Raw genomic sequence first — 55296 nt, 5'->3', positions numbered from 1 at the left:
CGGGAGCCGGATTTGAACCGACGACCTTCGGGTTATGAGCCCGACGAGCTACCAGACTGCTCCATCCCGCGTCTGTGGGCGGCATTCTACAGCCCAACGGCAGGGTGTCAACCGTTAATGGGGTAATGGGTCAAATAAGTGTGAAATAGCCGTTGAATGCTAACCAGGCGCGGTAAGTGCGCGAGAGGCAAAGATTTTTTGTCCGACAATTTTTGCGACACAAAATAGACAGGCACAAAAAAGGCCACTCTTTCGAGTAGCCTTTTTTGATGTTTGGTTGCGGGAGCCGGATTTGAACCGACGACCTTCGGGTTATGAGCCCGACGAGCTACCAGACTGCTCCATCCCGCGTCTGTGTGTCGGCATTCTACAGAGGAACGCGAGTGTGTCAACCTGTGAATTAAAGAAAAGCGCTTGTGGTTCAATCGCTTAGCTCTCCATAACCGGCTCATTAAGGCTTCGGGGCCAGTGTGGCTAAGGGTTTCAGCTCTATTGGGATGCCAAATTCGATTGAGAAAATAAATTCATCTGGGACATTTCCTACCGTTCAAGCGGAAGATTCAAACTACTGGTGCTATATACAGGGGTGAGTGCGATACTGGCCACCCGTTGAATCAACCCCCTTTTTATATGACGCAACGCAAAATCATCCACGTCGACTGTGACTGTTTCTACGCCGCCATCGAGATGCGCGATGACCCGAGCCTGGCGCAAAAACCGCTGGCAGTCGGCGGCTCGGCGGATCGGCGCGGGGTGATTGCCACCTGCAACTACGAAGCGCGCGCCTACGGTGTGCGCTCGGCCATGTCGTCGCGCCATGCCTTGAAGCTGTGCCCGGACCTCACCATCGTCAAGCCGCGCATGGATGCCTATAAGGAAGCGTCGAAGGAAATCCAGACGATCTTTCGCGACTACACCGACCTGATCGAGCCTTTGTCGTTGGATGAGGCTTACCTGGATGTGTCCGACTGCGCGCATTTTGGCGGCAGCGCCACGCGCATCGCCCAGGACATTCGCCGGCGGGTCTCCAACCAGTTGCACATCACGGTGTCTGCCGGCGTGGCGCCGAACAAGTTCCTGGCCAAGATCGCCAGCGACTGGAAGAAACCCAACGGCCTGTTTGTGATTACCCCGGACCAGGTTGAAGACTTCGTCTCGCAATTGCGCGTCAGCAAGCTGCACGGCGTGGGCAAGGTCACGGCCGACAAGCTGGCGCGCCTGGGCATTGAAGACTGCCTGCAACTGCGCGAATGGAACAAGCTGGCGCTGGTGCGTGAATTCGGCAGTTTTGGCGAGCGACTGTGGAGCCTGGCCCGTGGGATTGATGACCGCGCGGTGCACAACGACAGTCGGCGGCAGTCCATCAGTGTGGAAAATACCTACGACGTGGACCTGCCGGATCTTTCAAGCTGCCTGGCCAAGCTGCCCGAGCTGATGGAAACCCTGGCCGGGCGCATGGCGCGCATCGACAGCAGTTACCGCGCGGGCAAGCCGTTCGTTAAGGTGAAGTTTCATGATTTTACCCAGACCACCTTGGAGCAGGCCGGGGCAGGGCGGGATCTGGAGAGTTATCAACAGCTGATGACGCAGGCGTTTAACCGTGGCGGGAAGCCAGTGCGGTTGTTGGGGATTGGGGTGCGGTTGCTGGACTTGAGTACCGGCAATGAACAGCTCGAATTCTCCTGGTAGAAACCGGGAGCAAAATGTGGGAGGGGGCTTGCGCCCGATTGCGGTGGGCCAGCTATATATAAGCTAGCTGAACCACTGCTATCGGGGGCAAGCCCCCTCCCACATTTTTAACTCCAGCAACATTTAGACTTCAGCGCGCGCCTGGATCCGCCACCAACCGCCCCGCATCCTTGGTCAGCGCTTGCAGGAATTCCTGCTGCAACTCCGGATCATTGCGGGTCAGTTCGATCAGGCTTTGTTCCAGTTCGCTGGCTTCTTCTTCCAGACCCAGCTCCGACAGGCGCTTGACGCGGTGCACCCACTGGCTGACTTCATCGTCTTCCAGGTCGTCGTAGATCAAACCATGGGCTTCCAGCAACTTGCCGCGCAGCGTGCTGCTGATCGCCAGGGTCGAGTCCGAATGCACGTCGTCCTGGCCATCTTCCACGCTGATCTTCAGGGTGCTGATGCGGTTCAAGTCCTGTTCGGCAAACGGGCTGTCCAACAGGTTCAGGCGCAGCACGCCGTTGCGGTCGGTGGTCAGCTCGTGGACCTGTTTGCCGGCGGTGACTTGTACCGGGCGTTCGCTCCAGGGCAGGCTCGAATACTCCGTGCGCTTGTCGCGCTGGACTTCATCGATACCCGCCAGATTTTGTTGCGCACGGCCATGGGACTGCACGTTCATGAACGGGTTGAGGCCATCCACGCCGTAGGTCAGCCAGTCGCGCGTGACGCTGGTCGGCAGGTTGCCAAGGGCAAAGATATTCACCACGTTGGCGCCCGCGCCGGCCACCAGGGCTACGGCGCCCAAGGGCATCTCATAGAGTTTGCGCCAGGGCTGGTAGGGGGTGTAGCGATCGTAACGACGGGTGACTTCGAACTCGGTGACCTCAAAGGTCTTTTGTTCGTGAATACGCACCCGGCGTTGCGGCAGTTCCAGCACTTTGGGGTCGCCTACATCGATCTGCAGGCTGTGGTCGAGCAACTTACGCTCGACCCGCTCCTCGTGCTCACTGCGTTGCGACATCTGGTTGGCGCAGCCGCTGACCAGCAGGGCGCCGCACAAGGCGGCGCCCCCCAGGGCTCTGGTGTTTCGCTTGAACATGACTTCTCTTGATCTGGTTTTCAGCGACGAATACGCGCCTGAAGGAAAGACAGCACGTCAGCCACCGGCAACGGTTGGGCTTCGGCTTCGGTCCGGCTCTTGTATTCCAGATTGCCATCGGCCAGGCCGCGGTCACTGACCACGATCCGGTGCGGGATGCCAATCAGTTCCATGTCGGCGAACTTGATGCCCGGGCTGGTTTTCTTGTCCCGGTCATCCAGCAGCACTTCAAAACCGGCGGCCGTCAGTTCGGCATACAGTTTGTCGGTGGCTTCGCGTACTTGCTCGTTGTCGTAGCGCAGCGGTACCAGGGCGATCTGGAACGGCGCCAGGGCGTCACTCCAGATGATGCCCTTCTCGTCGTTGTTCTGCTCGATGGCCGCTGCCACCACACGGGATACGCCGATGCCGTAGCACCCCATGTCCAGGGTGATCGGCTTGCCGTTATCGCCCAGCACTTCGCACTTCATCGCCTTGCTGTACTTGTTGCCCAGCTGGAAGATGTGCCCGACTTCGATACCGCGCTTGATCTCCAGGGTGCCCTTGCCATCCGGGCTTGGGTCACCGGCCACCACGTTACGCAGGTCGGCCACGGTCGGAACCGGCAGGTCACGCTCCCAGTTCACGCCGAAGTAGTGCTTGTCGTCGATATTCGCGCCGATACCGAAGTCGCTCATCAGCTCGACCGAGCGGTCGATGATGATCGGCAGCGGCAGGTTCAGCGGGCCGAGCGAGCCGGCACCGGCGCCAATCGCGTCGCGCAGTTCTGCGTCGGTGGCCATGACCAGCGGGCTGGCCACGCCAGGTTGCTGGGCAGCCTTGATTTCGTTGAGTTCGTGGTCGCCACGGATCACCAGGGCGATCAGCTTGCCTTCTTCCTCGGCGCGCACGATCAGGGTCTTGATGGTCTTTTCAATCGGCAGATTGAATTTTTCCACCAGGGCCGCGATGGTCTTGGTGTCTGGCGTATCGACCAGGCGCAGCTCTTCAGCCGGCGCAGGGCGCGAGGTTTCGCGCGGCACGGCTTCGGCTTTCTCGATGTTCGCCGCGTAGTCGGAACCGTTGCTGAAGACGATATCGTCTTCGCCGGACTCGGCCAGCACGTGGAATTCGTGGGAGCCGGCGCCGCCGATGGAGCCGTTGTCCGCTTCAACCGGGCGGAATTTCAGGCCCAGGCGCGTGAACACGTTGCAGTAGGCCTGGTGCATGCGGTCATAGGTGACCTGCAGGGACGCCTGGTCAGCGTGGAAGGAGTAGGCGTCCTTCATGATGAATTCGCGGCCGCGCATCAAACCGAAGCGTGGGCGGATTTCATCGCGGAATTTGGTCTGGATCTGATACAGGTTCAGCGGCAGCTGCTTGTAGCTGCTCAGCTCGTTGCGCATCAGGTCGGTGATCACTTCTTCGTGGGTCGGGCCGGCGCAGAAGTCGCGGCCGTGACGGTCCTTGAAGCGCAGCAACTCGGGGCCGTACTCTTCCCAGCGCCCGGATTCCTGCCACAGCTCAGCCGGTTGGGTGCTCGGCATCAACACTTCCAGAGAGCCGGCGGCGTTCATTTCTTCGCGAACGATGGCTTCGACCTTGCGCATCACCTTCAAGCCCATGGGCAGCCAGGTGTACAGGCCGGAGGCCAGTTTGCGGATCATGCCGGCGCGCAGCATCAGCTGATGGCTGATCACGACCGCGTCGGAAGGCGTTTCTTTCTGTGTGGCGAGCAAATATTGACTGGTACGCATGGTAGGCCGTTGTCGGTTGCTTGGACTTGAAATGACTTGGGATTGTACGGGCGCAAGCTGCCGCCGTACAGGCATCAGAATGCAGAGGGGCATGTGGGCTAATGTGGGTGGGGGCTTGCCCCCGATAGCTGTGTGTCAGCCATAGATAAATTGACTGAAATTCTGCAATCGGGGGCAAGTCGAATCGTCGCACCGCCCCTCCCACATTGACCTGGTGGTGTCAGTCCTCTGCCGGTGGATTCAACCGAATCCGCCGATTCTCCTGATACCAGTGCAGCGCAATCAACAGCAGCGTCGGCACGCCCAGCATGCAGGTAATCAGGAAGAAGTTGTGATAACCGAACTTCTCCACCATCACCCCGGAATAGCCGCCGATCAGGCGTGGCAGCAGCAGCATGATCGAGCTGAGCAGCGCGTATTGGGTGGCGGAGAACTTGAGGTTGGTCAGGCTCGACAGGTAGGCCACGAAGGCCGAGGTGGCCAGGCCGGAGCTGAAGTTGTCCAGGGAAATGGTGAAAATCAGCATCTGCAGGTCGGGGCCCATGTCGGCGAGCATCACGAACAGCAGGTTGGTGCCAGCCGACGCGATGCCGCCGATGAACAGGATCGGCAGGATGCCGAAACGCACGATGAGCAGGCCGCCCATGCCGGCGCCGAGCAGGGTCATGATCAGGCCGAAAATCTTGCTGACGCCGGCGATCTGGTCTTTGGTAAAACCCTGGTCGATGTAGAACACGTTGGCCATAACGCCCATCACCGTGTCAGACATGCGATAGGTTGCGATCAGACCCAGCAGCAGCAACGCCTGCCAGCGGTAGCGCAGGATAAAGTCGTTGACCGGCGTGAGCACAGGCGCCAGGCCGCGGCGGCCCATGGCCGAGAGGCACAGCGCGGTGAGGGTGATATAGAGGATGGCGCGCAGGAACGCGCGGTCGTCCATCAGCAGGTCCCACAGGCTCACGCCGTGGAAAATCACGCTGGCGAAATCGGTGTTGTAGAGCTGGGTAAACATCGCCGGCACCGACACCAGCAGCACGATCAGCACAAACACCGAGACCAGCTGGTGCACGAAGCTGTAGCGCCCGGCCTGCAGCTGGGTGCGCAGCGGCACATTCGGCTCGCGCATGAACAAGGTGGTGAGCAACGCCGGGATCATCAGCACGCCGAACAGCACGTAGGTGCCGGTCCAGGCCGAGTGTTTATAGTTGAAACCGGTGGAGCCGAAGCCCTCGGCAAAAAACAGCGCGCCTGCAGTGGCCAGCAATGCGGCGATGCGGTAACCGGACATATAGCTGGCGGCCAGGGCAGCCTGGCGGCTGTCATCGGCGATTTCCAGGCGATAGGCGTCGACCGCGATGTCCTGGGTGGCGGAGGCAAAGGCGACGACGACGGCAATCGCGATCAGCCAGGACAGGTGTTTCTGCGGGTCGCAGAACCCCATGCCGATCAATCCGAGGATCACCAGCGACTGGGCAAGCACCAGCCATGAGCGACGCCGTCCGAGTTTACCGAGCAGCGGCAGGCGCCATTGGTCGAGCAGCGGCGACCAGACCCACTTGAAGGCGTACGCCAGGCCGATCAGGCTCGCATAGCCGATGGTCTCGCGAGCCACACCGGCCTCACGCAACCACACCGAAAGCGTCGAGAACACCAACATGTAAGGCAAGCCGGCGGCAAAGCCGAGCAACAACAGGACTAACGTCGAGGGGCTGGCATAGGCGGCGAGCGCGGCGCGCCAGGTTTTACGGGGCATGGGCTGGAGTCTGCCTCAGATTCACGGAAACAAAGCGCGCACTCTAACCGCTGTGCTCTACCGGGCGCCAGCCATGGCGCTGAATATCCACGCGATTATTGCGGACAGTCACGCCTTCTTCACGCAAACGCGCCCGCTGCTCATCGCCCGAGGCACTGCCCGCCGGCAGACTTATCCGACCACCGGCACCCAGCACGCGGTGCCAGGGCAATTTGGAACCTTCGGGCAACTGGCTCAGCGTACGCCCCACATAGCGTGCAGCCCGCCCAAGCCCGGCCAGTTGCGCCAGCTCGCCGTAACTCACCACGCAACCTTCCGGAACTTGCGCCAACGTCAGGTACAGCGCGGTGCGGCGCATCTCGGCAGGGCTCTGGGGTGTTTCAGCGGGCAGGTCAGATATAGGCATCTTTTTGTAAGAAAAGTCTGTAAGTGTGGTGTTGAGAATTGAACTCAATATAAATACTTGAGTCAGTCCTAGCTATCTAACACGATAATCGCCCTTTTTCGCCAACCTTGAGCCCACTATCCGCTTATGTTGTCCAGAACCCTGCTGTGCCTCGCTGTTTTCAGCGCCTCCACGCCCTTGCTGGCCGATACCGTCTGGTTGAAGAACGGTGATCGCCTGACCGGTAAGATCAAGGTCTTCGACGGTGGCAAGTTGCTGATCCAGACCGACTACGCAGGTGCCATTCCGGTGGACTGGAAGCAGGTAAAAACCCTGGAGAGCGACCAGGAGTTGCTGGTCAAGCAGGATGCCTACACCGGTGAGAAGGCCAAGTCCCTCAAGGCCGCGGACGATGGCAAAGTGGTGCTGGCCAACGGCGAGGCGCCCAAGACCGTGGAGCTGGCCAGCATCCAGCAGATCATCAAGCCCAAGCCGATTATCGAAGACCTGGTGTGGAAGGGTAATGTCGACATGGCGCTGGACTATAAGCGCGCCGAAAACGACACCAACGACTACGACATCGATTTCAAGACCACTGCACGTCACGGCCAATGGCGCCATACCGGGCAGGGCGAGTACAACCGCGAGTTCCAGGACGATGTCACCACCACTGACAACTGGTCGCTGGAATATGACCTGGACCGCTTCCTGACCGAGCACTGGTTCTGGCAGGGCCGCCTGACCTACAAGCGCGACAAGGTTGAAGATCTGTCCCGCCAACGCACCGTCGGCACCGGCCCGGGCTACCAGTTCTGGGATGATGAGCTGGGCGCGTTCTCCCTCGGCTCGCTGGTCAACCGCACCGACTATGAATATGCCGAGGGCGGCAAGGACAACTTCTACTCCGTGGCCATGAAGTGGAACTACAACCGCTACCTGGTCGGCAAGACGGTCGAGTTCTTCACTAACGGCGAACTGGGCCGCCCGATCGACGGGCCGGTGGATTACTCCCTGGATGCGGAAATGGGCCTGCGCTACAAAGTCACCGAATGGGCTTCGCTCAACCTCAAGGCCGAGCGCGACATCATCAGCGGCGACTCGGAAAGCAGCCTGAGCAAAACCCGTTACACCGCAGGCTTCGGTGTCGCCTGGTAATCAGGTTTCACACAACCCGCTTGGCAACCGCCGCTGATAGTGATTACCTTGTGTTGAGATCGATTCCCATATGCTGTGGGCGGCCGAATACCCGAGGAGTCACACGTTGAGCGCGCACGTTGCCAAGAACGCCCGAGAGCTGTTGCTCAAGGAATACCGTGGGGCTCTCTCCACACTGTCCAAAGCCATGCCCGGTTTTCCTTTCGGCTCGGTCGTGCCGTATTGCCTCGACGAGCAGGGTCGCCCGCTGATCCTGATCAGCCGTATCGCCCAGCACACCCATAACCTGCAAAAAGATCCCAAGTGCTCACTGTTGGTGGGTGAGCGCGAGGCCGATGATGTGCAGGCGGTAGGGCGCCTGACCTACCTGGCTGAAGCCGAAAAGCTCGAAGACGCCGATGCCATTGAAGCCGCCGCCGAGCGTTACTACCGCTATTTCCCTGACTCGGCCAACTACCACAAGGCCCACGATTTCGACTTCTGGGTGCTCAAGCCGGTACGCCACCGTTATATCGGCGGGTTTGGCGCAATTCACTGGATTGATCAACTGACCCTGGCCAACCCGTTCTTCGGCAAGGCCGAGCGCAGCATGGTCGAACACATGAACAGCGACCACACCAAGGCCATCGCCCATTACGTTGGGCTGGCCGGCCTGCCAACCTGCGAGCCTGCGCAACTGGCCGGTATCGACAGCGAGGGCATGCACCTGCGCATTGGCCAATCGCTGCATTGGCTGCCCTTTGCAGAATCTTGCAATACGCCGACACAAGTACGTGAAGCCCTGGTTTCATTGGCCCACGCCGAGGTCTGGCCGAAAAAATCAGCCGTTACCGCTTGAATTCACGAAATGGCGACGTCATCTAAGGTGGACTGGCAAGGCATTCTTGCGTTGAGGAACCATTAGATGCGCCCTTTTTTATTGCTCTTTCTGCTGTTCCCGGTGTTGGAGCTGTTCGTATTCGTTCAAGTCAGCAGCGCCATCGGGTTTTTCCCGGCCCTGTTGCTGATCATTCTCGGCTCGATGCTCGGCGTCCTGGTGCTGCGTGTCGCCGGCCTGGCCACCGCACTGCGTGCCCGTGAAAGCCTGAACCGCGGCGAACTGCCGGCCCAGACCATGCTTGAAGGCCTGATGATGGCGCTGGCGGGCGGCCTGCTGATCCTGCCGGGTTTCATCAGCGATGTGGTCGGCCTGGTGATGTTGCTGCCATTCACCCGCAAAGTGCTGGCCGGCAAGATGCGCCAGCGTGCCGAAGAGGCCGCGCTGCGCCAGCGCGCGTTCGCCGATGACCTGCAACCCCGTGGCGGCCCGGCTCCGCGCCAACCGCTGGGGCGTGAAGGTGATGTGATCGAAGGCGAGTTCGAACACCGCGACAGCAAATAACCGCTTTACCCACACGGCACCTTTGGGTGCCGTGTTGTTTTCAGGGGCCGCCAGTTGCAAAAAAAATCATCCCCGGCCCCTTGTAATAAGCTTATGCGCCCTTATGTAACGGTCACCGCAAGGTTTCTGGTGGCGACACCAGACAGACTTCCGCGGTTTGCTCTGCGAACCGCGACCGGCACCGCCGGAATAAACCTGCCGGTACAGACACCGGCCGATGAAAAACACAATTAGGAGAGATCGACAATGAGCAAGCTTCGTCCTCTGCACGACCGCGTCGTTATCCGTCGCAGCGAAGAAGAAAAGAAAACCGCTGGCGGTATCGTTCTGCCAGGTTCGGCTGCTGAAAAAGCCAACCACGGTGTGATCGTCGCTGCAGGCCCAGGCAAAACCCTGGAAAACGGTGAAGTGCGTGCGCTGGCCGTCAAAGTCGGTGACAAGGTTGTATTCGGTCCTTACTCCGGCAGCAACACTGTGAAAGTCGACGGCGAAGACCTGCTGGTCATGGCTGAGAACGAGATTCTCGCTGTACTGGAAGGCTGATTTCCCGCTCATTTTCCCGTTACTACAAAGTATTTAAGGAATATCGATCATGGCTGCTAAAGAAGTTAAATTCGGCGATTCCGCCCGTAAAAAAATGCTCACCGGTGTCAACGTCCTGGCTGACGCAGTAAAAGCGACCCTGGGCCCGAAAGGCCGTAACGTGATCATCGAGAAGAGCTTCGGCGCTCCGACCATCACCAAGGACGGCGTTTCCGTAGCAAAAGAAATCGAACTGGAAGACCGTTTCGAGAACATGGGCGCGCAGCTGGTCAAAGACGTTGCCTCCCGTGCCAACGATGACGCAGGCGACGGCACCACCACCGCTACCGTTCTGGCTCAGTCGATCGTCAACGAAGGCCTGAAAGCCGTAGCTGCCGGCATGAACCCGATGGACCTGAAACGCGGCATCGACAAGGCGACCATCGCCATTGTCAAAGAGCTGAAAAACCTGTCCAAGCCATGCGCCGACACCAAGGCGATCGCTCAGGTAGGCACCATCTCCGCCAACTCCGACAACTCCATCGGCGACATCATTGCCGAAGCCATGGAAAAAGTCGGTAAAGAAGGCGTGATCACCGTTGAAGAAGGCACCGGCCTGGAAAACGAACTGTCGGTTGTAGAAGGCATGCAGTTCGACCGTGGCTACCTGTCCCCGTACTTCGTCAACAAGCCTGAGACCATGGTTGCCGAGCTGGACAGCCCGCTGATCCTGCTGGTCGACAAAAAGATCTCGAACATCCGCGAAATGCTGCCAGTACTGGAAGCCGTTGCCAAAGCCGGCCGCCCACTGCTGATCGTTTCCGAAGACGTTGAAGGCGAAGCCCTGGCGACTCTGGTTGTGAACAACATGCGTGGCATCGTTAAAGTCGCAGCCGTCAAGGCTCCTGGCTTCGGCGACCGTCGCAAGGCCATGCTGCAGGACATCGCCGTTCTGACCGGCGGTACCGTTATCTCCGAAGAGATCGGCCTGAGCCTGGAAAGCGCCACCCTGGAAAACCTGGGCAGTGCCAAGCGCGTGACCATCTCCAAAGAAAACACCATCATCGTTGACGGTGCTGGCGTAGAGCAGGACATCCAGGCTCGCATCACCCAGATCCGTGCCCAGGTTGCCGAGACTTCGTCCGACTACGACCGTGAAAAACTGCAAGAGCGTCTGGCCAAGCTGTCCGGCGGCGTTGCAGTGATCAAGGTTGGCGCTGGTTCCGAAGTTGAAATGAAAGAGAAGAAAGCCCGCGTTGAAGACGCCCTGCACGCAACCCGCGCAGCCGTTGAAGAAGGCGTGGTACCTGGCGGTGGCGTAGCGCTGATCCGCGCTCTGGAAGCCATCACCGGCCTGAAAGGCGACAACGCCGACCAGGACGTAGGTATCGCTGTGCTGCGTCGCGCTGTTGAAGCGCCGCTGCGTCAGATCGCTGCCAACTCCGGCGACGAGCCAAGCGTTGTGGTCAACGAAGTCAAGAACGGCAAAGGTAACTTCGGTTACAACGCCGCGACTGGCGAATACGGCGACATGATCGAAATGGGCATCCTGGACCCTACCAAGGTGACCCGTTCGGCGCTGCAAGCAGCATCCTCCATCGGCGGCCTGATCCTGACCACCGAAGCGGCGATCGCTGATGCACCGAAGAAAGATGGCGGCGCTGGCGGCGGTATGCCAGACATGGGCGGCATGGGTGGCATGGGCGGCATGATGTAAGCCAGCCTTACCCGGCTAGTCAAAAGCCCCGCCTGCAGTGATGCAGGCGGGGCTTTTTTTTCGATTTATCAGGCAATGCTGGAAACGCACAGTACTGAGCAAACACGCTTGTCGCGTTGTCCACAGATCCAGCCACCGCAAGCCGTCATGGGCAGGAGTTATAAAATAGATGTTTCACCTTATGTTCAGCTTGCCTTGCCTTTACGTTATCGTCCGGTTCATTTGGCCAATGCCGTGGGCGCGAGCAGCCAAAATTGCGGTTGTGCTGCTGTTCATCCTCGCTTCGCAATATCACCTGTACAGCCGCTTCTCTTCCGGCAGCGTGTTCTCCCCGGAGTTTCCGCGCGGCGTGGTGATGCTCTTCAACTGGGCGTTCGGTGCGATTCTGTTAATGGCGGTGCTGCAGATCATCGTCGACCTGGGGGCGTTGCTGACCATGTTGATCAGGCGGCGATGGCTGACCATACCAACGAATCTTCGTTATGGCCTTGGCACCGCCGCATTGCTATTGTCAGCCGTGGGTGTGCAGCAGGCGGTGCGCGTCCCGCCCATCAAGGATGTCGAGTTCGCGATCAAGAATTTGCCTGTGCAGTTCGACGGTTACAGGGTTTTGCAACTCACCGACTTGCACATCAGTCGCCTGTTCAACGAACCGTGGACGCAAGCGATGGTGAGTGAGTCAAACGCTCTGGGCGTGGATCTGATCGTCGTCACCGGAGATCTGATCGACGGCTCAGTCGCCAACCGGACCCCGGATATTGCTGCGCTGCGTGATCTGCACGCTCCGGACGGTGTGTATGTGATTCCCGGTAATCATGAGTATTTTTTCGACAACGAAGCGTGGATGCAGCACTTCAAATCGCTCGGCATGATCCCCCTCGCCAACAGCCATACGCTGATCGAGCGCCAGGGGGCGAAGTTGGTCTTGGCCGGCGTTACTGATGTAACCGCACCCAGAACCGGCTTCCCGCCGCCAGACCTCAAACAGGCGTTGGCGGGGGCGCCGAAAGATGTGCCCATTATCCTGCTGGACCATCAACCGAGAAACGCGCGGGATGCCGCCAGCCAAGGTGTGGCGCTCCAGCTTTCCGGCCATACCCACGGCGGCATGATCCTTGGTATCGACAGGATCATTGCGCTGGCCAACGCAGGGTTTGTGTCCGGGCTTTACGACGTCAGCGGCATGCAACTCTACGTCAACAACGGCACTGCACTGTGGCCGGGATTTGCCCTGCGCCTGGGCAGGCCTTCAGAACTTACCCGCATCACGCTAAGACGCGCGTCGAACGACAGCTGAGGCCAGCGGGCAAAGCCGCTTTCCCGACCCATACGCTTGACTGTCGAGCACCCTGGCGTTGGGTTCGCTCAGCTCTGCACGCAGTTGCCGAGCGACGACCCATGTCTATGTTCCTTATATCAATGGGAGGCGATCTTCGCCCTGACACTGTAGTCAGCTTGTGAAGCTATAGTGAAAATCTCGTTTGACCATACAATCAGTTGAAAACCTGTATCGGCGGGCCTTTCAGCTCTATCCCTGAGCCACACTTGGCCTTAAGCTGCGCGAGCCAACACGGCTGTTACCGCGTACGGAGACACTGCCCATGCGAATTTTACTGGTTGAAGACAACCGCGATATTCTGGCCAACCTGGCCGATTACCTGGGGCTCAAAGGCTACACAGTGGACTGTGCGCAGGACGGTCTGTCGGGCCTGCACCTGGCCGCCACCGAACATTACGACTTGATCGTGCTCGACATCATGCTGCCCGGCATCGACGGCTACACCCTGTGCAAACGCCTGCGCGAAGACGCGCGCCGCGATACGCCGGTGATCATGCTCACCGCCCGCGACCAATTGGATGACCGCCTGCAGGGCTTCAAGTCCGGCGCCGATGATTACCTGCTCAAACCCTTTGCCCTCTCGGAGTTGGCCGCGCGCATCGAAGCAGTGCTGCGCCGCGCCCAGGGCGGCGGTCGGCGTGCGTTGCAAGTGGGTGACCTGAGCTACGACCTCGATACCCTCGAAGTCACCCGCGAAGGACGCCTGCTCAAGCTCAACCCGGTCGGCCTGAAGCTGCTGGCGGTGCTGATGCAGAAGAGCCCCCACGTGCTGCGCCGGGAAATCCTTGAAGAGGCACTGTGGGGCGATGACTGCCCCGACAGCGACAGCCTGCGCAGCCACGTGCACCAGTTGCGCCAGGTAATCGATAAACCCTTCGCCAAGCCGTTGCTGCAAACGGTGCATGGCGTGGGTTATCGCTTGGCCGAGGGCCGAGATGGAGTTTAAGCAAAGCCTTGCCCAACGGATCATCATCGCCTTTGCCTTGATGAGCGCGTTGGTGGCGGGCGCCTTTGCCATGGGCATCGTTGCGACCGTGCACCTGGTGGAAGAGAAGTTGATTTCGGCAGGCCTGGGCGGAGACCTGCAACGCCTGCTGCTGATGGACACGGTCGAAGACTGGCGCCATCGCCCCGAGCCGGACCAGCTGTTTTATTTCAGCGGTGGCCCCGGCGACTTCGAATTGCCCAAGGACTTGCGCCATCTGGAGCCGGGCTTCCACGAAGTATTTCGCGAGGCGCTGTCGTACCACGCCATGGTCGAAGTGGTCGACGGCAGGCGTTATGTGCTGCTGCAGGATCAAAGCGATTTCGAAGAGCGCGAGCGCGTGCTGTTTGCCGTGGTGCTGGTGGGCTTTGTGCTCAGCCTGGCGCTGGCGGTGTTCCTCGGCTGGGTGCTGGCGCGCAAAGTGATGGCGCCGGTGGTGCGCTTGGCCCGCCAGGTGCGCCATCGCGACCAGTTGCTGGGCCTGGCGCCACCCTTGGCGCCCGACTACGCGGCCGATGAGGTGGGCGAGCTGGCCGTGGCCTTCGACGCCACGCTAGGGCGGTTGCGCCAGGCACTGTCTCGCGAGCAGCTGTTTACCAGCGATGTCAGCCATGAGTTGCGCACACCCTTGATGGTCCTGGCCAGCTCCTGCGAGCTGCTGCTGGAAAACCCGGCCATCGACCAGCGTGGGCGTAACCAGGTGCAACGCATTGCCCGGGCCTGTGAAGAGATGCGTGAACTGGTGCAGACCTTCCTGATGCTGGCCCGTGCCGAGCATGACGAAGAGGTCATGTCGCCCCAGGTCACCCTCGAACAGGTGGCCGACGACTTGTTGGGCATCTGGCGTGAGCCGATCGAGCGCAAGGGCCTGGAGCTGCTCTACCAGCCCGGCAACCCACTGGATACGCGCTACAACACGACTTTCCTGCATGCGGTGATGGGGAACCTGTTGCGTAACGCCCTGCATTACACCGAGCAGGGGTTTATCCGCCTGACCCTTGAACCCCATGGGTTTGTGGTGGAAGACAGCGGCGTCGGTATCCCCGAAGACAAGCGTGAAGCGATGTTCGAGCCCTTCGTCCGCGGCAGCGAAAAGCGCGGAGAAGGCCTGGGGTTGGGCCTGTCTCTGGTGCAGCGCATCTGCGAGAACCAGGGCTGGAACGTAAGCCTCAGCACCATGGAACCCAATGGCTGCCGCTTTCACGTTGAGCTGAGCCCGGTCAACGCCTGATCCCTTCCTCTACCGCTATCCTGCCGAAGTACCCCGTACTTCGGCGAAGATGGCCCCATGCTATTGCTTGTGTCTGTAAAGTCTTGAAATGTATGGGATTGGACAGGACAAGTTTTTCACAACGGGTTGACCTGTTGATCACAGTTTGGTGCTTAAGGTTGTAGGCATCAGTAACTGGAGATCAATGATGTCTAACCCCATCAAGCTCGAATTTTCCGAAAAGTACGACGATCAGCACGCTCAAGAGTATTTGCTCAAGCATCAGGACAATCTGGCTCGCCGCCTGTCACATAAACGCGACGAGCAACTGGCCCGTGGTGCATTGGCAATGGCCGGCGAGCCGGGTCTGGTGCTCGACCTGCCCTGCGGCGCCGGGCGTTTCTGGCCGCTGCTGGCGGAGAAGCCCAACCGCGTGATCATCGGTGCCGATAATTCGGCGTCGATGTTGAAGGTGGCAACGGCTGCCCAACCCGCCGATGTGGTGAAACGGGTACGGCCCTTGCAGACATCAGCGTTTGATATCGACTTACCGGATAACTCGGTCGACAGCATTTTCTGCATGCGGCTGCTGCACCACATCGGCGATCCAGCACACCGGATGACAATACTGCGGGAATTTCAGCGTGTTACACGCGACAGCGTGATTCTTTCGCTGTGGGTGGATGGCAACTTCAAGGCGTGGAAACGCAAGCGCCTGGAAGGCCAGCGTCGCAACAAAGGTGAGCAGGAAGGTTACCAAAATAGATTTGTGTTACCAGCTGCTACTGTTGAAGCAGAATTTGAGGAGGCCGGTTTCCGCGTTCAGGAATCCTTGGACTTCATCCCGCTCTACGCCATGTGGCGAGTGTATGTATTGCGCAAGAGGTAACAGGATGGCAGTTGAGTGCGTAGCAGGCAGTCACGTAGCGCCCGAAGAACGATTCGATTACTTCTGGCGCCAGCAAGGCGAATGGGTCGAAGAGCCCAATCGTCGGCGTGGCGGTGAAAGTGGTGTGCAGCGTGTCATGAGCGACAACGGCCGCTTGCTCTACAGCAAGCGCCAGACCGGGCATATCTACCGCAGCTGGCTGCACCCGTTGGGACGCCCCACCGTATTGCGTGAGCGTGATGCCCTCAAGGGGCTACGCCTGCTGGACGTACGTGTGCCGGAAATGGTGTTTTGCGAGGCGCGCCGTGACCCCGAGCACCAATGGAAGGCATTGCTGGTCACTGCTGCCCTCGATGGCTTCGACGAAATTGAAAACTGGTACGCCGCCGGTGGCCGCGAGCAGTACGGCGAACTGGTGCATGAGCGCGTGCTCAAGGAATTGGCCGGCACCCTGGCGCGCATGCACAAGGGCCGTTGGCAGCATGGCTGCCTGTACATCAAGCATATTTTTGTACGGGTGACGGGCGCGGGCGACTCGGCCACTGTAGAAGTGGCGCTGCTGGATTTCGAGAAATGCCGCCAACGCCTGACCGCCTATCGGGCGGCGTCCCATGACATGCTGCAACTGCGCCGCCATTCGTCGTGGAACGATAGCGACTGGTCAAAACTCAGCTACTTTTACGAGACGGCGTTTGGCAGCGCTATCAAGGGTTTAACCAAATGAAGCTAGAAATAGCACGAGGTGTGTTCCTGGTGGGGGCGTTAGGCGTTGCCGCCTTGGCCCTGGCCGCATGGGAACAGCCTCGCACACAGGTACTCAGTGCGGCGCCGGGCGGTGCGCAATGCCTGTTGCCGCGTGTCGCCAAGGCGAGCGTGGCGGCCAAGCCCGATCATGAGTTACTGCTGTTCATGTTTGGGATGTCTCAAGGGATGAGGCCGCAAAGTTGAAATGTTTAAAATCACCGAAAAGGGCCTTGCGATGCGAGGCCCTTTTTTTTGCGCTGTTAAATCAAATGCAGATGGTTATCCCAGAACCCGGAAGGCAGTTCCAACGGCTTGGCCACCAACTGCGGCTGACGACAATCATAGAACCGGCAACGCCCCTGGCCTGAAGTCACGACAAACCCATCCGCCACCGCACCGACGCCGGCGCAGTCGGGCAGCGGGCCATCCAGGCGCAGCTCGCCGCTGTCCATGTCCCAGATAAAAAAGCGGTTGCCGCGCGGTGCCGTCAGCGCCACCAGGCGCAAATCGCTGTGCACCGCGACGCTGGCGGTGTAGTGCCCCATCGCCTGCAACTGCTCGTCGGCGACCGGGAAGGCCTCGAACGGCTGACCCGGCCGCTTGATCGCGAGCAGCTCGGAGCGCTCGTGGGAGGCGCCCATGAACTGCTGCCCGGTGAGGATCGTCCCGTCCCCGGCGATGCCCATATGGCGCACGCTGTTCATCTGCTGGGCCAGGGTTTCCTTGCTGATCAGCGTGCCGTCACGGTGCATCAGCACCAGGCTCGGTTCCATGGCGTTGAGGTTCATCTCCACGCGGCTTTCGGCTTCGGTGCGAATGCCGCCGTTGGCCACCACCAGGGTTTCGCCGTCAGGCATCCATGACACCTGGTGCGGGCCGATGCCATGGGTGGAAATCTCGCCGCTGTGCACCAGCCGCTCGCCTTCGAACTTGTACACACCGAGCAGGCCACGGCCAGGGTCGGACGTGTCGTTCTCAGTGGCGTACAACCAGTCGCCGCTCTTGTGGATAACCGCGTGGCCGTAGAAGTGGCGATTGGGCAGCGAGGTGATGGTTTGCAGCAGCGCGCCATCACGCAGGTCGATCAGGTAACTCTCGGTGCCCGGGCGACGGGCGACAAACAGCGCAATCGGCAGCGTCGGGTGGTTGATGATGTCGTGGCACCGCTGGCCGACCTGGGTGGCAAACACCTGCTTGCCGTCCAGGCGGAAGCCCACGGCATAGTGCTTGCCGTCGGCATCATCGCGCGCCGACAGCAGCAGCGGGCCCTTGTCTTTGCCTTTGAACAGCGTCCAGCCACCCAACGTGAGCGCACTGAGCAGCACGCTACCCACCGCCAAAGCCTGTCGCCTGAGCATCATCAGTCACCGTCGTTGGCGTTGAAGCCGAGTTGGATGCCCAGCGCCTTGGCCAGTTCGCCTTCGTGCAGGCGGTGGACGACGTTGAGGCTGTCGTAGATATCGTTGAGCTGCTGGCGCCCGGCGTCATCGTTCAACAGTTCGTTGAGGGTGCGCTGGTTGCTGGCAAACAGTTTCAAGGAGGCGGCATACGCGGCGTCGATCTTGTCGGCCAGCGGCTTCTGGTCGGACGGCAGCAGGCCGCGCAGGCCTTTGTTGTCGACGCCAACCCACACGGTCTGGGCGGCGGCGAGGCTGGCTTCGAGGCTTTGCAGCGACGACTGGCTGCGCCAGGCATCGGCCTGGAACGGCTGCGGGATGCCCTTGGTCTGGCGACCCATCGGCGTGCCGAGTTTTTTCTTCAAGGTGTCGAGTGCGGTGACCTGCACGCGCAAGAGGTCGGCGATGGCTTCGTGGGAATCAGCGTAGCGCTGGTTCGGAAACTTGGTCATCTGCGCGAGCATGCCGTCGGTGCTGTTCCAGCTGGTCAGGATCTCTTCGGCCAAGGCTTTCTGACGCTCACCGATGGCGACCAGCAGCGGGCAGTAACGGGCTTTCTGGGCCTCGTCGGCGATGTCGGTCTTGGCGTCGTAGAGGATGTATTCGTAGGCCGACAGGCCCTGCACCACTACGCTGGACTTGGCCAGGGCGGCGCCGTCAATCTGCGGCTGGCTGGTGACCAGTTGCTCGACCTGGCGACCCACCAGGTTTTTCTTGTCCGGCCAGAACTGCACCTGCCACGCACGGTTGCCCTCGGCCAGTGGGCCGATCAGCAGCGGTTGCAACTCGGCCCAGGCCTTTTGCGCGTGGAGGAAGTCAGCACGTGCGGTGTCCAGGCTTTCCTTGCCCTGGCAATAGGCCAGGGCGCTGACGGCCAACTGGCGGTCGGCTTCGACCCAGCGGCTGTAGGTCGGCAAAATCACCTGCTTGGCGATGGCGGCCGAGGTCACGGCCTGCGGGTCTTGCGGCGAGCAGGCGCCGAGGGCGAGGGCGGCCAGGCTGGTGAACAACAACTTGGGACGGAACATGTCGAGCTCCCTTCTGTAAGTGGGGCGAAGCTTATAAAGAATTCAGGAACGCCAGCAACGCCGCGCGCTGCTCAGCATTAAAGGACAACACATGCTGCTGCGCCGCTTGCGCTTCACCGCCGTGCCACAGCACGGCCTCGAGCAGGTTGCGGGCGCGGCCGTCATGCAAAAACTGGGTGTGGCCACTCACGGTCTCGGTCAGGCCGATGCCCCACAACGGCGCGGTGCGCCAGTCGCGGCCACCGGCCTTGAATTCGCTGCGGTTGTCGGCCAGGCCTGCGCCCATGTCGTGCAACAGCAAGTCGCTGTAGGGGCGGATCACCTGGTTGGCCAGCTCGGGTTCGGAAGCAGAGGCGGCCGTGGTGAACGCCGGCTTGTGACAACCCTGGCAGCCGGCCTGATAGAACAGGTTTTTGCCGGCCAGCACCTGCGGCGTGTCGACGCCACGGCGTGCCGGCACGGCGAGGTTGCGGGTGTAGAACAGCACCAGGCGCAGGATGTTGTCGCTGACTTCCGGCTCGCCCTCCGGGCCATCGCCGTTGGGCGCCTGTTTGCAGGCGACTTGGGCATCGGTGCAGTCATCGAACGGCCTCAGGGACGTGGTGAGGCCCATATCACCAGAAAACGCGTGAACATTTTGTTGATTGAGGTTGGGTTGCCCGGCTTTCCAGCCAAAACGCCCGAGCACGGTTTTGTGCTGGGCGTCATCCCAGACCCAATTGGCGCGGCCGACGAGGGCTTGCGGGTCGGCGGTTTGCGCGTCGGTGTTGCGCAGGATATCCGCGTCGCTGATGGCTTCGAGCAAGCCGAGGCCGATCATCGGCGGCGCAATCCGTGCCGAAAACAGTGTATCCGGGTGCATCGGGCCGTAGCCGAGCTGGGTGATCTGCAGGTCGGGCTTGCGCAACTCAACCACCGTGCCGTCCTTGAAGGTGACGTTGACCGGTGTGTAGTCGACCCGCACCTTGCCTTCGGGCGCAACGCCGGGCACAGCCATGTCTTGCAATTGCCCGCCGTAGACCGGCTCGGGCACTACGCCCATTTGCTCGATGAGCTTGGCGTAGGCCGGTGTGCCAGGGATTGACAGCCGCACCAGCATCGACACCGCATTGGCCGCGTCGGGCAGTGGCGGGTGGCCACGGCCGTCCTTGATATGGCAGTTCTGGCAGGCATTGGTGTTGAACAGCGGGCCAAGGCCATCACGCGCAGTGGTGGTGGACGGCGCGATCACCCAGGGGCTGCGAAAGAAGCTGTTGCCGACGCTGAAATCCAGACGGCGGGTGGGCGACAGGTTGGCCGAGGGCAGGGAAAACGCGTTCTGGTCGCGCTTGTTCACCGTCGTCGCGCCGCCGGCCCGCGATTCACCCGGCTCGGCCTTGGTGAAGCGCGGGGCGTCATCGCACGCAGCCAGGCCCAGGGCCATGCATGCGACGGACAGACGAAGAAGCGAACGGAACATCGAGTTTCCCGGACGAAGGCTGAAAATAAGGTCGCAAAGTCTAACAGGGCCGGGGGGAATGAATAAGAGCAATTATCGTTTGGTGGCTTCCCGATTCATTCCCGCTAGAATGGCCGCACATTTTTATCTGGAGGTGGCCAATGCAGGCTCTCGACGCTTTGCTCAACCGTGTTTCCGTGCCGCGCCTGTTGGAACCGGCACCGACCCAGGAGCAGCGCGACGTGCTGTTCGCCGCCGCCATGCGCGCACCCGACCACGGCCAGTTGCGCCCTTGGCGTTTCCTCACCGTAGAAGGCGCGGCCCGTGAGCAGATGGGCACGCTGCTGGCCGAAGCCGCGCGCCTGCAGGACGCCGACGCGCCGCAAGCCGCTATCGACAAGGCCCAGAACGGCCCCTTGCGTGCGCCGCTGGTAGTGGTGGTGATCGCGCGCCTGCAGGAGCACTTCAAGGTGCCCAAGTCCGAGCAACTGCTGGCCGCCGCCTGTGCTGCCCACGGCATCTTGCTGGCAGCCTACGCCCAGGGGATTGGTGCGGTGTGGCGCACTGGCGAGCTGTCCTACTCGGCCCACGTGGCCAAAGGGCTGGGGCTGACGGCGGATGAGGAAGTGATTGGCTTCCTGTATCTGGGCACGCCGCAAAACCCGCCGCGTACCGCGCCGAAAGAAGAGGTGGCGGCGTTCGTTAAAGCCTGGCCCGGTCTCTGATACAAAAGTGATCTAAATGTGGGAGGGGGCTTGCCCCCGATAGCGGTGGTTCAGCTGGATTATTTTTAGCTGACACACTGCCATCGGGGGCAAGCCCCCTCCCACATTCAGCCCCAGGTGTCGTTGAGATTGCTTAAACCCTGAACTGATCCATCAACTTCATCTGCTGGCTGGCCAAGGCATTGAGCTGGCTGCTGATGGCCGCCGACTCGGTGGCTTGGCCGGTGAGGGTTTCGGTGACGGTGCGAATCGCCGAGACGTTGCGGTTGACCTCTTCGGCCACGGCGCTTTGCTGCTCGGCGGCGCTGGCGATTTGCAGGTTCATGTCGCTGATCACCGTCACCGCATCGCTGATTTTGCCCAAGGCTTGCACCGCCTGATGGATCTGCCCTGCATTGCTCTGGGCCTGGCTCTGGCTCGAATGCATGGTGGCGACCACGCCACGGGTGCCGCTCTGGATGCGCTCGATCACCAGGCGGATTTCCTCCACGGAATCCTGGGTGCGTTTGGCCAGGTTGCGTACTTCATCGGCCACCACCGCAAAACCGCGACCGCTTTCCCCGGCACGCGCGGCTTCGATCGCGGCGTTGAGCGCCAGCAAGTTGGTCTGCTCGGCAATGCTGCGGATCACTTCCAACACTGAGCCGATCTGCTCGCTGTTCACCGCCAGGGCCTCGACTTCGCCCACGGCCTTGCTGACCTCTTCGGCCAGGGTGGTGATGTCGCGGGTGCTCTGCTCGATGATCGACATGCCTTCGCGTGCCGACTGGTCGGCGCCGCGTGCCGCGCTGGCGGCGTTGGAGGCGCTGTTGGCGACATCGTGGGCGGTGGCGCTCATTTCGTTGGAGGCGGTGGCCACTTGGTCGATTTCGCGGAACTGCACCTGCATGCCTTCGCTGGTCTGGCGCGCGATGGCCGACGACTGATCCGCCGTGCCACGCGCTTCGGTGATGCTTTGCTTGATCTGTGCGATGGTCGGTTGCAGCTTGTCGAGGAAGCGGTTGAACCAGTTCACCAACTCGCCCAGTTCATCTTTCTTGGCGTAGGCCAGGCGCTGGGTGAGGTCGCCGTCGCCGCTGGCGATGTCCTTGAGCATGGCGGCCACGCTGTTGATCGGCCGGGTGACACCGGTGGCGGTCAGCCAGATCAGCAGCAAACCCAGCAGGCCGGCAGCGGCGCCCACCAGCAATGCCTTGAGGGTGCCCGCAGCCTGGGCGTCGTCGAGCAGGCCTTGCAGCTTGACGTTATCGGCCAGCATCACGGCCTTGGGCAGTTTGATCACCACGCCCCAGGACTTGGCATCGGCAATCGGTTTTACCGGGTACACCGCGCGAATGGTGTCGTCCTGTTCGCGGATCATCGGGCGGTCGCTGGCCAGCAGTTGCACGATTTCCTTGCCTTCGGCGCCGAGGGTGTCGATCAGGTTCTTGCCAACCTTGGCCGGCTCGCCGCTGTAGGCGGCGATCAGGCCGGTGCCGGACAGAATCTCCAGGTGCGCGGCACCGTTGAACAGGTCTTTCTGCGCGGCATCGGTAACGCCTTGCAGGGTGTTGAGGGCGATGTCGACCCCGACCACGCCAATGGCTTTGCCGTCCACCAACAGCGGCAGGGAAATGGTGGTCATCAGCACGGGTTTGCCGGCCACGGTATCTTCGTACGGGTCGAGCAGGCACACACTGCGGGTGTCCCGTGGGCAGGTGTACCAGATGTTGTAGGGTGTACCGTTGAGGTTGAGGCTGGTCTTGGTCAAGTCTTCCTCGACCATGATCGTATTCAAACCTGCACCGCCGGCACGGCTCCAGTAGCTGGAGAAACGACCTTTTTCATTGGAGACGCGGGCTTTGTCGTCGACGAAGTCGCTGTCCTTGCCATCCAGGCCATTGGGCTCGAACGACAGCCAGATGCCCAGCACTTTGCTGTTGCGTTCGAAGGTGGTTTTCAGGCTCTGGTTGAGTTCTTCACGCAGGGCGCCGGGTTCCAGCGCGCGTTTGGCGGCGAGGGCGCGCAGGTCTTTGACCTGATCGGCGAGGGCGGTGGCCACGGTGAGGTTTTCGCCGAAGGTTTTCTGCAACTGCACCGCCTGCTCGGCAGCCTTGGCTTGCAATAGTTGTTGCACGCTGGCGGTGAGCATGCGCGAGCTTGAATCGCTGACCAATTGGTCGTTTTGAGCGGTGTTGTAGAGATTGATGCCGACGACCAGCGCAATCACCCCCAGCAGGCAAAGGCCGGACAGCAGCACGATTTTCAAGCGGATGGAGAGGGCGTTGAACATAGGCTTACTCGCGAATGGACTTGTTGGAAGGCATGCAGTGCAGGCCAAGTCCCTTCAGCGCTATGTCTGAAACATCGGCGTAACAAAGTATTTCGTGAGGGGCAGGCGATGAGCGGTAGGGGAATGCCTACAGGCGTTGTTATACGGGCGCTGCAAGCCGTTCCGGGCGCGACCAGATCCACAGGTTGCCCAGGCTCATCCCGGCAATCGCCAGGTAGATCGGCCAGCCGTGGTCGAGCATCACCAGCATCAGGATGGCGCACAGCAGCATGCTCACGGTGGCGCTGACCTTGGCGCGACGGGCGATGATCTTGCCATTGCGCCAGTTGAACAGGATCGGCCCGAACAGCCGGTGGTTTTCCAGCCAGGCGCTGAGGCGCGGCGAGCTTTTGGTGGCTGCCCAGGCGGCAAGCAGGATGAATTCGGTGGTGGGCAAACCCGGTATGACAATCGCCACCAGCCCGATGCCCAGGCTGACGTAGGCCAGCAGGCCGAACAGGATCTGTGCGATTTTCGAGGTGGATTGGGGGGTGCCGGTCATGGGTTGGTTATCGCAGAAAATCAGTTTTGAAATCAGGGCCAAATGTGGGAGGGGGGCAAGCCCCCTCCCACACTGACCTCATTCCAATTCGGGGATCAGGCCAGTTCAGGGGCGCTAGCGTACGCCTGTTCCAGCAACACGGTGAAGCGCACAAACGCATCGACCGCGCCTTTCTCCACCGCGGCTTCTTCTTCGGCGCTGAATTCCAGGCCGTCGAGGGTGCGGGTGAAGCTCTTCCAGCCTTCGGCGCGACCACCGGCCGGCTCGCCGAGGTGGCGGGCGCCGAAGGTTTCGCTCAGGCCCAGGCCTACGGCGCGTTTGATCAGGAACGCGGCGCCCAGCTTGGAGCCCTCGGACACGAACAGCCAGCCCAACGCCTCAGCCTTGCTTGGGTTGCTCACTGCGCCGGCGACCGGTGCCGGCACGTCGGTGTCGAGGTCGGCCAGGTCGAGCTTGGCGGCGTCGGCGCGGCAGCGTGCGGCCAGGTCAGGCACGATCTTGATCAATTCGGCATCGGTGTACAGCGCCACCAGTTCCGATTGGAACAGGTACTGCGCCACCACGAAACGCGCGAAGTTGGCCTGGGTTTCAAACGGTGCGTGAGCTTTGACCAAAGCGTCGAGCTTGGTGTGCGGCTCGTTGGTGATCTGGTTCAGGCGCTGGGAGCGCAGGCTTGGGCGATCTGCGGTAGGAGTAGCGGTCATGAAAAAAGTCCTTGAGAAGGGGAGCGCCTTGTTGCTCTGAAAGAGAGCCGTTATCAAATAGACGAACAAGAAGACGCGGCACAGTAAAAAAACCTCACCCCGCCTGCGAAAATTGCGGCGGGGCGAGGTGGCTGTCGTCAGATATCCCAGATCACGTTGATCGCAAAGTTGCGGCCGGGCTGGGTCAGGCGGTCGAGGTTGGCGGGGCCGGTCACTGCGGCTTCGCCAACGCTGTCGTAGCTGCGCACGTCATCCCAGTTCCAGTACTTCTTGTCGGTCAGGTTGTAGAGGCCACCGTTGATGGTCACGTCGTTGGTGACTTTGTAGTAGGCGGTCAGGTCGAGAACGCCGAAGCCGGGCGTCTTGAACGGGCCGCTGGTGGCGCCGTCCGGCGCGTGGAAGGTGGAGCTGTCGACGCGATCCTGCTTCTTCACCAGGGTCCAGCTCAGCAGGCCGCCGTAATTGTCCTGGTCGTAGCCCAGGCCGAACACGCCCTTGAGCGGGTTGACGCTGTTCAGCGGTTCACCGTTTTCGTCATTGCGACCGTAGGCATAAGAGACCGAACCCTGGGTGTACAGGCCTTGTGGTGCGCCGAAGGCATCCAGGTTCAGGCGGCCCTTGGCTTCGGCCCCTTTGATGGTGGCGCGCTTGATGTTGACGGCCTGGAACTGCTCGACAGAGCCACCGACTACGGCGTTGTCTTCATCGATAAAGTCACGGTACTTGTTGTAGAACACTGCGATTTCGAAGGAACCCTCGTCGAATTTGCCGCGAAGGCCGGTTTCGATACCTTTGCTGGTCTCGGGCTTGAGGTCCGGATTGGGCTCGACGGTGTAGCCCAGGTTGAGGTTTTCAAAGCGGCCGTACAGCGCCTTGGCCGACGGCGTGCGGAAACCTTCGGCGTATTGGCCGAACCAGGTGTAGTGATCGGTCAGCGCGTAGGTCAGGCCAAACTTGGGCGTCACACGGTGCCAGGTTTTTTCCTTGTCGCTGACCGAGCCAGCACCCGTAGGGTTAACCGTATTGAGGAATTCCTGGGTCAGCTTGGGTTTGAGCTGGGTGTAGTCGTAGCGCACGGCCGGCAGGAAGGTCCATTTGTCCCAACTGATCTGGTCCTGGGCGAACAGCGAATAGGTGTTGATGGTCGGGTCCGGGAAGTCGCTGGACTTCCTCACACTGTCGGTGGCGACCGGGCTGGGTGCGCCAATGGCGGTGCAGCCACTGCCGACCGCTACGCAGGTCGCGTTGCCTTCGCGCGAGCCGGTAACTTTTTGTTGCTTGAGTGTGGTGCCGTAGGTCACTTGGTGATCGGTTTCACCGAGGCTGAATGCTTTGTCCAGTTGTGCGTCGAAGATCCACTGTTTTTCCTGGTAAAGCGTGTCTCGGGTCCGCAAGACGCGACGCCCGGACTGGTAGATCTCGGCCGTGGTCTGGTCGGTCTTGGCGATCTGGTAATTGAGGCTGGTCTTGATGCGGTCGGCAACCGGCGACTCAAGGGCGAAGGTGTTTTCCAGGCCGAAACGCTCACGGGTAATGGTGTCGTTACCCCGACGGTCGCGGTAGAGGTTGAAGCCTCTGCCACCGATGAACGGGCCGCCCACCGCGTTCTTCAGATTGACGTCGCGGTCATCCTTGTACTTCTCGTAGGTCAGGCCCAGGCGGTTGTCATCGCCATAGTTCCAGCCCAGCTTCGCCAGGATGTTGGTGGTACGCGCCTCTTCCGGGTTGGCGCCGGTGCGCTGCAGGCCGGTGGCGTTGTTGCCGTCGTAGGATTCGGTCTCGTGGCCGTTGCGCTGGCTCAGGTGCAGCAAACCGTCGAAGTCCTGCACGCGGCCGGCGACGGTGCCGGAGGTCAGCCAGCTTTCGTCGGCAGAGCTGTAGCCGGTTTTCAGGCGCGCGCCGAAATCCTGGCCGGGCTTGATGATGTCATCCGGATCGAGGGTGAAGTAACTCACCGCGCCGCCAATGGCGCTGCTGCCGTAGAGGGCCGAGGCCGGGCCGCGCAGGATTTCGACGCGCTTGACGATTTCCGGGTCGACATAGTTGCGGCGGGTCTTGGCGTAGGGGCCGTTGAAGAAGTTGCCTGGCACTTCCACACCGTCCACCTGAGTAAGGATGCGGTCGCCATCAATGCCGCGAATGTTGAAGCCGGCGTTACCCGCGCGGGTACCCGCGCCACCCACGGAGACGCCCGGCTCGTAACGCACCAGCTCACGAATGTTGTTCACGTTCTGGCGGTCCAGCTCTTCGCGGTCATGCACGCTGACGGTGCTTGGCACGCTGTTCACGTCCTGCTCGTTACGGGTGGCGCTGATGGTCACCTGTTGCAGGTTGAGGGTGCTGCCTGCTGCGCGTTTTTCCAGGACGATGTTGTTATTGCCCAGTTTGCGGTAGCTCAGGTTGGTCCCCACCAACAGCCGGTCCAGGGCCTTTTCCGGCGACAACGGGCCGCGCACGCCAGGGGACGACACGCCCTGGCCCAACTCTGCCGGCAAGCCGACCTGCCAGCCGGTCACCGCAGTGAAAGCGTTGAGCGCCGACACCAGTGGCTGTTGCTCGATCTGGAAGTTGTAGTTGCCGTGGCTGCGCGGCGCGGGTTCGGCGGCGGTGGCGGTCATCACTGGCGCGCCGGCCAGCAGGATGGCAGCGGTCAGCAAGGACAGCACGGGCGAAGAAGACCGGCGGTTGAAACGAGAGGACATCGAGAGCGCTCCGGGGTACGAATCTTATAGTTGCGAACCGAATCAAATAGGAATCAGTTGCATTGGCTAAGACGAGACGTACCGCCGAGGGCTATCGAGTAAAAATAATTCTCATTTAGTTCAAAATCACCAGCGCGGGGTATTCCGACAGCTTGGCCGAGGTGATGTGCGCCAGGGAGCGCAACACGTCCAGGGGCTGGTCGAGGCGGTAGTTGCCGGTGACGGCGACACTGGCAAGCTGGTCGTTGGTGTTGACGATCCAGCCGGGGTAATAGCGACGCAGCTCGGCGAGCACTTCGCTCATCGGGCAGTTTTCGAAAATCAGCCGACCCTGCACCCAGGCCAGGTCTTTGTTGGCATTGAGCTTGGCCGGTTGGCCAAAACCCTTGGGCCCGATGCGGATACTTTCACCGGCACGCAGGCGCACGCGGGCGTCGTCGAAGGTGTTGCTCAGGTCCACGTCGCCGCGTTGCACCTGCACCTGGGCTTCGCCGTTGAGGTAGCGCACGGCGAAGTCGGTGTCGCGCACGCTGGCGCGCACCGGGCCGGCGTCGATTTCCAGGGGCTGGCCATGGCTGGGGGCGATTTCGAAAAATGCCTCGCCCTGGTACAGGCGGGCGACGCGCTGGTGGTCCTGGATGCTGCTGGAAAACGCCGAGTTGGTGTTGAGCAGCACCTTGGAGCCATCGTCCAATTGCAGGCGCTGGCGTTCGCCGACCACGGTGAGGTGGTCGGCTTGCAGGCGCACCGGCAGGTTGCTGAAGCTGAACAGGCCGATCAACAGCACGGCGGCGGTGGCCAAGGGCTTCCAATGCGGTTGGATGCGGCGCCAGGCGCTGGGCTTGCGCGGTGCGGCCAGGGCGACGGCGGCGCTGTACACCGGCGCGCCACCCCAGGCGGCCTGGGCCTTGTCGAAGGCGAGCGCGTGGGCGGGATCGCTAGCCAGCCAGGCCTCAAACTTGGCCTGCTGCCCGGGCTGCGGGCACTGCAAAGCGATCAGCCAGTCGAGGGCTTGGTCCATAGCCAGGTCTTGCAACACCTCATGAGCCAGCTCATGGGGGCGCAGGTTATTCGGGTCCGTCACGGTGTGCCTCGGGTCTTCGCCACGTTCTGTTCATCTTTCCTACAGCTTGGTTCGACATGTCTGTCGGGTGGAGCTTAAGGCCGATCCAGCCTTTCGGCCACACCTACACAGATGGCCATGATCAATTTCAGTTCCTTTTGCACGGTGCTCAAGGACACTTCCAGCTGATCGGCAATCTCCTGGTAGCTGCACCCGTGCAGACGGCTGAGGATGAAGATCTGCTGCTGGCGGGCGCTCAACTGGCCCAGGCTGACGCTCAGGTGCTCGAGCAATTGCTCGGCCTGGGTGGCGTCTTCGGGAGTGCTGATGGGGGCGGCGACGCTTTGCAGGATGTCCAACGGGACATCTTCCTGCAGCGTGCGGGCCTGGATCCGACGCGAGCGAAGGTGATCCAGCGCCAGGTTGCGCGCGGTTTGATAGACGAAGGGTTCGAGGTGATCGATCGGCCGCTCGCTGAGGGCCCGGGTGACGCGCAGGTAGGTTTCCTGCAACAGGTCCTCGGCGGTGCTGTGGTTATTCACCATCCGCTGCAAGGTGCGAAGCAGAATCACCCGTTGGGTGAGAAAGACTTGGTTGAAGCGAGATTGGCTCACAGTGATACCAGACCGATTTGCAGTTAATGATAATGCTTATCATCAACTGAAATGGCAAGGACCTATTTCTGCAGGCCTACATGGATCAAATGTGGGAGGGGGCAAGCCCCCTCCCACATAAAGCTCATCACAAAACGGATTTACTCGGCGTTACACAAAGCCAGGCAGTTATCCAGCATACGGTTTGAGAAGCCCCACTCGTTGTCATACCAAGCCAGCACTTTCAGCAGTTTGCCGCTGACCTTGGTGTGATTGGCATCGAAAATCGACGACAGCGGGTTATGGTTGAAGTCGCTGGAAACCAGCGGCAGGGTGTTGTAACCAAGGATTTTCGAGTGCTGGCTGGCTTCTTTAAGCAGCGCGTTGACTTCCTCTGCCGTGGCTTCTTTTTTCAGCGTCACCGTGAGGTCCACCAGCGACACGTTGATCACCGGCACGCGCACCGCCATGCCGGTCAGCTTGCCCGCCAGTTCCGGCAGCACCAGGCCGACCGCTTCAGCGGCGCCGGTTTTGCTCGGGATCATGTTCTGGGTGGCCGAGCGTGCGCGGTACGGGTCGGTGTGGTAGACGTCGGTCAGGTTCTGGTCATTGGTGTAGGCATGAATGGTGGTCATCAGGCCGCTTTCGATGCCCAGCTCGCGGTGCAGCACCTGAGCCACAGGCGCCAGGCAGTTGGTGGTGCACGACGCGTTGGAGATGATCTGGTGGGATTGACGCAAAATGTCATGGTTGACGCCGTAAACCACGGTGGCGTCTGCGCCTTTGGCCGGGGCCGAAATGATCACCTTGCGCGCGCCGGCGGTAATATGGGCGGCGGCCTTGTCACGGTCGGTGAACAGGCCGGTGCATTCGAACACTACGTCGATCTTGTGTGCAGCCCACGGCAGGTCGGCCGGGTTGCGAATGGCACTCACGGCAATCCGGTCACCATTGACGGTCAGGCTTTCCTGATCGTGGGCGACCTCTGCGTCGAAAGTACCGTGTACGGTGTCGTATTTGAGCAGGTGGGCATTGATCGAGCTGTCGCCCAGATCATTGATGGCGACGATCTGCAAATCCTGGCGGTAGCCTTGGGTATACAGTGCGCGCAGGACATTACGGCCGATACGGCCAAAACCATTGATTGCGATACGAAGAGTCATTGGAAAGTGCCTGTCGTCGATTTGTTGTAAGAATTACAAGATTATTCGCATAAAAATAGAAAACAAGCCTTTTTAGTGGCAATATTTTGTTCAATCTACAACGAGTGACCTGAATCAACTGGTCCGATGATTCAAACGACACCCTGCCATCCCATGAGCTGCGGGCGTTTGAACAGCATAGGAACGAGGGTCGCCACATCCGTTAGCCTGGAGTTCTACACATGCATCCCCGCGTCCTTGAGGTCACCGAACGGCTTATCGCCCGCAGCCGCGCCACCCGCGAGGCCTACCTTGCGCTCATTCGCGGCGCAGCCAGCGACGGTCCGATGCGCGGCAAGCTGCAATGCGCCAACTTCGCCCACGGCGTGGCCGGTTGCGGCACTGAAGATAAAAATAGTCTGCGAATGATGAATGCCGCCAACGTGGCAATTGTTTCGTCATATAACGACATGCTCTCGGCGCACCAGCCGTACGAACATTTCCCGGAACAGATCAAGAAAGCCCTGCGCGAAGTCGGCTCGGTCGGCCAGTTCGCCGGCGGCACGCCCGCCATGTGCGACGGCGTGACCCAGGGCGAGCCCGGCATGGAGCTGAGCCTGCTCAGCCGCGAAGTCATCGCCATGTCCACGGCGGTAGCGCTGTCCCACAACATGTTCGATGCCGCGCTGATGCTGGGCATCTGCGACAAGATCGTGCCGGGCCTGATGATGGGCGCGCTGCGCTACGGCCACCTGCCGATGATCTTCGTACCGGGCGGCCCGATGCCGTCGGGCATTTCCAACAAACAGAAAGCCGATGTTCGCCAGCGCTATGCCGAAGGCAAGGCCACTCGCGAAGAGCTGCTGGAATCGGAGATGAAGTCCTACCACAGCCCCGGCACCTGCACCTTCTACGGCACCGCCAACACCAACCAACTGCTGATGGAAGTGATGGGCCTGCACTTGCCCGGCGCGTCGTTCGTCAACCCCTACACGCCGTTGCGTGACGCGCTGACCCGCGAAGCCGCGCACCAGGTCACGCGTCTGACCAAGGCCAACGGCAACTTCACGCCGATCGGCGAGATCGTCGACGAGAAGTCCATCGTCAACTCCATCATCGCCCTCAACGCCACCGGCGGTTCCACCAACCACACCCTGCACATGCCGGCCATCGCCATGTCGGCAGGTATCATCCTGACCTGGGACGACATGGCCGACCTCTCCGAGGTGGTGCCGACCCTGTCCCACGTGTATCCAAACGGCAAGGCCGATATCAACCACTTCCAGGCGGCGGGCGGCATGTCGTTCCTGATCCGCGAACTGCTCGAAGCCGGCTTGCTCCACGAAGACGTCAACACCGTGGCCGGCAAGGGCCTGAGCCGCTACACCCAGGAACCGTTCCTGGTCGACGGCGAGCTGATCTGGCGCGACGGCCCCATCGAGAGCCTCGACGAAACCATCCTGCGCCCTGTGGCCCGTGCGTTCTCGCCGGAAGGCGGCTTGCGCGTGATGGAAGGCAACCTCGGCCGTGGGGTGATGAAAGTCTCTGCCGTGGCGCCTGAGCACCAGGTGGTCGAAGCGCCGGCGGTGGTGTTCCAGGACCAGCAGGACCTGGCCGACGCCTTCAAGGCCGGCCAGCTGGAAAAAGACTTTGTCGCGGTGATGCGCTTCCAGGGCCCGCGCTCCAACGGCATGCCCGAACTGCACAAGATGACCCCGTTCCTCGGCGTGCTGCAGGACCGTGGCTTTAAAGTCGCGTTGGTGACAGACGGGCGTATGTCCGGCGCGTCGGGTAAGATCCCCGCCGCGATCCACGTGAACCCCGAAGCCCAGAGCGGCGGGCCGCTGGCACGTGTGCGCGATGGCGACATCATTCGTGTAGATGGCGTCACCGGCACCTTGGAGCTTAAAGTGGACGCCGAAGAATTTGCAGCGCGCACGCCTGCCACGGGCCTGTTGGGCAATAACGTGGGGGCCGGTCGCGAACTGTTTGCATTTATGCGCTTGGCCGCAAGCTCCGCAGAGCAGGGCGCCAGCGCCTTTACCTGTGCCTTGGAGACGCTTAAGTGAAACTTGCGCTGGTCGGTGATATCGGGGGTACCAACGCCCGTTTTGCGTTGTGGCAGGATTCGGCACTGCATTCGATTCGGGTGCATGCCACGGCGGATCACAAAAGCCCTGAAGACGCGATCAAGGTCTATCTGCAGGAAGAGGGGCTTAAAATCGGCGATATCGGCGCGGTGTGCCTGTCGGTCGCCGGGCCGGTGAGCGGGGATGAATTTAAATTCACCAACAATCACTGGCGCCTGAGCAAGACTGCGTTTTGCCAGACGTTGCAAGTGGATGAGCTGCTGCTGGTCAATGACTTCTCGGCCATGGCCCTGGGCATGACCCGCCTGCAACCCGACGAATTTCGCGTGGTCTGCGCAGGCACGCCGGAGCCGTTGCGCCCGGCGGTGGTGATCGGCCCGGGCACTGGCCTGGGCGTTGGCACGCTGCTGGACCTCGGCGCCGGCCGCTTTGCGGCGTTGCCGGGGGAGGGCGGGCACGTTGACCTGCCCCTGAGCAGCCCGCGTGAAACCCAGCTGTGGCAGCACATCTACACTGAGATCGGCCACGTCAGCGCCGAGACCGCGTTGAGCGGTGGCGGTTTGCCGCGTCTGTACCGGGCGATCTGTGCGGTCGACGGGCATGTGCCGGTACTGGACACGCCCGAAGCCATTACGGCGGCGGGGCTGGCGGGCGATCCGATCGCCATGGAAGTATTGGACCAGTTCAGCATCTGGCTGGGCCGGGTTGCCGGCAATAACGTGCTGACCACCGGTGGACGCGGTGGTGTGTATATCGTGGGCGGGGTGATACCGAGGTTTGCCGACTTCTTTATCAACAGCGGCTTTGCCAGAAGCTTCAGTGACAAAGGCTGCATGAGCGACTACTTCAAAGGCATTCCGGTGTGGTTGGTGACCGCACCGTATTCCGGGTTGACCGGGGCTGGCGTTGCACTGGAGCAGGCTTTTGCATAGGCAGTGATGGCCTCATCGGGGGCAAGTCGAATCGTCGCACCGCCCCTCCCACAATTTGAAATGCATTCCAGTGTGGGAGGGGCTTGCCCCCGATGAGGCCCTCAAGTACACCCCATAACAACAAGGAGGACCCCGTGAGCGTAATCAGTAAATCCATTCTCCTCGTCGACGACGACCAGGAAATCCGCGAATTGCTGCAAACCTACCTCAGTCGCGCCGGTTTCCAGGTGCGTGGCGTGCCGGATGGCGCGGGGTTCCGCCAGGCGATGAACGAGGCGCCGTGCGACCTGGTTATCCTTGATGTGATGTTGCCGGACGAAGACGGTTTCAGCCTTTGCCGCTGGATCCGCCAGCACCCGCGCCAGGCGCAGGTGCCGATCATCATGCTCACCGCCAGCTCCGACGAGGCCGACCGTGTGATCGGCCTGGAGCTGGGGGCCGACGATTACATCGGCAAGCCGTTCAGCCCGCGCGAGCTGCAGGCGCGGATCAAGGCCCTGTTGCGCCGCTGCCAGTTCGGCCAGGAGCGCAGCGGCGGTGGCGACGTGTTGGTGTTCGGTGAATGGCGCCTGGACATGATCAGCCACCGGCTGTTTCACGTGGACGGGGAAGAGGTGATTCTGTCCGGCGCCGACTTCGCGCTGCTCAAGTTGTTTCTCGACCACCCACAACAGATTCTCGACCGCGACACCATCGGCAACGCCACCCGTGGCCGCGACCTGATGCCGCTGGACCGGATCGTCGACATGGCCGTGAGCCGCCTGCGCCAACGCCTGCGCGATACCGAAAAACCTCCGAAGCTGATCCGCACCGTGCGCGGCAGCGGTTATCAACTGGCAGCCAGCGTGGTTGCCGGCAATGCCCACTGAACACCTGACCGAGCGCCGCCGGCGCTTCCCGGTGCCGCGTTCGCTGCTGGGGCGCATGCTGCTGCTGACCTTGCTCGCGGTTCTGTTCGCCCAGGCGTTGTCCAGCGTGATCTGGGTTTCGCAATTGCGTGCCACCCAGCTCGAAGGCCTGGTCACCAGTGCCCGCAGCCTGGCGCATTCGATGACCGCCAGCGTGAGTTATTTCCGTTCGTTGCCGGTGGCCTACCGGCCGTTGGTCCTCGACCAGTTGCGCAGCATGGGCGGCACGCGCTTTGTGGTGACCCTCAACGATCGCCCGCTGGACATGGAGATACTGCCGCAAACCCCGCGCAAACAGGCGGTGCTGGTGGCGGTGGACGAAGTGCTGCGCCAGACCCTCGGCGCCGATGTGCATATCTCGGTGGAGTTCGTCAGCGCCGAAGACCTGCGCATCTTCAACGCCGGCCTCAAGCTCGATGAGTTGCCACGTTCCTGGGCGCATTACGCGTTAACCCTGGAACCGGTGAACCCACCGGTGCTGGTGACCCAGATCCAGCTGGCACCGGGTGAGTGGCTGTACATCGCCTCGCTGCTGCCCGAGCCCTACACCAGCCTTGAAGAACAAGGCCTGCCGTCCCAGCAGGTGTGGTTTATCGTGCTGACCAGCGGTTTCCTGCTGCTGTTCATCGGCCTGCTGGTGCACTGGCAGAGCCGGCCGCTCAAGCGCCTGGCGCGGGCGGCGCGGGACATGTCCCTGGGCGCGGATGTGGAGCCGGTGGCCGAAGGCGGCGGCAGCGAAGTGGTGGAAGTGGGGCGTGCATTCAACGCCATGCGCGAACGCATCAGCCGTTACCTGACCGAGCGCAGCCAGTTGTTCAGCGCGATTTCCCACGACCTGCGCACGCCCATCACCCGCCTGCGCCTGCGCGTGGAATTGCTCGAAGACGAGAACCTGCAAACCAAATTCGGCCGCGACCTGGATGAGCTGGAGCTGCTGGTGAAGGGCGCGCTGCAATGCGTGAAAGACACCGATATCCACGAAAACATCCAGCCGGTCGACCTCAACCACGTGCTCGAATGCCTGGTGGAACCGTATGTGGCGCCCAACGGCAACGGCCGCGTGACCCTGGATGGCGCGGCGTTGGCAGCCTACCCGGGCAAGCCGCTGGCGCTTAAACGCTGCATCGGCAACCTGATCGACAACGCCTTGAAGTACGGGCAGAACGCGCATTTGCACATTGAGGATGATGGTGCGGAGTTCATTTTGCACGTGGATGACGAAGGCCCCGGTGTGCCGGAGCAGCGGTTGGAGCAGGTGTTCGAGCCGCACTTTCGTCTCGCCGGGCAGCAGCAGGGTTACGGCTTGGGTCTGGGGATTGCGCGCAACATCGCTCACAGCCATGGCGGCGAAGTGAGCTTGCAGAATTTGCGCGAGGGCGGCTTGCGCGTCACCTTGCAGCTCCCGCGAACCCTGGACTAAAGACCGCCGCAGGACAAATGTGGGAGGGGGCAAGCCCCCTCCCACATGTTTAACCTCAGTGTGTCAGATGCTTTGGCGCAGTCTTGCCAGATCCCTAAGCGGCGGTGCACCAAACAACCGGCTGTACTCGCGGCTGAACTGCGATGGGCTTTCATACCCCACCCGATACCCTGCCGCCGAAGCTTCCAGCCCTTCGGCAATCATCAACCGCCGCGCTTCCTGCAAGCGCAGTTGCTTCTGATACTGCAGCGGGCTCATGGCGGTAATTGCCTTGAACCGGTGGTGCAAGGTCGAGACGCTGAGGTTCACTTCCTTGGCCAGGTCATCGATGCGCAGCGGTTGCTCGTAGTTGCCGTTCAACCACTTGATCGCCTGGCTGACGCGATGGCTCTGACTGTTGGTCACGGCAATTTCATACAGGCGATAACCCTGTGGCCCACGCAACAAGCGATAGAGAATTTCCCGGTTGATCAACGGCGCGAGCATGGCGATGTCTTTCGGCGAGTCCAGCAGGCGCGCCAGGCGCAGCACGGCGTCGAGCAACTGGGTGTCGATACGGTCGACATACATCCCGCGCGATGTCGGCCGTGACGGCACGCCCATCGGCCCGGCTTCGGCGATCAGGGCTGTGAGTTGCGCCGGGTCGATATTGATGCGCACCGACAGGTTGGGATCATCCGGGGTGGCTTCGATGATTCGGCCCGCCACCGGCATCGCGACTGAAAACACCAGGTAGTTGAGCGGGTCGTAGGCGAAGACTTCATCCGCCAAACGCACTTCCTTGCGGCCATGGGCCAGGATGCACAGCGCGGGCTCGACCAGTACCGGCATGAAATCGCGGGGGGCGTTGTGGCGGTTCAGGAACAGTGAGGTGATCGCTGTGCCGTATGAACCGTCTTCCCAGGTATGCCGGCAGACGATGCAAGCGAGCTCTTCGCGCTGTTTTTCCATATCGGCATCAAGGGGCATGGCGTTATTTCTGGGCGACGACATGGAGGCTCCTCTGCGTGCTTTTACGATGGGCTCAGCTTAGCCGTGGCTTTTCAAAAAGTGTTACGTCGATTCTGCACAATCCTTGCCTGATCCTGCGACACATCGCCAATCAGGCAAGCAGCGGGCCTGTCATCTCAGTGAAACAAGGCGTTTGCCTGTGGAATAAAACCTGGGTGCCAAACGTCCTCTCTACGCTTCTCGCAGGATTGTGCAATAAGCCGGCAGGAATCGACTAACTGCGCCCACACCCGCGCCGTTATCTTTGATCCTGTGGCAACACGCCCTCACAGTGCTTGCCGAGCATCACTTCTCAACGGGAGAGTCGAACATGTCCACCCCCATTCCCGCGAGCCATATGGCCTTTATCCGCGCCCGCACCGGGTGCAGCACCGAACTCGGTGCACGCTTGAGCAGTTTGATCGAACCGGGCCGTCAGGCTCAGGGTTGCCTGCAATTCTCGTTGCAGCATTCCCAGGTCGACCCCGATGTGTGGCTGGTCTCGGGTTTCTGGAGCAGCGAGCAGGCCATGAGCGCCTACTTCAATTCGCCAGCCCTGATGATCTTTACCGAGCTGTTGAATGACATGGTGGTGCGCAGCATGGACTTCCAGACCTTCACCGACACCTCCGCCGCCCATGCCTATGGCGAGTACCTGCAACTGGCGGGTTAGAATGGCCGACTTTTCCATTGGCCAGGACCTGCAACATGGCACGTAAACAATTTGCCCACCACGAAGCCGTTTCCGCCGTAGTACCGGGTGAGGGGGGCTACAGCGCCGCCGTCGCCGTCAAGGCACTGGATGGCATGGGCGCCCCGCAGTTTCACAAAATTCTTGATGGACAAAAATTCAAGACTGCCTCTGATGCCGATGATGCCGCGACGCTGCAGCTTGAGTGCCTGGTTGATGTAGATGAAGAAGGTCAACTGACCTGGGCCACTGCCGCCAACTAACGAATCTGGATGTTCAAATGTGGGAGGGGGCTTGCCCCCTCCCACATTTTGACTGCATTTCATTCAGTCAGGGTTTTGTAGCACCTGGGCGATACATCTTGAACAGCGCCTCAGGCCCCAATTGGAAGTAATCCGCCGGGCCACCGCCACGCAGGATCGGTTCGGCGGCGGCGGTGTCGTAGACGCCGTCCTTGAGCAGCCACTTGGCAATATGCACCGCAACCACCTCGCCCAGCACCAGCCAACTCGGCACCAACTGCTGGTCGGCGCGCTGCAGCTGGATGATCTGCGTCACCTTGCATTCGAACGACACTGGGCTCTCGCCCACTCGAGGCACGCCAACGATTTTCGACGCCACCGGCGTCAGGCCGGACAACTCGAACTCGTTCACCTCTGGTGAAACGGCGGCGCAGCTCTGGTTCATCTGCTCGGCCAACGGGCGGGTGGCCAGGTTCCACACGAACTCGCCGGTCTGCTCGATGTTATTCAGGCTGTCTTTGCGCCCGACGCTGGAAAAACCAATGATCGGCGGAATGTAGTTGAACGCATTGAAGAAACTGTAGGGCGCCAGGTTCAGGCGGCCCTCGCTGTCGTGTGACGAAATCCAGCCGATCGGCCGTGGCCCGACGATGGCATTGAACGGGTCATGGGGCAGGCCGTGGCCGTTGGCGGGTTCGTAGAAGTGGATATCGTCAGACATGCCGGGGTTCCTGCTGCAGATTCGGGAAGGCAGCCATAGTGCAAGCCATGGCGGGGAATTTCCATCGGCGCTATGGAATTTTCATTCATCGGCCACCTAATTTTCACAGCGTCGCGTTCAGTCTGCGCCCATTGAAAGACTGAGCTTCGGAGCCTTCGTACCCATGAACAAACTTCCTCAGATCACCCTGGCGTTCTGGGTCATGAAAATTTGCGCAACCACCCTGGGCGAAACGGCCGGGGACTTGCTCTCGATGACCCTGGATGTCGGCTACGCCATCAGTTCGATGATCCTGATCAGCGTGTTTCTGCTCACCCTGTTGACGCAGCTGCGCTCGAAAACCTACAACCCGGTGCTGTACTGGATCGTGATCCTGTCCACCAGCACCGCCGGTACCACGTTGTCGGACTTTATGGACCGCACGCTCGGCCTGGGTTATGCCGCCGGGTCGATGATCCTGATCGTGCTCTTGATGATCACCTTTGCGCTGTGGCACCTCAGTGGTGATTCGCTGAATGTGAACAAGGTGCAGACCCCACGTGGCGAGCTGTTTTACTGGGTCGCGATCCTGTTCTCCAACACCCTGGGTACGGCCTTGGGCGACTTTCTGGCGGACGACTCGGGGCTGGGTTTTGGCGGCGGGGCGTTGCTGATCGGTTCCACCATTGCGGTGGTGGTAGCGCTCAGATACCTCACGCAAATCTCGGGCGTGCTGTTGTTCTGGGTGGCGTTTGTACTCACGCGGCCTTTCGGCGCGACCCTGGGCGACTTCCTGACCAAACCCCATGAAAAGGGCGGGTTGGATTTCGGCACCATTGGCTCGTCGGCGGTGTTGGCGGGGGTGTTGGTGGTGATGATTGCGGGGGCGAGTTATGCGCAGCGGCGGTATGGACAACGCAGTGCAGCAGAGTTGTCCTGATTCCAAATGTGGGAGGGGGCAGGCCCCCTCTCACATTTCTTACCTCATCACAGCTTAGTCCGTGGTGATGCGCGAATGCTTGCGAGTGTCCTTCATGGTCACGTAGACCACCAGCGACACCGCGATGCACGCGGTCACGTACCAGTAGTAGCCGGTTTCCATGCCGATGCTCTTGAACCATAGCGCGATGTATTCCGCGGTACCGCCGAAGATCGATACGGTCAGCGCATACGGCAGGCCCACGCCCAACGCACGGATTTCGGTGGGGAACAGTTCGGCCTTAACGACCGCGTTGATCGAGGTGTAGCCGCTGACGATGATCAGCGCCGCCATGATCAGGAAGAACGCGCCCCACCAGGTCTGGATGGTGTGCAGGGTGGTGAGGATCGGTACGGTGCACAGCGTGCCGAGGATACCGAAGGCGATCAGGATCGGCCGACGGCCGACCTTGTCCGACAGCCCACCGACCAGGGGCTGTATGCACATGAACAGAAACAGCGTCGCCGCCGAGATGGTGGTGGAGTCGGAGATGCTCATGCCGACGGTGTTCACCAGGTATTTCTGCATGTAGGTGGTGTAGGTATAGAACGCCAGCGTACCGCCCATGGTCAGGCCGACCACGGTGAGCACTTCCTTGGGGTGACGCATCAAGGTGCGCATCGCGCTTTCCTTGGCTTTTTCCTTTTTGGTGAACGACTCGGTTTCTTCCATACCGCGACGCAGGTACAGCGCGACCACTGCGCACAGGGCGCCGATGGCGAACGGGATACGCCAGCCCCAGGCATACAGCTGCTCGGTGGTCAGGGTTTGTTGCAGCACGATCAACACTGCCAGGGCGATGAGCTGGCCGGAAATCAGGGTTACATATTGGAAACTGGAGAAGAAACCGCGACGTTCCTTGGTCGCCATTTCACTCAGGTAGGTGGCCGAGGTGCCGTATTCGCCGCCGACCGACAGGCCTTGCAGCAAGCGTGCGAGCACCAGCAGGATCGGTGCGCCGATGCCGATGGTGTCGTAGCCCGGGGTCAGGGCAATCAGCAATGAGCCGAAGCACATCAGCAGTACCGAGGCCATCAATGCAGCCTTGCGGCCTTTGTAGTCGGCGTACATGCCCATCAGCCAGCCGCCGATCGGGCGCATGATGAAGCCCACGGCAAAGATCGCGGCGGTGTTCATCAACTGGGCGGTGGAAGAGCCTGCGGGAAAGAAGGCCTTGGCGAAGTACAACGAGAAGGCGGCGTAGACGTACCAGTCGTACCACTCGACCATGTTGCCGACGGAGCCGCTGAAAATCGATTTGATGCGGCTGGAGGTGGTGCGTTCTTTCGCCGGCGCAGCTGCCGACCCCAGAGGCAAGGTGTTGGAGTTATCCATTGAAGGATCCTTCATCTAGTTGTTTTTATGGAGCGGCGCGTGCGCAGCCTGGTTGGGGCTATAGCAGGAGCTGTGCCAGGTAGGTGAAGGCCCGGGCTAGAAGGGTTTGCGGATTTTTCTGAGCGGAAAGTCGCTGATGGTTTGGGGGTGGTGAGCGGAAATCCGCTTATGGCTGCCGGCCTCATCGGGGGCAAGCCGCCTCCCATCTTGGAAGGTATTCACAAATCGAAATGTGGGAGGGGCGGTGCGACGATTCGACTTGCCCCCGATGAGGCCCTGTAGGGCGCCGCCAAAGCCGCTTAGAGAAACATCTCGCGCACCAACCCATGCCGCTGCATCTTCTCATTGAGGGTCCGCCGCGGCAGTTGCAGCTCCGCCAGCACTGCCTTGATGTCGCCCTTATGCCGGGTCAGCGCGGCTTTCAGGCAGTGGGCCTCGAAGGCTTCCTGCTGTGCGGCCAGGGATTGCCCGGCCTCGATGCCTTCCGGCTCCGGCTCACCCAGCCCCAGCACCTGGCGTTCGGCAACGTTAGCCAGTTCGCGCACATTGCCCGGCCAGTCATGGCTGAGCAGGCGCCCCAGTTGCGCGCCGCTCAGCGGCTCAACGCTGCGGCCCAAGCGTTCGGCGGCGCTTTGCGCAAAGTGGTCGAACAGCAGCGGGATATCTTCACGGCGTTCGCGCAGCGGCGGCAGGCGCAGTTGCGCGACGTTCAAGCGATACGCCAGGTCCTCACGAAAACGCCCGGCGCGGGCCTCTTCGAGCAGGTCCGGCTTGGTGGCGGCGATGATACGCAAGTCCACCTGAATACTTTGGTTGGAGCCCAACCGCTCAAGCTTCTGTTCCTGCAACACCCGCAGCAGTTTCACCTGCTGGGCCAGGGGCATGCTTTCGATTTCATCAAGGAACAGCGTGCCGCCATGGGCGTATTCGAGCTTGCCGATGCGCTTGCCTTGGGCGCCGGTGAACGCGCCGCTTTCGTGGCCGAACAGCTCGGCTTCAAACAGCTGCTCGGGGATGGCCGCACAGTTGAGCGCTACAAAAGGCTTCTTCGCCCGAGGCCCGAAATCATGCAGGCAGCGCGCGACCAGCTCCTTGCCGCTGCCGGTTTCGCCACGGATCAGCACGTTGACTGGCAAGCTCGCCAGGTCCAGCACCTGCCGGCGCAAATTCTGCAAACCACGGGACACACCGAGCAGGCTGTTCTGCAACTGCGCGCGATGGTCGGCCTGCTGGTGCAGGCGGCGGTTTTCGAGGATCAGCCCGCGCTTGTCCAGCGCACGGCGCAGGCTGTTGAGCAGGGCGTCGGGGCTGAAGGGTTTTTCCAGGAAGTCGTAGGCACCGTCGCGCATGGCTTCGACGGCCATCGGCACGTCGCCGTGGCCGGTCAGCAGGATCACCGGCAAGTCGGCGTCACGCCGTTGCACTTCGGCGAGCAGCTCCAGGCCAGTGAGGCCGGGCATGCGCACATCGCTGAGGATCACGCCGGGGAAGTCCTTGGGCAGTTTCGCCAGGCATTCCTCGGCGCGGCTGAACAGCTGCACTTCAAATCCGGACAAGCTCAACCATTGCTCGACCGCCGTGCGAATGCTGGCTTCGTCATCGACCACAATCACCGCGTTCAACATAGGTCGGGCGTCTCCAGCGCGATAGGCAGGGTCAGGGTAAATACGGCACCGTCGCCACGGTTGGCGGCGATCAGGCGGCCGCCCAGTTCATGCACGATAGCGTAGGACACCGCCAGCCCGAGGCCGAGCCCGTCGCCCACCGGCTTGGTGGTGAAGAACGGGTCGAACACGCTGTTGAGGTGTTCTTCGGCAATTCCGCCGCCGCTGTCGCTGACGCTCAAAAGCCACAGCTGCTGGTCGGCGTGCAGGCGGATTTCCAGGCGTTTGCGCGGTTTGTCGACCATCGCGTCGAGGGCGTTGCGCAACAGGTTGATCAGCACCTGTTCGAGACGGATCGCATCGCCACGCACCCAGGCCGGGCGGGCCAGGTCGAGGACCACGCCGATGGCTTCATCGCGCAGGCGCGCGTCCAGCAGGTGCAGGGACTGGTCGACCACGGTGGCCAGGTCCAGGCGTTCGCGCAGGCCGCTTGGGCTCTTGCGCGCGAAGGTCTTGAGGTGGCCGGTGAGCGCGGCCATGCGCGTGAGCATATCGTCCAGCGGCGTGAGCGCCTGGTAGGCGTCGTCGATGCGGCCGTGGTCGAGCAGCAGGCGCAGGGTCGCCAGTTGCATGCGCTGGGCGGTCAATGGCTGGTTGATTTCATGGGCGAGGGCGGCGGACATCTGCCCCAGCGCCGCCAGCTTGGCCGATTGCACCAAACCGTCCTGGGCGGTGCGCAGGGCCTGGGTGCGCTCCTCGACCAACTGCTCAAGCTCCTCGCGACTGCGCTGGCGTAAACGGGCCAGGCGCCAGCGTTGGGTGAGGAACAGCAGCAGAAACACCAGTGCCAGCCAGGATCCGGCGGCAGCGAGGCCGGCGTTGCGTTGGTCTTCAAAGGCGAACTGCGGTTTGCGCAGCAGGTGCAGGGTCCAGCCTTCGGCCTTCAGCGGCAGGGATTCCCAGATGTAATTGGCATTGCCATCCGGGCCGTTGACGCGCATCAGGTGGCTGTTTTCATCGAAGCGTTGCAGCTGTTGGGTCTCGAGCGGTTGCAGCTGTTTCTTGTCGTATTGGCGGGTGGCCTTGACCTCGGCCAGGTCCGTCTCCGACAGCGGCCGCAGGTTGCGGTAGCGCCAGCCCGGCTGGTTGGCGATAAACACAATGCCGCGCGCGTCGCTGACCAGCAGCAGGTCATTGCCTTGCGCCCATTCACGCTCTAGCTCGGGGAACTCCAGTTTTACCACCATGGCGCCGAGGAACTGCTCGTGCTCATCCACCACGGCGCTGGAGAGGAAGTAACCCGGAATGCCGGTGGTCACCCCCACGGCATAAAACCGCCCGGTGCCCTGGCTCTTGGTCTGGCTGAAGTACGGGCGGAACGCGTAATTGTGGCCGACATAACTGCTCGGCAATGCCCAGTTGCTGGCGGCGACGGCCAGGCCGGTGCGGTCCATCAATTCCAGGGTGGAGGATTGCGCGGCGCCGTTGATGCGTTCCAGTTTGCGGTTGAGCAGATCCTGGGTGGTGGCATCCAGCGGGCCCTTCAAGGCGCTGATCATTTCCGAGTCCAGCGCCAGCACGGCTGGCAGGGCGCGGTAGCGTTCGATCAGGGTGTGCAGGGAGTTGGCGTACAGCGCGAGCTGCTGATTGGCGCGGGCAGCGTCGTCCACCAGGGCCTGGCGCTCGGCATGGCGGGTGGCCAAGGCGGCGGCGAGTACGGCACCGGCGATGATCAGCAGGGAATAGAAGGTCAGTCGCAGGGGGCGGGGGATCGCGATCATACGGATATGAACAGCTGCAATTAGGGGGGAGCACCATACCATGTGCTGCTTGAGTCTTGTGGCGAGTGGGCTTGTGTGGGAGAGGGCTTGCCCCCTCCCATATTTGACTGTATTCACCATAAAAAAGGCGACTGGGCCGTGGGGCCGCAGTCGCCTTTTATCCTTGCAGCGAGGTGCTTACTGCACTTCTACCGCCAGGCTTTCACTGATCTTTTTCTGCCAGATGGCAGGACCGGTGATGTGGACGGATTCGCCCTTGCTGTCCACCGCGACGGTGACCGGCATGTCTTTCACGTCGAACTCGTAGATCGCTTCCATGCCCAGTTCGGCGAAGGCCACAACGCGCGACTTCTTGATGGCTTGCGCCACCAGGTAGGCAGCGCCGCCTACGGCCATCAGGTACACGGCCTTGTGGTCCTTGATCGCTTCGATGGCGGTAGGGCCGCGCTCGGATTTGCCGATCATGCCCAGCAGGCCGGTTTGCTCGAGGATCTGCCGGGTGAACTTGTCCATCCGCGTGGCGGTGGTCGGGCCGGCTGGGCCAACCACTTCTTCGCGCACCGGATCAACCGGGCCGACGTAGTAGATGAAACGACCCTTGAGGTCCACCGGCAGGGTTTCGCCCTTGTTGAGCATCTCGACCATGCGCTTGTGCGCTGCGTCGCGGCCGGTGAGCATCTTGCCGTTGAGCAACACGGTTTCGCCCGGCTTCCAGCTCTGCACTTCTTCCGGTGTCAGGGTGTCGAGGTTAACGCGACGCGCCGACGGGCCGGCTTCCCAGACGATTTCCGGGTAGGCGTCCAACGGTGGCGCTTCCAGCGACGCCGGGCCCGAGCCGTCGAGCACGAAGTGTGCGTGACGGGTGGCGGCGCAGTTGGGGATCATGCACACCGGCAAGGAGGCGGCGTGGGTCGGGTAGTCCATGATCTTCACGTCGAGTACGGTGGTCAGGCCACCCAGGCCCTGGGCGCCGATGCCCAGTTGGTTGACCTTCTCGAACAGCTCCAGGCGCATCTCTTCGATACGGTTGGAGGGGCCGCGCTTTTTCAGCTCGTGGATGTCGATGGATTCCATCAACACTTCCTTGGCCATCACTGCGGCTTTCTCGGCGGTGCCGCCGATGCCGATGCCGAGCATGCCCGGTGGGCACCAGCCGGCGCCCATGGTCGGAACGGTCTTGAGCACCCAGTCGACGATTGAGTCGGACGGGTTGAGCATGGCCATTTTCGACTTGTTCTCGGAGCCGCCGCCCTTGGCTGCCACGTCCACTTCCACGGTGTTACCCGGGACGATGGAGTAGTGGATGACCGCCGGGGTGTTGTCCTTGGTGTTTTTACGCGCACCTGCCGGGTCGGCGAGGATCGAAGCTCGCAGGACGTTTTCCGGCAGGTTGTAGGCGCGACGCACGCCTTCGTTGATCATGTCGTCCAGGCCCATGGTGGCGCCATCCCAACGTACGTCCATGCCCACGCGCACGAACACGGTGACGATACCGGTGTCCTGGCAGATCGGGCGATGGCCGGTGGCGCACATGCGCGAGTTGATCAGGATCTGGGCGATGGAGTCACGGGCCGCTGGCGATTCTTCGCGCAGGTAGGCTTCGTGCATGGCCTGGATGAAGTCAACGGGGTGGTAGTAGGAAATGAATTGCAGGGCGTCGGCAACGCTCTGAATCAGGTCGTCTTGCTTGATCACGGTCATGAGTCGCGCTCCTCTATAAGGGAACATTCAATAAAAGGTGGCCCCAGTGTTGCATCGGTCGGCTGAGTCCACCTTTCCAAGGCACGCCAAAGTGGTGCTGGCGCGACGCTAAAAAGGCGCGGCAGTATAACCCGACGCGGTGGCCGATACACCCGACTATGGTCAAACTGTCGCAGGCATGATTCCCTGTGCGCGTCCCTTCTGATTGAGCCTTTATATGCCTGAACTGCACGTCGGCGAACGCCACTGGTCGGTCGCCACCGGCAGCAACCTGCTGGATGCCTTGAACCTGGCGGGCGTGGCCGTGCCCTACAGTTGCCGCGCCGGCAGTTGCCATGCCTGCCTGGTGCGTTGCCAGGGCGAGGTCGAGGACAAGCAACCGGACGCCCTGAGCCCGGCGCAGCGCCAGGGCGGCTGGCGCCTGGCCTGCCAGTGCCAGGTGAGTGGGGACTTGCACGTCGAAACCTTTGACCCCCTGCGCGACGGCTTGCCGGCCCGGGTGGTCGGCGCGGATTGGCTGAACGCCAGCGTGCTGCGTCTGCGCCTGCAACCGGAACGCGGCTTGCGTTACCGGGCCGGGCAGCATTTGGTGCTGTGGGCGGGACAGGTGGCGCGCCCGTATTCCCTGGCGAGCTTGCCCCAGGACGAGCCGTTTCTGGAGTTTCATATCGATTGCCGCCAGCCCGGCGAATTCAGCGATATCGCCCGGCACTTGCAGGTTGGCGATCCATTGCGTCTGGGCGAGTTGCGCGGCGGCGCGCTGCAATACGATCCCGACTGGCAATCGCGGCCTTTGTGGCTGCTGGCCTCCGGCACCGGCCTCGGCCCGCTGTGGGGTGTATTGCGCGAAGCGCTGCGCCAGGATCACCAAGGCGCCATCCGTGTGATTCACCTGGCCCATGACGCCGGCGGCCATTACCTGGCCGAACCCCTGGCGGCGCTGGCGGCGCAGCATCCCAACCTGTCGGTGGAACTGTGGACATCGGCGGAGTCGGCCCAGGCATTGGCGCAACTGCGGCTTGTTTCGCGGCAAACCCTGGCCTTACTCTGCGGGCACCCGGCCAGTGTCGAGGCGTTTTCCAAGCGCCTGTTCCTGGCCGGACTGCCGCGCAATCAACTGCTGGCCGATGTGTTTGTGCCGCGTGGTTGAGCGCTGAATTTCATCACTGCGAGACTCGCCATGACCGACGCCATCCACCCGCTGCGCGAACGCGGGGTGCTGACCCTGCAGTTCAATCGCCCCGACAAGAAAAACGCCCTGACCCGCGCCATGTACAGCCAACTGGCCGAGGCGCTGGAGTTGGCTGATGCAGATGCGGATATCCGCGCGGTGCTGATCCAGGGCAGCAGCGAGTGTTTTACCGCCGGCAACGACATCGGCGACTTCCTTGAACAACCGCCCAGCGACCTCGACAGCCCGCCGTTTCACTTTATGAAAAGCCTGCTCAATTGCCGCAAACCGGTGATTGCTGGCGTCGCGGGTGCGGCGGTGGGCATCGGCACGACGCTGCTGCTGCATTGCGACCTGGTCTATATCAGCCGCGATGCGCGCTTGCGCATGCCGTTCGTCAACCTTGGGCTGTGCCCGGAGTTTGGTTCGAGCCTGATCCTGCCGCGCCTGTTGGGGCATGCGAAAGCGGCTGAACTGTTGCTGCTGGGCGAGGGCTTTACCGGCGAACAGGCGGCGGCCTGGGGGATTGCCACCGAGGCGTTGGGCAGCGGCGAGGCGGCGCTGGCCAAGGCACGGGAAGTGGCCGAGCGTTTTGAACACCTGGCCCCGGCGGCGGTGCAGGTTACCAAGCAGTTGATGAAGAGTGTTGATCGCGAGCAGTTGCGCCAGGTGATCGAGGAGGAGGGCGCTTTGTTTACCCAGCGCCTCAAGTCCCCGGAGGCGATTGCCGCGCTGTCAGGATTTATCGCCCGGCGCTGATCAAATCGGCAGTTGCGCCAGGTCAGCCTCCAGGGCTTCCAGAAACACCCTGACCCGCGCCGGCACGTAGCGTCGGCTCGGCATGATTGCCCACACGGCCAGCTCTTCCAGGGACGCATCCTGCAAATGCACCTGCACCAGCGAGCCGTCCTTGAGCTGCCGGCACACATCCACACACGTCAGCATCGCCAGGCCCAGTCCTTCCAGCGCGGCGGCGCGCACGGCGTCGACGCTGGTGGTCTGGCAGCGTCCGTGTACGCGCTTGGGTTGCAGTGTCTGATCAATCACAAAGGGCCAGCGCGGCGCGCTATCCAGGATGATGCAGTCGTGGTCGTCCAGGTCGCTCACCACGGTTGGCAGGCCGCGCCGTTGCAAATACGCCGGCGAGGCGCAAATAAGGCGGGGGTTGACCGTGATTTTGCGCGCGACGAGTTCCGAGTCGGGCAAGGGCCCGATGCGCAGGGCCACATCCATGCCTTGCGCCACAATATCGGCCATCTGCTCGCTGATATGGACCTCGACCTTGAGGTCCGGGTAATCCTCCAGCAGGCGCGGCAGCAACGCCAGGACGATGGATTGGCCGAAGATGCTCGGGGTACTCACACGCAATACGCCCGACACCCGGTTCGAGGTTTGGCCGAGGGCATGCCGTGCGTTTTCCTCGGCCTCGCTCATGGCGATGGCGTGGGGCAGCAGCGCTTCGCCCTCGGCGGTCAGGGAGACCGAACGGGTCGAGCGGTGGAACAGGCGCACGCCGAGTTCTTCTTCCAGGGCCGCCACCCGTCGGGAGACTTGCATCGGTGTCACGTCGAGTTGGCGTGCGGCGGCCGAGAGGCTGCCCGTTGAGGTCACGGCGAGGAACAGTTTCAGGTCTGAAGTCAGCATGATTACATCGGTATCGGTTATGGCGCCTTCACAGGGGCTGCGCTTGAGCGGGTGTTTGGCGTGGGTTAGCGTCGCCGCTTTAGAAATCTAGCTGAACGCAGCCGCCGTTTCGTGGAGTGATCATGACTGAGCTGAGCACAAAAGCCTTATCCAAATATGTTATTAAAAACGCGTCTCTGGCAAACCGTCTTGCCGTAGCGCCGATGACTCGTGTGAGTGCGACCGAAGATGGGTTTGTCACGCCGGCCATGCACGACTATTACCTGCGGTTCGCCAAGGGCGGTTTTGGCCTGATCATCAGCGAAGGCCTGTACACCGACCAGGCGTTTTCCCAGGGGTACCGGTTTCAGCCCGGCCTGGTGAACGATGCCCAGGCCATCTCATGGGGGGCGACCAACCAGGCCCTTCAACGGGAGGGGGCAAAAGTGTTTGCGCAGCTCATGCATGCGGGGGCGCTGAGCCAGGGCAACCGGTTTTCCGAGCGCAGTGCAGCGCCTTCTGCGGTGCGGCCGATGGGTGAGCAGATGCCGTTTTATTACGGCGTCGGGCGTTACACCCAGCCGCTCGAGCTCAGCGAAGTGCAAATCGAAGAAGTGATCCAGGGCTTTGTCGACTCGGCAGCACGGGCAGTGCGCATCGGTGGCTTTGATGGGATTGAAATCCATGGCGCCCATGGCTATCTGCTTGATCAGTTCCTGACCACCTATACCAACCAGCGCACGGACCGTTGGGGCGGCGACATTCACGCCCGCGTGGCGTTGCTGGTGGAAATCGTCAAGGCGATCAAGACCGAACTGGGCAGCGAGGTGCCGGTGGGGATGCGCATTTCGCAAAGCAAGGTGAATGACTTCGTCTACAAGTGGCCGGGCGGCGAGGCGGATGCGCAGGTGATCTTCTCCAGCCTTGCGCGGGCCGGCGCGGATTTTATCCACGTCAGCGAGTATCAGGCCTGGCAGCCGGCGTTTGCTGGAGGGCAGGAGACGCTGGTGGCGCTGGCGCGTCGGTATGCGCCGGGTCTAACGATTATTGCCAATGGCAGCCTGCTCGATATCGCACGGGTCAATGATGCGTTGCACGACGGCGCGGACCTTATCGCCCAAGGAGAGGGCGCATTGAGCAATCCTGACTTGCCACGGGTTTACGCAGCGGGACGTGCGCCACGGCCGTTCGATAATTCAATCCTGGGGCCGATTGCCAACATCAAGGACAGTGAGCTGGCGTTCAGCGGGGAACCTGCATGAGCCCGCGTACTGGCTGGGCCGCCGCCGCGTTGTTGATCGCCATGGCGGGGGCGGCACAGGCCGCGCCACCGTTCGAAGCGGGCGCATTGCCTGCGCAGTGGTTCAGCGCGGGGGCCGCGTGCGCGATTTTTCGCGATGATTTCCAGGTGCACGCCTACAACGAAAACTTCTACATCCTGCGCCAGTCGGGCTGCGTGAGCAGTGACAAGCCGTTCCTGTACCTGCTGTTCGGCAAGGATCGGGCAATTTTTTTTGATACGGGGGCGGGGGACGATTCGGGGTCTTCTACTGCCCGCGTGCCGAATGTGGTGGGGGCGGTGGATCAGGTGATCAATCAATGGCTGGCACGTAACAAGCGGCAATCCATCCCTCTGGTGGTGACGCATTTGCATGGTCATGCGGACCATGTGGTGGGCGATGACCAGTTTGCCAAGCGGCCAGGCACCACATTCGTAAAACCCAATGATCTTGAGGGTCTCAAGGTTTTTTTTGGCATCAACCGTTGGCCGCAACAAAGCGTTGCCTACGATCTGGGCGGGCGCATGCTCGACATCATTCCCGTGCCGGGGCACGACCCGGCGAGCATTGCCGTGTACGACCGTCAGACCGCCGTGCTGTTGACCGGTGACTTTGTGTATCCGGGGCGGATCTATGTGAACGACCCCGACCCACAGGTCATGCAGGACAGTGTGCAGCGCCTGGTCGACTTTACCGCCAGCCGTCCCGTGGCCCATGTGCTGGGCTCGCACATTGAACAGCGGGCGCCCTATGTCGAGAACCCGATAGGCGTGCACGCTGCACCGCAGGAAGTGCCGCTGCAGTTGGGGCGTGCGCATTTGCTGGAGTTGCTTGAAGCCGCACGCTTGCGCAGCGGTGGGCAGATTGTGCAGAAGGCCTATCGCGACTTCACGCTCTGCGGGAAGTATCCCTCGTGTAAACCGGTGAATGCCGCGGCCGAAGGATAGGGTTCTTCCAGGCAGCAAAAAGCCCCGCCATTCACATGGCGGGGCTTTTTTTGTTCAGCGAGTCACTCAGACCATTGGGTCGCCAACGTGCAGGATCTTCATGCCGTTGGTGCCGCCGATGGTGTGGTAGCTGTCGCCCTTGGTCAGGATGACCCAGTCGCCTTTCTCCACAACGCCACGCTTGACCAGCTCGTCGATGGCCGCCTGGCTGACTTCGTGCGGCGGCAACGAGGCCGGGTCGAACGGTACGGTGTACACGCCACGGAACATGGCCGCGCGGGCCTGGGTTTCGCGGTGCGGGGAGAACGCGTAGATCGGCACCGAGGAACGGATGCGCGACATGATCAACGGCGTGTAGCCACTTTCGGTCAGGGCGATGATCGCCTTCACACCCGGGAAGTGGTTGGCGGTGTACATGGCCGCCAGGGCGATGCTCTGGTCGCAGCTTTCGAACTCTTTGCCGATGCGGTGGCTGGAGGTCTTGCTGGTCGGGTGCTTTTCGGCGCCGATGCAAATACGCGCCATGGCCTGCACGGCTTCCAGCGGGTAAGGGCCGGCAGCACTTTCAGCCGAGAGCATCACGGCGTCGGTGTAGTCGAGCACGGCGTTGGCCACGTCGGACACTTCGGCACGGGTCGGCATCGGGTTCTGGATCATCGACTCCATCATCTGGGTCGCCACGATCACAGCCTTGTTGTGGCGGCGTGCGTGCAGGATGATTTTCTTCTGGATACCGATCAGCTCGGCGTCACCGATTTCCACGCCCAGGTCGCCACGGGCAACCATCACAGCGTCGGACGCCTTGATCAGGCCGTCGAGGGTTTCGTCATCGGCCACGGCTTCGGCGCGTTCGATCTTCGCCACCAGCCAGGCGGTACCGCCGGCTTCGTCGCGCAGTTTGCGAGCGTATTCCATGTCGGCAGCGTCGCGCGGGAAGGACACGGCGAGGTAGTCCACTTCCATTTCGGCGGCGAGCTTGATGTCGGCCTTGTCTTTTTCAGTCAGGGCCGGCGCCGTCAGGCCACCGCCGCGACGGTTGATGCCTTTGTGGTCAGACAGCGGGCCGCCGATGATCACGGTGCAATGCAGTTCGGTCGGGGTCGCAGTGTCGACGCGCATCACCACACGGCCGTCGTCCAGCAGCAGCTCGTCACCGACGCCGCAATCCTTGACCAGGTCCGGGTAGTCGATACCCACGACTTGCTGGTTGCCTTCGGTCAGCGGGTGGCTGGTGGAGAAGGTGAAGGTGTCACCGATCTTCAGTTCGATCCGCTTGTTGGCGAATTTGGCGATACGGATTTTCGGGCCTTGCAGGTCACCCAGCAATGCCACGAAGCGGCCATGCTTGGCTGCCAGGTCACGCACCAGCTTGGCGCGAGCCTTGTGCTCGTCCGGGGTGCCGTGGGAGAAGTTCAGACGGGCAACGTCCAAACCAGCCAGAATCAGCTGTTCGAGGACTTCCGGCGAGTTGCTGGCCGGGCCAAGGGTGGCGACGATTTTGGTACGACGGACGGACATGCACAGACTCCTGAGTTCAAGCGCTGAGGAAGGCTACTATGCTCTTTCGTTGTAGTCATTGTTCGTTTGCACTACTTATCGACGATCGGCTTGTTTTCGCTGCGGCTGAATACGAACAACCTTGAAGATTTTCGGCGAGGGGTCGATACACTGCACAAGACAGGAGAACCCTCATGCGAATTTTGCTCATTGCTGCCCTGGCCGTCAGTGTTGTCGGCTGCACCCGCTGGTCGATGGACCACCACTTGAACAACGCCTACCGTGCGTACAAGGTCGGTGACTGTGAGCGCGTCACCCTGGAATTGTCCCAGGTCGACCGTGAAAGCCGCACCCGGCGTTACGTGCAGCCCGAGGTGTCGATGCTGCGTGGGCAATGCCTGGAACGGCAGAAACTGTTCGTCGATGCGGTGCAAACCTACCAATTCATCATCAATCAGTACCCGTCGAGTGAGTACGCTTACCGTGCTCGCGCCAGGTTGGACACCCTGCAGCAACTGGGGCATTACCCCGGCGCAAGCGCGGCACAGACGCGTCCCGCGTCTTTATAATGATATTCGTCATTTCATAACTGGCCTGCTGCCAGTCTTGGGCTATCCTTTGAATGTTCATTTGTACAAGTTTCAATTCGAATGAATGCAGGGCCCGGACTCGGCAGCTGTCCAGTGACAAAGCGTTGTCTGTTGTCACACCGAGATCCAGGGAGAGCGAGTGCTTTTGCTCGTTCCGAATCACTGGCACGGCCAGAGTCATGGCCACAGGATGGCGATCTCACCATGTTTACCGACCGACGGATCGAGCGGCATCAGTTACCTTATTTCCTGCAAGTGTTTAACCGCCTCACCGACAAGCCCATTGGGTTTTTGGGAAATGTCTCGGAAGACGGGCTGATGTTAATCAGCCAGTTGCCCATGATGGTGGGCGTGGACTTCGAGCTGCGCTTGAAGATTCCCGCGGCGGACGACACCTTCCAAGCCATCGACCTCACGGCTACCTGCTTGTGGAGCCATGAGGATATCAACCCGCAGCATTACGATTCCGGCTTCAGCGTGCTCCAGGCGTCCGAGGAATACGGGCAACTGATTAACGTTTTGTTGAATTACTTCAGTTTCGATCCCTTGCAGGCTTCGGCCTAGGTTCGGCGCGCTGTCGACCCGGTTCGGGCGTTACTGCCCTGGCTGTGGTCGCGCGCGCTTTTTTTTCAGCGCGTTTTTTAGTTAGAGCACGCCAGCCTTCTTCCAGCCCAGGTAACGGGTTACCAGCGCCGCGCCCATTTCCGCGGGCAGGGTATCCAGCACCGACAGCCCGTGGGCGCTCAAGCGGTCATGCAGTTCATCCCGAGTATTGAGGTAATCCACGGTGCCGCTGTAGGCCAGCGCCTCCGATAGGGTTTGTACCGGGGATTGGCGCAGTTGATCGAGGACTTCCTCCCGCAGGCTGGCCACCAGCACCCTATGCTGGCGGCTGATGCGCTTGACGGCGGCGAGCAGCGCCTCATCGTCCTCATCGCGCAGGTTGGTGACCACAATCACCAATGCCCGACGTTTCTGCCGGGCCAGCAGTTGGTTTGCCGCCGCCTCGTAGTCGGCTGTTCGTCGGGTGCTGTCCAGGTCGTACACCGTATTGAGCAACAGGTTCAACTGGCTGCTGCCCTTGACGGGGGCCAGGTAGCGTGGCTGGTCAGCGGCAAAGGTGCATAGCCCCACGGCATCACCTTGGCGCAAGGCGACATAGCTGAGCAGCAGGCAGGCGTTGAGGGCGTGGTCAAAATGCGCCAGCTCGCCATCCTGACTGCGCATACGTCGGCCGCAATCAAGCATGAATACGATCTGTTGGTCGCGCTCGTCCTGGTATTCCCGGGCGATAGGCGTGCGCTGCCGAGCGGTGGCCTTCCAGTCGATCTGCCGCAGGCTGTCACCCTCGCGAAACTCGCGCAGTTGGTGAAACTCCTGCCCCAACCCCCGTCGTTGGTGCTGGCGTACGCCCAACTGGCTCAGCCAGTTATCCACACCCAGCAATTGCGCGCCGTACAAGCGGGCGAAATCCGGGTATACGCGGGTAACATCGCTGACCTCGATAAAGCGCCGTGCCGACCACAGGCCCAGGGGGCTGGGCAGGTGGATTTCGCAACGGGTGAAACTGAAGTGCCCGCGCCGCAGAGGCCGAAGGCGATACCCCAGTTCGCTGCGTTCACCGGGGCGCAGCTCGATGGCTTGGGGCATGTTCTCCACCGTCAGCCCATCGGGCACATGATCGACCACCTGCACGGTTAGTGGTTGTGGATAGTCGTGCTCCAGCGCCAGGCGTACCTCACCCCAACGGCCCAACGCCAGGCTGCCGGGCATTTGCCGTTGCACGCGCGGGGAGGGGCGGTGGCGCAGACGCAAGGCATCCAGCACCGCCAGCAGCAACAGCGCCAGAAGCAAGCCCCACGCCACCGAGTGCAGGGTGTCGGGCACCTTGAGCTGCAAGGCTGCGGCGGTACCCAACAGGAGGCTCAGGCCCAGCAGGACGCCAAGCCAGGTCAACAGCAGACGGGTAGGTTTCATGGGCGAGTCATTGCCGGGGCGTCGGAATCTGGTCCAGCAACTGCTTGAGCACCTGGTCGACCTCCAGCCCGTCGATGTCCAACTCTGGCGCAATGCGCACCCGATGGCGCAATACCGCCAAGGCGCAGCCCTTGATGTCATCCGGGGTGACGAACTCGCCGCCGCGCAACAGTGCGCGGGCGCGGGCGCCACGTACCAGGGCGATGGAGGCCCGTGGGCCGGCGCCGATGGCCAGCCCTGGCCAACTGCGGGTAGCTCGTGCCAGGCGCACGGCGTAGTCGAGTACTTGTTCATCCAGGGCAAGCTCACTGGCGACTTGTTGCAATTGCAGCACGTCTTCGGCCAGCAGCACCCTCTGCAGTGGGTGCACATCGAGCATGTCGGCCCGGGACGAGCGTGTCACTTCGCGCACCATCTCCAGCTCCTGCTGCGCGTCCGGATAGTCCATGCGTACCTTCAACATGAAGCGGTCCAGTTCGGCTTCCGGAAGGGGGTAGGTGCCTTCCTGTTCGATGGGGTTCTGCGTGGCCAGCACCATGAAGGGTTGGCCGATGGGCAGTGCCTCGCCTTCGAGGGTGACCTGTCGTTCCTGCATGGCTTCAAGCAGGGCGGCCTGAGTCTTGGCCGGGGCGCGGTTGATTTCG

The 55296-nt window shown here is 61.5% G+C and carries 50 protein-coding genes and 2 tRNA genes (1 of these 52 cut by a window edge); 26 read left to right on the top strand and 26 right to left on the bottom strand.

What is annotated here, in order from left to right; all coding sequences use genetic code 11:
• Positions 1-71, bottom strand: a tRNA-Met gene (locus AC0IYH_RS13625).
• 203 nt (positions 72-274) lie between these two features.
• Positions 275-351 (bottom strand) — tRNA-Met (locus AC0IYH_RS13620).
• Between the two features lie 279 nt (positions 352-630).
• Between AC0IYH_RS13620 and dinB the strand changes: the two genes are divergently transcribed.
• Positions 631-1689 carry a DNA polymerase IV gene (dinB, locus tag AC0IYH_RS13615; RefSeq protein WP_122772573.1) on the top strand — a complete coding sequence of 353 codons (1059 nt, stop codon included), beginning with the start codon at positions 631-633 and terminating at the stop codon, positions 1687-1689.
• Between the two features lie 130 nt (positions 1690-1819).
• On the opposite strand, the gene AC0IYH_RS13610 is transcribed toward dinB, so the two are convergent.
• The 4 genes from AC0IYH_RS13610 to AC0IYH_RS13595 all read right to left on the bottom strand — a co-directional run bounded on the left by AC0IYH_RS13610 (position 1820) and on the right by AC0IYH_RS13595 (position 6668).
• Positions 1820-2773 carry a hypothetical protein gene (locus tag AC0IYH_RS13610; RefSeq protein ID WP_116628717.1) on the bottom strand — a complete coding sequence of 318 codons (954 nt, stop codon included), beginning with the start codon at positions 2771-2773 and terminating at the stop codon, positions 1820-1822.
• Positions 2774-2793: 20 nt separating this feature from the next.
• Positions 2794-4509 (bottom strand): proline--tRNA ligase, encoded by a 1716-nt coding sequence (locus tag AC0IYH_RS13605; protein ID WP_116628716.1) that lies wholly within the window; start codon positions 4507-4509, stop codon positions 2794-2796.
• Between the two features lie 220 nt (positions 4510-4729).
• A complete protein-coding gene (locus AC0IYH_RS13600) occupies positions 4730-6262 on the bottom strand; it encodes an AmpG family muropeptide MFS transporter (protein ID WP_116628715.1) in 1533 nt (510 codons plus the stop codon).
• A gap of 43 nt (positions 6263-6305) precedes the next feature.
• Positions 6306-6668, bottom strand: coding sequence for an MGMT family protein (locus tag AC0IYH_RS13595; RefSeq protein ID WP_122772572.1), 363 nt, complete (start codon positions 6666-6668; stop codon positions 6306-6308).
• A gap of 126 nt (positions 6669-6794) precedes the next feature.
• On the opposite strand from AC0IYH_RS13595, the gene AC0IYH_RS13590 reads away from it, so the two are divergent.
• The 11 genes from AC0IYH_RS13590 (at position 6795) to AC0IYH_RS13540 (ending at position 16793) form a co-directional block, all read left to right on the top strand.
• The gene (locus tag AC0IYH_RS13590) at positions 6795-7802 is read left to right on the top strand and encodes a DUF481 domain-containing protein (protein WP_116628713.1); all 1008 of its coding nucleotides are present in this window, start codon (positions 6795-6797) and stop codon (positions 7800-7802) included.
• A 106-nt stretch (positions 7803-7908) separates the two neighbouring features.
• Positions 7909-8640, top strand: a complete 732-nt coding sequence (locus AC0IYH_RS13585; protein ID WP_116628712.1) for a DUF2470 domain-containing protein — start codon at positions 7909-7911, stop codon at positions 8638-8640.
• A 66-nt stretch (positions 8641-8706) separates the two neighbouring features.
• Positions 8707-9183, top strand: a complete 477-nt coding sequence (locus tag AC0IYH_RS13580) for an FxsA family protein (protein ID WP_116628711.1) — start codon at positions 8707-8709, stop codon at positions 9181-9183.
• 246 nt (positions 9184-9429) lie between these two features.
• Positions 9430-9726: a co-chaperone GroES gene (locus tag AC0IYH_RS13575; RefSeq protein ID WP_017846112.1), complete on the top strand. Its 297-nt coding sequence runs from the start codon at positions 9430-9432 to the stop codon at positions 9724-9726.
• Positions 9727-9775: 49 nt separating this feature from the next.
• Positions 9776-11422, top strand: a complete 1647-nt coding sequence (groL, locus tag AC0IYH_RS13570; RefSeq protein WP_116628710.1) for a chaperonin GroEL — start codon at positions 9776-9778, stop codon at positions 11420-11422.
• Between the two features lie 169 nt (positions 11423-11591).
• Entirely contained in the window at positions 11592-12719 is a 1128-nt protein-coding gene (locus AC0IYH_RS13565; RefSeq protein ID WP_471834751.1) for a metallophosphoesterase, read from the top strand.
• A gap of 304 nt (positions 12720-13023) precedes the next feature.
• Entirely contained in the window at positions 13024-13707 is a 684-nt protein-coding gene (gene colR / locus AC0IYH_RS13560; RefSeq protein ID WP_003175870.1) for a two-component system response regulator ColR, read from the top strand.
• On the top strand, positions 13697-14977 hold the full coding sequence (locus AC0IYH_RS13555) for a sensor histidine kinase (RefSeq protein ID WP_122772570.1): 1281 nt from the start codon (positions 13697-13699) through the stop codon (positions 14975-14977). The genes colR and AC0IYH_RS13555 overlap by 11 nt, the downstream gene beginning before the upstream one ends.
• A gap of 187 nt (positions 14978-15164) precedes the next feature.
• Complete coding sequence (locus AC0IYH_RS13550) at positions 15165-15845, top strand: class I SAM-dependent methyltransferase (RefSeq protein ID WP_116628707.1); 681 nt, start codon at positions 15165-15167, stop codon at positions 15843-15845.
• A 4-nt stretch (positions 15846-15849) separates the two neighbouring features.
• Complete coding sequence (locus AC0IYH_RS13545) at positions 15850-16569, top strand: lipopolysaccharide kinase InaA family protein (RefSeq protein WP_116628706.1); 720 nt, start codon at positions 15850-15852, stop codon at positions 16567-16569.
• Positions 16566-16793: a hypothetical protein gene (locus tag AC0IYH_RS13540; protein WP_116628705.1), complete on the top strand. Its 228-nt coding sequence runs from the start codon at positions 16566-16568 to the stop codon at positions 16791-16793. Before AC0IYH_RS13545 ends, AC0IYH_RS13540 begins: the two co-directional genes overlap by 4 nt.
• Before the next feature lie 56 nt (positions 16794-16849).
• Here the strand turns inward: AC0IYH_RS13540 and AC0IYH_RS13535 are convergent, their stop codons facing one another.
• From AC0IYH_RS13535 to AC0IYH_RS13525, 3 genes are read right to left on the bottom strand one after another with little or no spacing between them, the layout of a single operon-like run.
• The gene (locus tag AC0IYH_RS13535; RefSeq protein WP_116628704.1) at positions 16850-17947 is read right to left on the bottom strand and encodes a DUF1513 domain-containing protein; all 1098 of its coding nucleotides are present in this window, start codon (positions 17945-17947) and stop codon (positions 16850-16852) included.
• A 2-nt stretch (positions 17948-17949) separates the two neighbouring features.
• Positions 17950-19014 carry an imelysin family protein gene (locus tag AC0IYH_RS13530; protein WP_471834747.1) on the bottom strand — a complete coding sequence of 355 codons (1065 nt, stop codon included), beginning with the start codon at positions 19012-19014 and terminating at the stop codon, positions 17950-17952.
• 31 nt (positions 19015-19045) lie between these two features.
• Complete coding sequence (locus tag AC0IYH_RS13525) at positions 19046-20473, bottom strand: di-heme oxidoreductase family protein (protein ID WP_471834745.1); 1428 nt, start codon at positions 20471-20473, stop codon at positions 19046-19048.
• A gap of 140 nt (positions 20474-20613) precedes the next feature.
• On the opposite strand from AC0IYH_RS13525, the gene AC0IYH_RS13520 reads away from it, so the two are divergent.
• Entirely contained in the window at positions 20614-21177 is a 564-nt protein-coding gene (locus tag AC0IYH_RS13520; protein ID WP_116628701.1) for an NAD(P)H nitroreductase, read from the top strand.
• A 133-nt stretch (positions 21178-21310) separates the two neighbouring features.
• Here AC0IYH_RS13520 and AC0IYH_RS13515 read toward each other — a convergent pair whose 3' ends face one another.
• The 7 genes from AC0IYH_RS13515 to gap all read right to left on the bottom strand — a co-directional run bounded on the left by AC0IYH_RS13515 (position 21311) and on the right by gap (position 30215).
• On the bottom strand, positions 21311-23449 hold the full coding sequence (locus AC0IYH_RS13515) for a methyl-accepting chemotaxis protein (RefSeq protein WP_471834743.1): 2139 nt from the start codon (positions 23447-23449) through the stop codon (positions 21311-21313).
• Between the two features lie 139 nt (positions 23450-23588).
• Positions 23589-23990: a YbaN family protein gene (locus AC0IYH_RS13510; RefSeq protein WP_471834741.1), complete on the bottom strand. Its 402-nt coding sequence runs from the start codon at positions 23988-23990 to the stop codon at positions 23589-23591.
• Positions 23991-24085: 95 nt separating this feature from the next.
• A complete protein-coding gene (locus AC0IYH_RS13505; RefSeq protein ID WP_122772567.1) occupies positions 24086-24694 on the bottom strand; it encodes a biliverdin-producing heme oxygenase in 609 nt (202 codons plus the stop codon).
• A gap of 137 nt (positions 24695-24831) precedes the next feature.
• Entirely contained in the window at positions 24832-27396 is a 2565-nt protein-coding gene (locus AC0IYH_RS13500) for a TonB-dependent receptor (protein WP_122772566.1), read from the bottom strand.
• A gap of 115 nt (positions 27397-27511) precedes the next feature.
• The gene (locus AC0IYH_RS13495) at positions 27512-28480 is read right to left on the bottom strand and encodes a FecR family protein (RefSeq protein WP_471834738.1); all 969 of its coding nucleotides are present in this window, start codon (positions 28478-28480) and stop codon (positions 27512-27514) included.
• Positions 28481-28554: 74 nt separating this feature from the next.
• Positions 28555-29073: an RNA polymerase sigma factor gene (locus AC0IYH_RS13490; RefSeq protein WP_101272772.1), complete on the bottom strand. Its 519-nt coding sequence runs from the start codon at positions 29071-29073 to the stop codon at positions 28555-28557.
• A 140-nt stretch (positions 29074-29213) separates the two neighbouring features.
• Positions 29214-30215: a type I glyceraldehyde-3-phosphate dehydrogenase gene (gap, locus tag AC0IYH_RS13485; RefSeq protein WP_032890857.1), complete on the bottom strand. Its 1002-nt coding sequence runs from the start codon at positions 30213-30215 to the stop codon at positions 29214-29216.
• A gap of 221 nt (positions 30216-30436) precedes the next feature.
• Between gap and edd the strand changes: the two genes are divergently transcribed.
• From edd to AC0IYH_RS13465, 4 genes are all read left to right on the top strand, one after another.
• Positions 30437-32263: a phosphogluconate dehydratase gene (gene edd, locus AC0IYH_RS13480; protein WP_116628696.1), complete on the top strand. Its 1827-nt coding sequence runs from the start codon at positions 30437-30439 to the stop codon at positions 32261-32263.
• Positions 32260-33216, top strand: coding sequence for a glucokinase (locus AC0IYH_RS13475; protein WP_471834735.1), 957 nt, complete (start codon positions 32260-32262; stop codon positions 33214-33216). The genes edd and AC0IYH_RS13475 overlap by 4 nt, the downstream gene beginning before the upstream one ends.
• A 134-nt stretch (positions 33217-33350) precedes the next feature.
• Positions 33351-34085, top strand: coding sequence for a response regulator (locus AC0IYH_RS13470; RefSeq protein WP_101272768.1), 735 nt, complete (start codon positions 33351-33353; stop codon positions 34083-34085).
• A complete protein-coding gene (locus tag AC0IYH_RS13465; RefSeq protein ID WP_116628694.1) occupies positions 34075-35544 on the top strand; it encodes an ATP-binding protein in 1470 nt (489 codons plus the stop codon). Before AC0IYH_RS13470 ends, AC0IYH_RS13465 begins: the two co-directional genes overlap by 11 nt.
• A gap of 63 nt (positions 35545-35607) precedes the next feature.
• Here the strand turns inward: AC0IYH_RS13465 and AC0IYH_RS13460 are convergent, their stop codons facing one another.
• A complete protein-coding gene (locus AC0IYH_RS13460; RefSeq protein WP_116628693.1) occupies positions 35608-36537 on the bottom strand; it encodes an AraC family transcriptional regulator in 930 nt (309 codons plus the stop codon).
• A gap of 328 nt (positions 36538-36865) precedes the next feature.
• Here AC0IYH_RS13460 and AC0IYH_RS13455 point away from each other — a divergent pair, with 328 nt between their 5' ends.
• Together AC0IYH_RS13455 and AC0IYH_RS13450 are read left to right on the top strand one after the other, a co-directional pair.
• Entirely contained in the window at positions 36866-37207 is a 342-nt protein-coding gene (locus AC0IYH_RS13455) for an antibiotic biosynthesis monooxygenase family protein (RefSeq protein WP_122772563.1), read from the top strand.
• Between the two features lie 35 nt (positions 37208-37242).
• Entirely contained in the window at positions 37243-37488 is a 246-nt protein-coding gene (locus AC0IYH_RS13450; protein ID WP_122772562.1) for a hypothetical protein, read from the top strand.
• Between the two features lie 67 nt (positions 37489-37555).
• On the opposite strand, the gene AC0IYH_RS13445 is transcribed toward AC0IYH_RS13450, so the two are convergent.
• Positions 37556-38188: a flavin reductase family protein gene (locus AC0IYH_RS13445; protein ID WP_471834732.1), complete on the bottom strand. Its 633-nt coding sequence runs from the start codon at positions 38186-38188 to the stop codon at positions 37556-37558.
• A gap of 163 nt (positions 38189-38351) precedes the next feature.
• Between AC0IYH_RS13445 and AC0IYH_RS13440 the strand changes: the two genes are divergently transcribed.
• Positions 38352-39107 carry a COG4705 family protein gene (locus tag AC0IYH_RS13440; RefSeq protein ID WP_471834730.1) on the top strand — a complete coding sequence of 252 codons (756 nt, stop codon included), beginning with the start codon at positions 38352-38354 and terminating at the stop codon, positions 39105-39107.
• A gap of 54 nt (positions 39108-39161) precedes the next feature.
• Here the strand turns inward: AC0IYH_RS13440 and AC0IYH_RS13435 are convergent, their stop codons facing one another.
• The 4 genes from AC0IYH_RS13435 to AC0IYH_RS13420 all read right to left on the bottom strand — a co-directional run bounded on the left by AC0IYH_RS13435 (position 39162) and on the right by AC0IYH_RS13420 (position 45567).
• On the bottom strand, positions 39162-40481 hold the full coding sequence (locus AC0IYH_RS13435) for an MFS transporter (protein WP_116628689.1): 1320 nt from the start codon (positions 40479-40481) through the stop codon (positions 39162-39164).
• A 299-nt stretch (positions 40482-40780) separates the two neighbouring features.
• Complete coding sequence (locus AC0IYH_RS13430) at positions 40781-42106, bottom strand: sigma-54-dependent transcriptional regulator (RefSeq protein ID WP_122772559.1); 1326 nt, start codon at positions 42104-42106, stop codon at positions 40781-40783.
• On the bottom strand, positions 42100-43866 hold the full coding sequence (locus AC0IYH_RS13425) for an ATP-binding protein (RefSeq protein WP_116628687.1): 1767 nt from the start codon (positions 43864-43866) through the stop codon (positions 42100-42102). The genes AC0IYH_RS13430 and AC0IYH_RS13425 overlap by 7 nt, the downstream gene beginning before the upstream one ends.
• Before the next feature lie 177 nt (positions 43867-44043).
• Positions 44044-45567 carry a fumarate hydratase gene (locus AC0IYH_RS13420; protein ID WP_116628686.1) on the bottom strand — a complete coding sequence of 508 codons (1524 nt, stop codon included), beginning with the start codon at positions 45565-45567 and terminating at the stop codon, positions 44044-44046.
• Between the two features lie 217 nt (positions 45568-45784).
• Between AC0IYH_RS13420 and AC0IYH_RS13415 the strand changes: the two genes are divergently transcribed.
• Together AC0IYH_RS13415 and AC0IYH_RS13410 are read left to right on the top strand one after the other, a co-directional pair.
• The gene (locus AC0IYH_RS13415) at positions 45785-46717 is read left to right on the top strand and encodes an iron-sulfur-binding ferredoxin reductase (protein ID WP_471834727.1); all 933 of its coding nucleotides are present in this window, start codon (positions 45785-45787) and stop codon (positions 46715-46717) included.
• A 30-nt stretch (positions 46718-46747) separates the two neighbouring features.
• Entirely contained in the window at positions 46748-47497 is a 750-nt protein-coding gene (locus AC0IYH_RS13410) for an enoyl-CoA hydratase (protein ID WP_116628684.1), read from the top strand.
• Here AC0IYH_RS13410 and AC0IYH_RS13405 read toward each other — a convergent pair whose 3' ends face one another.
• A complete protein-coding gene (locus AC0IYH_RS13405) occupies positions 47498-48382 on the bottom strand; it encodes a LysR family transcriptional regulator (protein WP_122772555.1) in 885 nt (294 codons plus the stop codon).
• Positions 48383-48504: 122 nt separating this feature from the next.
• Here AC0IYH_RS13405 and AC0IYH_RS13400 point away from each other — a divergent pair, with 122 nt between their 5' ends.
• Together AC0IYH_RS13400 and AC0IYH_RS13395 are read left to right on the top strand one after the other, a co-directional pair.
• Positions 48505-49623, top strand: a complete 1119-nt coding sequence (locus tag AC0IYH_RS13400; protein WP_471834724.1) for an NADH:flavin oxidoreductase — start codon at positions 48505-48507, stop codon at positions 49621-49623.
• Positions 49620-50588, top strand: coding sequence for an MBL fold metallo-hydrolase (locus tag AC0IYH_RS13395; RefSeq protein WP_471834722.1), 969 nt, complete (start codon positions 49620-49622; stop codon positions 50586-50588). The genes AC0IYH_RS13400 and AC0IYH_RS13395 overlap by 4 nt, the downstream gene beginning before the upstream one ends.
• A gap of 66 nt (positions 50589-50654) precedes the next feature.
• On the opposite strand, the gene pyk is transcribed toward AC0IYH_RS13395, so the two are convergent.
• Positions 50655-52106 carry a pyruvate kinase gene (gene pyk / locus AC0IYH_RS13390; protein WP_101272757.1) on the bottom strand — a complete coding sequence of 484 codons (1452 nt, stop codon included), beginning with the start codon at positions 52104-52106 and terminating at the stop codon, positions 50655-50657.
• 173 nt (positions 52107-52279) lie between these two features.
• Between pyk and AC0IYH_RS13385 the strand changes: the two genes are divergently transcribed.
• The gene (locus tag AC0IYH_RS13385; RefSeq protein ID WP_116628680.1) at positions 52280-52654 is read left to right on the top strand and encodes a tetratricopeptide repeat protein; all 375 of its coding nucleotides are present in this window, start codon (positions 52280-52282) and stop codon (positions 52652-52654) included.
• A 225-nt stretch (positions 52655-52879) separates the two neighbouring features.
• Positions 52880-53239 carry a PilZ domain-containing protein gene (locus AC0IYH_RS13380; protein WP_122772551.1) on the top strand — a complete coding sequence of 120 codons (360 nt, stop codon included), beginning with the start codon at positions 52880-52882 and terminating at the stop codon, positions 53237-53239.
• Positions 53240-53320: 81 nt separating this feature from the next.
• Here AC0IYH_RS13380 and AC0IYH_RS13375 read toward each other — a convergent pair whose 3' ends face one another.
• Entirely contained in the window at positions 53321-54652 is a 1332-nt protein-coding gene (locus AC0IYH_RS13375) for a DUF58 domain-containing protein (protein ID WP_471834720.1), read from the bottom strand.
• A 7-nt stretch (positions 54653-54659) separates the two neighbouring features.
• On the bottom strand, positions 54660-55296 hold the 3' portion of the coding sequence (locus AC0IYH_RS13370) for an AAA family ATPase (RefSeq protein ID WP_471834719.1). 359 nt of this gene lie beyond the right edge of the window; the window shows 637 of its 996 coding nt (coding positions 360-996); its start codon lies off the right edge, out of view; its stop codon occupies positions 54660-54662.

It is taken from the genome of Pseudomonas sp. AC463 (genome assembly GCF_979253585.1).
The sequence above is the reverse complement of the archived record's forward strand: the minus strand, read 5'-3'. Positions and strand labels throughout refer to the sequence as shown.

Bases quoted from the DNA above. Each gene is read 5' to 3' on its own strand.
- colR (WP_003175870.1), top strand. From the start codon at position 13,024: ATGCGAATTTTACTGGTTGAAGACAACCGCGATATTCTGGCCAACCTG.
- gap (WP_032890857.1), bottom strand. From the start codon at position 30,215: ATGACTCTTCGTATCGCAATCAATGGTTTTGGCCGTATCGGCCGTAAT.
- AC0IYH_RS13415 (WP_471834727.1), top strand. From the start codon at position 45,785: ATGCCTGAACTGCACGTCGGCGAACGCCACTGGTCGGTCGCCACCGGC.
- AC0IYH_RS13410 (WP_116628684.1), top strand. From the start codon at position 46,748: ATGACCGACGCCATCCACCCGCTGCGCGAACGCGGGGTGCTGACCCTG.
- AC0IYH_RS13510 (WP_471834741.1), bottom strand. From the start codon at position 23,990: ATGACCGGCACCCCCCAATCCACCTCGAAAATCGCACAGATCCTGTTC.
- AC0IYH_RS13590 (WP_116628713.1), top strand. From the start codon at position 6,795: ATGTTGTCCAGAACCCTGCTGTGCCTCGCTGTTTTCAGCGCCTCCACG.
- AC0IYH_RS13465 (WP_116628694.1), top strand. From the start codon at position 34,075: ATGCCCACTGAACACCTGACCGAGCGCCGCCGGCGCTTCCCGGTGCCG.
- AC0IYH_RS13375 (WP_471834720.1), bottom strand. From the start codon at position 54,652: ATGAAACCTACCCGTCTGCTGTTGACCTGGCTTGGCGTCCTGCTGGGC.
- AC0IYH_RS13505 (WP_122772567.1), bottom strand. From the start codon at position 24,694: ATGACCGCTACTCCTACCGCAGATCGCCCAAGCCTGCGCTCCCAGCGC.
- dinB (WP_122772573.1), top strand. From the start codon at position 631: ATGACGCAACGCAAAATCATCCACGTCGACTGTGACTGTTTCTACGCC.
- AC0IYH_RS13395 (WP_471834722.1), top strand. From the start codon at position 49,620: ATGAGCCCGCGTACTGGCTGGGCCGCCGCCGCGTTGTTGATCGCCATG.
- AC0IYH_RS13405 (WP_122772555.1), bottom strand. From the start codon at position 48,382: ATGCTGACTTCAGACCTGAAACTGTTCCTCGCCGTGACCTCAACGGGC.
- AC0IYH_RS13530 (WP_471834747.1), bottom strand. From the start codon at position 19,014: ATGTTCCGTCCCAAGTTGTTGTTCACCAGCCTGGCCGCCCTCGCCCTC.
- AC0IYH_RS13445 (WP_471834732.1), bottom strand. From the start codon at position 38,188: ATGTCTGACGATATCCACTTCTACGAACCCGCCAACGGCCACGGCCTG.
- AC0IYH_RS13540 (WP_116628705.1), top strand. From the start codon at position 16,566: ATGAAGCTAGAAATAGCACGAGGTGTGTTCCTGGTGGGGGCGTTAGGC.
- AC0IYH_RS13385 (WP_116628680.1), top strand. From the start codon at position 52,280: ATGCGAATTTTGCTCATTGCTGCCCTGGCCGTCAGTGTTGTCGGCTGC.
- AC0IYH_RS13545 (WP_116628706.1), top strand. From the start codon at position 15,850: ATGGCAGTTGAGTGCGTAGCAGGCAGTCACGTAGCGCCCGAAGAACGA.
- AC0IYH_RS13520 (WP_116628701.1), top strand. From the start codon at position 20,614: ATGCAGGCTCTCGACGCTTTGCTCAACCGTGTTTCCGTGCCGCGCCTG.
- AC0IYH_RS13455 (WP_122772563.1), top strand. From the start codon at position 36,866: ATGTCCACCCCCATTCCCGCGAGCCATATGGCCTTTATCCGCGCCCGC.
- AC0IYH_RS13400 (WP_471834724.1), top strand. From the start codon at position 48,505: ATGACTGAGCTGAGCACAAAAGCCTTATCCAAATATGTTATTAAAAAC.
- AC0IYH_RS13440 (WP_471834730.1), top strand. From the start codon at position 38,352: ATGAACAAACTTCCTCAGATCACCCTGGCGTTCTGGGTCATGAAAATT.
- AC0IYH_RS13595 (WP_122772572.1), bottom strand. From the start codon at position 6,668: ATGCCTATATCTGACCTGCCCGCTGAAACACCCCAGAGCCCTGCCGAG.
- AC0IYH_RS13575 (WP_017846112.1), top strand. From the start codon at position 9,430: ATGAGCAAGCTTCGTCCTCTGCACGACCGCGTCGTTATCCGTCGCAGC.
- AC0IYH_RS13425 (WP_116628687.1), bottom strand. From the start codon at position 43,866: ATGATCGCGATCCCCCGCCCCCTGCGACTGACCTTCTATTCCCTGCTG.
- AC0IYH_RS13565 (WP_471834751.1), top strand. From the start codon at position 11,592: ATGTTTCACCTTATGTTCAGCTTGCCTTGCCTTTACGTTATCGTCCGG.
- AC0IYH_RS13555 (WP_122772570.1), top strand. From the start codon at position 13,697: ATGGAGTTTAAGCAAAGCCTTGCCCAACGGATCATCATCGCCTTTGCC.
- AC0IYH_RS13515 (WP_471834743.1), bottom strand. From the start codon at position 23,449: ATGTTCAACGCCCTCTCCATCCGCTTGAAAATCGTGCTGCTGTCCGGC.
- AC0IYH_RS13605 (WP_116628716.1), bottom strand. From the start codon at position 4,509: ATGCGTACCAGTCAATATTTGCTCGCCACACAGAAAGAAACGCCTTCC.
- AC0IYH_RS13420 (WP_116628686.1), bottom strand. From the start codon at position 45,567: ATGACCGTGATCAAGCAAGACGACCTGATTCAGAGCGTTGCCGACGCC.
- pyk (WP_101272757.1), bottom strand. From the start codon at position 52,106: ATGTCCGTCCGTCGTACCAAAATCGTCGCCACCCTTGGCCCGGCCAGC.
- AC0IYH_RS13535 (WP_116628704.1), bottom strand. From the start codon at position 17,947: ATGCTCAGGCGACAGGCTTTGGCGGTGGGTAGCGTGCTGCTCAGTGCG.
- groL (WP_116628710.1), top strand. From the start codon at position 9,776: ATGGCTGCTAAAGAAGTTAAATTCGGCGATTCCGCCCGTAAAAAAATG.
- AC0IYH_RS13550 (WP_116628707.1), top strand. From the start codon at position 15,165: ATGTCTAACCCCATCAAGCTCGAATTTTCCGAAAAGTACGACGATCAG.
- edd (WP_116628696.1), top strand. From the start codon at position 30,437: ATGCATCCCCGCGTCCTTGAGGTCACCGAACGGCTTATCGCCCGCAGC.
- AC0IYH_RS13610 (WP_116628717.1), bottom strand. From the start codon at position 2,773: ATGTTCAAGCGAAACACCAGAGCCCTGGGGGGCGCCGCCTTGTGCGGC.
- AC0IYH_RS13450 (WP_122772562.1), top strand. From the start codon at position 37,243: ATGGCACGTAAACAATTTGCCCACCACGAAGCCGTTTCCGCCGTAGTA.
- AC0IYH_RS13580 (WP_116628711.1), top strand. From the start codon at position 8,707: ATGCGCCCTTTTTTATTGCTCTTTCTGCTGTTCCCGGTGTTGGAGCTG.
- AC0IYH_RS13600 (WP_116628715.1), bottom strand. From the start codon at position 6,262: ATGCCCCGTAAAACCTGGCGCGCCGCGCTCGCCGCCTATGCCAGCCCC.
- AC0IYH_RS13460 (WP_116628693.1), bottom strand. From the start codon at position 36,537: ATGTCGTCGCCCAGAAATAACGCCATGCCCCTTGATGCCGATATGGAA.
- AC0IYH_RS13435 (WP_116628689.1), bottom strand. From the start codon at position 40,481: ATGGATAACTCCAACACCTTGCCTCTGGGGTCGGCAGCTGCGCCGGCG.
- AC0IYH_RS13500 (WP_122772566.1), bottom strand. From the start codon at position 27,396: ATGTCCTCTCGTTTCAACCGCCGGTCTTCTTCGCCCGTGCTGTCCTTG.
- AC0IYH_RS13525 (WP_471834745.1), bottom strand. From the start codon at position 20,473: ATGTTCCGTTCGCTTCTTCGTCTGTCCGTCGCATGCATGGCCCTGGGC.
- AC0IYH_RS13380 (WP_122772551.1), top strand. From the start codon at position 52,880: ATGTTTACCGACCGACGGATCGAGCGGCATCAGTTACCTTATTTCCTG.
- AC0IYH_RS13430 (WP_122772559.1), bottom strand. From the start codon at position 42,106: ATGTTGAACGCGGTGATTGTGGTCGATGACGAAGCCAGCATTCGCACG.